The 57,671-nt window shown below is 31.0% G+C and carries 60 protein-coding genes and 1 tRNA gene (2 of these 61 running past the window's edge); 39 read left to right on the top strand and 22 right to left on the bottom strand.

What is annotated here, in order from left to right:
• Together nadE and ACYU7A_RS02115 are read left to right on the top strand one after the other, a co-directional pair.
• Positions 1-115: the end of an NAD(+) synthase gene (gene nadE, locus ACYU7A_RS02120; protein WP_460573918.1), read on the top strand. Its footprint begins 692 nt before the window's first position; 115 of the gene's 807 nt are visible here — the last part of the coding sequence; its start codon lies beyond the left edge, outside the window; the stop codon is at positions 113-115.
• Positions 116-200: 85 nt separating this feature from the next.
• Positions 201-830, top strand: coding sequence for a response regulator transcription factor (locus tag ACYU7A_RS02115; protein ID WP_298304682.1), 630 nt, complete (start codon positions 201-203; stop codon positions 828-830).
• A 70-nt stretch (positions 831-900) separates the two neighbouring features.
• Here ACYU7A_RS02115 and dnaG read toward each other — a convergent pair whose 3' ends face one another.
• The 6 genes from dnaG to rlmN all read right to left on the bottom strand — a co-directional run bounded on the left by dnaG (position 901) and on the right by rlmN (position 7,646).
• Positions 901-2,877, bottom strand: a complete 1,977-nt coding sequence (dnaG, locus tag ACYU7A_RS02110) for a DNA primase (RefSeq protein ID WP_460573916.1) — start codon at positions 2,875-2,877, stop codon at positions 901-903.
• Between the two features lie 129 nt (positions 2,878-3,006).
• A complete protein-coding gene (locus ACYU7A_RS02105; protein WP_460573914.1) occupies positions 3,007-4,068 on the bottom strand; it encodes a hypothetical protein in 1,062 nt (353 codons plus the stop codon).
• Between the two features lie 34 nt (positions 4,069-4,102).
• Complete coding sequence (locus ACYU7A_RS02100; protein ID WP_460573912.1) at positions 4,103-4,849, bottom strand: hypothetical protein; 747 nt, start codon at positions 4,847-4,849, stop codon at positions 4,103-4,105.
• Positions 4,836-5,396, bottom strand: coding sequence for an RNA polymerase sigma factor (locus ACYU7A_RS02095; RefSeq protein ID WP_460573910.1), 561 nt, complete (start codon positions 5,394-5,396; stop codon positions 4,836-4,838). Before ACYU7A_RS02095 ends, ACYU7A_RS02100 begins: the two co-directional genes overlap by 14 nt.
• 171 nt (positions 5,397-5,567) lie before the next feature.
• Complete coding sequence (locus tag ACYU7A_RS02090; RefSeq protein ID WP_460573908.1) at positions 5,568-6,545, bottom strand: polyprenyl synthetase family protein; 978 nt, start codon at positions 6,543-6,545, stop codon at positions 5,568-5,570.
• 63 nt (positions 6,546-6,608) lie between these two features.
• Positions 6,609-7,646: a dual-specificity RNA methyltransferase RlmN gene (rlmN, locus tag ACYU7A_RS02085; RefSeq protein WP_460573906.1), complete on the bottom strand. Its 1,038-nt coding sequence runs from the start codon at positions 7,644-7,646 to the stop codon at positions 6,609-6,611.
• Positions 7,647-7,729: 83 nt separating this feature from the next.
• Between rlmN and ACYU7A_RS02080 the strand changes: the two genes are divergently transcribed.
• Positions 7,730-8,296, top strand: coding sequence for a hypothetical protein (locus ACYU7A_RS02080; protein WP_460573904.1), 567 nt, complete (start codon positions 7,730-7,732; stop codon positions 8,294-8,296).
• A 4-nt stretch (positions 8,297-8,300) separates the two neighbouring features.
• Positions 8,301-8,942 carry an O-methyltransferase gene (locus tag ACYU7A_RS02075; protein WP_460573902.1) on the top strand — a complete coding sequence of 214 codons (642 nt, stop codon included), beginning with the start codon at positions 8,301-8,303 and terminating at the stop codon, positions 8,940-8,942.
• Here the strand turns inward: ACYU7A_RS02075 and ACYU7A_RS02070 are convergent.
• The 6 genes from ACYU7A_RS02070 to ACYU7A_RS02045 form a co-directional block, all read right to left on the bottom strand.
• On the bottom strand, positions 8,939-9,493 hold the full coding sequence (locus tag ACYU7A_RS02070; RefSeq protein WP_344815461.1) for a phosphatase PAP2 family protein: 555 nt from the start codon (positions 9,491-9,493) through the stop codon (positions 8,939-8,941). The two genes, ACYU7A_RS02075 and ACYU7A_RS02070, sit on opposite strands and share 4 nt — an antisense overlap.
• A complete protein-coding gene (locus ACYU7A_RS02065) occupies positions 9,493-9,849 on the bottom strand; it encodes a Sec-independent protein translocase subunit TatA/TatB (protein ID WP_298304652.1) in 357 nt (118 codons plus the stop codon). Before ACYU7A_RS02065 ends, ACYU7A_RS02070 begins: the two co-directional genes overlap by 1 nt.
• 39 nt (positions 9,850-9,888) lie before the next feature.
• Entirely contained in the window at positions 9,889-12,138 is a 2,250-nt protein-coding gene (locus ACYU7A_RS02060) for a M1 family metallopeptidase (protein ID WP_460573900.1), read from the bottom strand.
• Positions 12,139-12,293: 155 nt separating this feature from the next.
• Positions 12,294-12,794, bottom strand: a complete 501-nt coding sequence (locus ACYU7A_RS02055; protein WP_460573898.1) for a DUF6702 family protein — start codon at positions 12,792-12,794, stop codon at positions 12,294-12,296.
• Between the two features lie 18 nt (positions 12,795-12,812).
• The gene (locus tag ACYU7A_RS02050) at positions 12,813-13,604 is read right to left on the bottom strand and encodes a hypothetical protein (protein ID WP_460573896.1); all 792 of its coding nucleotides are present in this window, start codon (positions 13,602-13,604) and stop codon (positions 12,813-12,815) included.
• 10 nt (positions 13,605-13,614) lie between these two features.
• A complete protein-coding gene (locus tag ACYU7A_RS02045) occupies positions 13,615-14,352 on the bottom strand; it encodes a hypothetical protein (RefSeq protein ID WP_460573894.1) in 738 nt (245 codons plus the stop codon).
• 172 nt (positions 14,353-14,524) lie between these two features.
• On the opposite strand from ACYU7A_RS02045, the gene pepE reads away from it, so the two are divergent.
• A complete protein-coding gene (pepE, locus tag ACYU7A_RS02040) occupies positions 14,525-15,235 on the top strand; it encodes a dipeptidase PepE (RefSeq protein ID WP_460573892.1) in 711 nt (236 codons plus the stop codon).
• A 43-nt stretch (positions 15,236-15,278) separates the two neighbouring features.
• On the opposite strand, the gene ACYU7A_RS02035 is transcribed toward pepE, so the two are convergent.
• Positions 15,279-15,351: transfer RNA gene (locus ACYU7A_RS02035), tRNA-Gly, on the bottom strand.
• A 175-nt stretch (positions 15,352-15,526) separates the two neighbouring features.
• Here ACYU7A_RS02035 and ACYU7A_RS02030 point away from each other — a divergent pair.
• Positions 15,527-15,967, top strand: coding sequence for a GNAT family N-acetyltransferase (locus tag ACYU7A_RS02030; RefSeq protein ID WP_460573890.1), 441 nt, complete (start codon positions 15,527-15,529; stop codon positions 15,965-15,967).
• A 5-nt stretch (positions 15,968-15,972) separates the two neighbouring features.
• A complete protein-coding gene (locus tag ACYU7A_RS02025; RefSeq protein WP_460573888.1) occupies positions 15,973-17,676 on the top strand; it encodes a L,D-transpeptidase family protein in 1,704 nt (567 codons plus the stop codon).
• Here ACYU7A_RS02025 and ACYU7A_RS02020 read toward each other — a convergent pair.
• Positions 17,665-18,366 (bottom strand): murein L,D-transpeptidase catalytic domain family protein, encoded by a 702-nt coding sequence (locus tag ACYU7A_RS02020; RefSeq protein WP_460573886.1) that lies wholly within the window; start codon positions 18,364-18,366, stop codon positions 17,665-17,667. The genes ACYU7A_RS02025 and ACYU7A_RS02020 overlap by 12 nt on opposite strands.
• 326 nt (positions 18,367-18,692) lie before the next feature.
• Between ACYU7A_RS02020 and ACYU7A_RS02015 the strand changes: the two genes are divergently transcribed.
• The 8 genes from ACYU7A_RS02015 (at position 18,693) to ACYU7A_RS01980 (ending at position 29,446) form a co-directional block, all read left to right on the top strand.
• The gene (locus ACYU7A_RS02015) at positions 18,693-21,065 is read left to right on the top strand and encodes a DUF5916 domain-containing protein (protein ID WP_460573884.1); all 2,373 of its coding nucleotides are present in this window, start codon (positions 18,693-18,695) and stop codon (positions 21,063-21,065) included.
• 108 nt (positions 21,066-21,173) lie between these two features.
• Positions 21,174-22,691, top strand: coding sequence for a 2,3-bisphosphoglycerate-independent phosphoglycerate mutase (gene gpmI, locus ACYU7A_RS02010; RefSeq protein ID WP_460573882.1), 1,518 nt, complete (start codon positions 21,174-21,176; stop codon positions 22,689-22,691).
• Positions 22,692-22,847: 156 nt separating this feature from the next.
• On the top strand, positions 22,848-23,480 hold the full coding sequence (locus tag ACYU7A_RS02005) for a leucine-rich repeat domain-containing protein (protein ID WP_460573880.1): 633 nt from the start codon (positions 22,848-22,850) through the stop codon (positions 23,478-23,480).
• Positions 23,481-23,491: 11 nt separating this feature from the next.
• Entirely contained in the window at positions 23,492-24,199 is a 708-nt protein-coding gene (locus ACYU7A_RS02000) for a TerC family protein (RefSeq protein WP_460573878.1), read from the top strand.
• 4 nt (positions 24,200-24,203) lie between these two features.
• The gene (locus ACYU7A_RS01995) at positions 24,204-24,875 is read left to right on the top strand and encodes a TetR/AcrR family transcriptional regulator (RefSeq protein WP_460573876.1); all 672 of its coding nucleotides are present in this window, start codon (positions 24,204-24,206) and stop codon (positions 24,873-24,875) included.
• A 2-nt stretch (positions 24,876-24,877) separates the two neighbouring features.
• The gene (locus tag ACYU7A_RS01990; RefSeq protein WP_460573874.1) at positions 24,878-26,542 is read left to right on the top strand and encodes a peptidase domain-containing ABC transporter; all 1,665 of its coding nucleotides are present in this window, start codon (positions 24,878-24,880) and stop codon (positions 26,540-26,542) included.
• Between the two features lie 5 nt (positions 26,543-26,547).
• Positions 26,548-27,894, top strand: a complete 1,347-nt coding sequence (locus ACYU7A_RS01985) for an HlyD family secretion protein (protein ID WP_460573872.1) — start codon at positions 26,548-26,550, stop codon at positions 27,892-27,894.
• 163 nt (positions 27,895-28,057) lie between these two features.
• Positions 28,058-29,446, top strand: a complete 1,389-nt coding sequence (locus ACYU7A_RS01980; RefSeq protein WP_460573870.1) for a TolC family protein — start codon at positions 28,058-28,060, stop codon at positions 29,444-29,446.
• Between the two features lie 41 nt (positions 29,447-29,487).
• Here ACYU7A_RS01980 and ACYU7A_RS01975 read toward each other — a convergent pair whose 3' ends face one another.
• Positions 29,488-30,762: an acetyl-CoA hydrolase/transferase family protein gene (locus ACYU7A_RS01975; RefSeq protein WP_460573868.1), complete on the bottom strand. Its 1,275-nt coding sequence runs from the start codon at positions 30,760-30,762 to the stop codon at positions 29,488-29,490.
• Positions 30,763-30,964: 202 nt separating this feature from the next.
• On the opposite strand from ACYU7A_RS01975, the gene map reads away from it, so the two are divergent.
• The 6 genes from map (at position 30,965) to ACYU7A_RS01945 (ending at position 38,532) form a co-directional block, all read left to right on the top strand.
• Positions 30,965-31,780 (top strand): type I methionyl aminopeptidase, encoded by an 816-nt coding sequence (map, locus tag ACYU7A_RS01970; RefSeq protein WP_460573866.1) that lies wholly within the window; start codon positions 30,965-30,967, stop codon positions 31,778-31,780.
• Positions 31,781-31,808: 28 nt separating this feature from the next.
• The gene (locus ACYU7A_RS01965; protein WP_460573864.1) at positions 31,809-32,579 is read left to right on the top strand and encodes a class I SAM-dependent methyltransferase; all 771 of its coding nucleotides are present in this window, start codon (positions 31,809-31,811) and stop codon (positions 32,577-32,579) included.
• Positions 32,580-32,634: 55 nt separating this feature from the next.
• Entirely contained in the window at positions 32,635-33,891 is a 1,257-nt protein-coding gene (locus tag ACYU7A_RS01960) for a type IX secretion system plug protein (protein WP_460573862.1), read from the top strand.
• A gap of 67 nt (positions 33,892-33,958) precedes the next feature.
• Positions 33,959-34,345 carry a Co2+/Mg2+ efflux protein ApaG gene (apaG, locus tag ACYU7A_RS01955; protein WP_460573860.1) on the top strand — a complete coding sequence of 129 codons (387 nt, stop codon included), beginning with the start codon at positions 33,959-33,961 and terminating at the stop codon, positions 34,343-34,345.
• A 165-nt stretch (positions 34,346-34,510) separates the two neighbouring features.
• Positions 34,511-36,139 (top strand): L-glutamate gamma-semialdehyde dehydrogenase, encoded by a 1,629-nt coding sequence (gene pruA / locus ACYU7A_RS01950; protein WP_460573858.1) that lies wholly within the window; start codon positions 34,511-34,513, stop codon positions 36,137-36,139.
• Positions 36,140-36,249: 110 nt separating this feature from the next.
• The gene (locus ACYU7A_RS01945; RefSeq protein ID WP_460573856.1) at positions 36,250-38,532 is read left to right on the top strand and encodes a T9SS type A sorting domain-containing protein; all 2,283 of its coding nucleotides are present in this window, start codon (positions 36,250-36,252) and stop codon (positions 38,530-38,532) included.
• Between the two features lie 33 nt (positions 38,533-38,565).
• Here the strand turns inward: ACYU7A_RS01945 and rsmG are convergent, their stop codons facing one another.
• Positions 38,566-39,186, bottom strand: a complete 621-nt coding sequence (rsmG, locus tag ACYU7A_RS01940) for a 16S rRNA (guanine(527)-N(7))-methyltransferase RsmG (RefSeq protein ID WP_460573854.1) — start codon at positions 39,184-39,186, stop codon at positions 38,566-38,568.
• A gap of 111 nt (positions 39,187-39,297) precedes the next feature.
• Between rsmG and ACYU7A_RS01935 the strand changes: the two genes are divergently transcribed.
• Both ACYU7A_RS01935 and ACYU7A_RS01930 read left to right on the top strand, forming a co-directional pair.
• Positions 39,298-40,395, top strand: coding sequence for a fatty acid desaturase family protein (locus ACYU7A_RS01935; RefSeq protein WP_460573852.1), 1,098 nt, complete (start codon positions 39,298-39,300; stop codon positions 40,393-40,395).
• A gap of 122 nt (positions 40,396-40,517) precedes the next feature.
• Complete coding sequence (locus tag ACYU7A_RS01930) at positions 40,518-41,708, top strand: pyridoxal phosphate-dependent aminotransferase (protein ID WP_460573850.1); 1,191 nt, start codon at positions 40,518-40,520, stop codon at positions 41,706-41,708.
• A 51-nt stretch (positions 41,709-41,759) separates the two neighbouring features.
• Here ACYU7A_RS01930 and ACYU7A_RS01925 read toward each other — a convergent pair whose 3' ends face one another.
• On the bottom strand, positions 41,760-42,317 hold the full coding sequence (locus ACYU7A_RS01925) for a sugar O-acetyltransferase (RefSeq protein ID WP_460573848.1): 558 nt from the start codon (positions 42,315-42,317) through the stop codon (positions 41,760-41,762).
• A 199-nt stretch (positions 42,318-42,516) separates the two neighbouring features.
• On the opposite strand from ACYU7A_RS01925, the gene ACYU7A_RS01920 reads away from it, so the two are divergent.
• The 6 genes from ACYU7A_RS01920 (at position 42,517) to ACYU7A_RS01895 (ending at position 45,340) form a co-directional block, all read left to right on the top strand.
• The gene (locus ACYU7A_RS01920; protein WP_460573846.1) at positions 42,517-43,092 is read left to right on the top strand and encodes a Crp/Fnr family transcriptional regulator; all 576 of its coding nucleotides are present in this window, start codon (positions 42,517-42,519) and stop codon (positions 43,090-43,092) included.
• A gap of 164 nt (positions 43,093-43,256) precedes the next feature.
• The gene (locus ACYU7A_RS01915) at positions 43,257-43,973 is read left to right on the top strand and encodes a pirin family protein (RefSeq protein ID WP_460573844.1); all 717 of its coding nucleotides are present in this window, start codon (positions 43,257-43,259) and stop codon (positions 43,971-43,973) included.
• 106 nt (positions 43,974-44,079) lie between these two features.
• Positions 44,080-44,361 carry a GNAT family N-acetyltransferase gene (locus tag ACYU7A_RS01910; RefSeq protein WP_460573842.1) on the top strand — a complete coding sequence of 94 codons (282 nt, stop codon included), beginning with the start codon at positions 44,080-44,082 and terminating at the stop codon, positions 44,359-44,361.
• A gap of 15 nt (positions 44,362-44,376) precedes the next feature.
• A complete protein-coding gene (locus ACYU7A_RS01905; protein WP_460573840.1) occupies positions 44,377-44,613 on the top strand; it encodes a (4Fe-4S)-binding protein in 237 nt (78 codons plus the stop codon).
• Positions 44,597-44,809, top strand: a complete 213-nt coding sequence (locus tag ACYU7A_RS01900) for a hypothetical protein (protein WP_298305707.1) — start codon at positions 44,597-44,599, stop codon at positions 44,807-44,809. The genes ACYU7A_RS01905 and ACYU7A_RS01900 overlap by 17 nt, the downstream gene beginning before the upstream one ends.
• Before the next feature lie 3 nt (positions 44,810-44,812).
• Positions 44,813-45,340 carry an NADPH-dependent FMN reductase gene (locus ACYU7A_RS01895; RefSeq protein ID WP_460573838.1) on the top strand — a complete coding sequence of 176 codons (528 nt, stop codon included), beginning with the start codon at positions 44,813-44,815 and terminating at the stop codon, positions 45,338-45,340.
• A 39-nt stretch (positions 45,341-45,379) separates the two neighbouring features.
• Here the strand turns inward: ACYU7A_RS01895 and ACYU7A_RS01890 are convergent, their stop codons facing one another.
• Entirely contained in the window at positions 45,380-47,014 is a 1,635-nt protein-coding gene (locus ACYU7A_RS01890; RefSeq protein ID WP_460573836.1) for a hypothetical protein, read from the bottom strand.
• A 138-nt stretch (positions 47,015-47,152) separates the two neighbouring features.
• Between ACYU7A_RS01890 and fabD the strand changes: the two genes are divergently transcribed.
• The 5 genes from fabD to ACYU7A_RS01865 all read left to right on the top strand — a co-directional run bounded on the left by fabD (position 47,153) and on the right by ACYU7A_RS01865 (position 49,962).
• Positions 47,153-48,025, top strand: coding sequence for an ACP S-malonyltransferase (fabD, locus tag ACYU7A_RS01885; protein WP_460573834.1), 873 nt, complete (start codon positions 47,153-47,155; stop codon positions 48,023-48,025).
• A 10-nt stretch (positions 48,026-48,035) separates the two neighbouring features.
• Positions 48,036-48,713 carry a peptidoglycan DD-metalloendopeptidase family protein gene (locus tag ACYU7A_RS01880; RefSeq protein WP_460573832.1) on the top strand — a complete coding sequence of 226 codons (678 nt, stop codon included), beginning with the start codon at positions 48,036-48,038 and terminating at the stop codon, positions 48,711-48,713.
• A 44-nt stretch (positions 48,714-48,757) separates the two neighbouring features.
• Complete coding sequence (locus tag ACYU7A_RS01875) at positions 48,758-49,357, top strand: hypothetical protein (protein WP_460573830.1); 600 nt, start codon at positions 48,758-48,760, stop codon at positions 49,355-49,357.
• 35 nt (positions 49,358-49,392) lie between these two features.
• Positions 49,393-49,647, top strand: a complete 255-nt coding sequence (locus ACYU7A_RS01870; protein ID WP_396144249.1) for a hypothetical protein — start codon at positions 49,393-49,395, stop codon at positions 49,645-49,647.
• 75 nt (positions 49,648-49,722) lie between these two features.
• Positions 49,723-49,962: a hypothetical protein gene (locus tag ACYU7A_RS01865; protein ID WP_298305721.1), complete on the top strand. Its 240-nt coding sequence runs from the start codon at positions 49,723-49,725 to the stop codon at positions 49,960-49,962.
• 58 nt (positions 49,963-50,020) lie between these two features.
• Here the strand turns inward: ACYU7A_RS01865 and galE are convergent, their stop codons facing one another.
• From galE to ACYU7A_RS01850, 3 genes are read right to left on the bottom strand one after another with little or no spacing between them, the layout of a single operon-like run.
• A complete protein-coding gene (galE, locus tag ACYU7A_RS01860; protein ID WP_460573827.1) occupies positions 50,021-51,034 on the bottom strand; it encodes a UDP-glucose 4-epimerase GalE in 1,014 nt (337 codons plus the stop codon).
• Positions 51,035-51,043: 9 nt separating this feature from the next.
• The gene (locus tag ACYU7A_RS01855) at positions 51,044-51,490 is read right to left on the bottom strand and encodes a hypothetical protein (RefSeq protein WP_460573825.1); all 447 of its coding nucleotides are present in this window, start codon (positions 51,488-51,490) and stop codon (positions 51,044-51,046) included.
• A gap of 3 nt (positions 51,491-51,493) precedes the next feature.
• On the bottom strand, positions 51,494-52,624 hold the full coding sequence (locus ACYU7A_RS01850) for a DegT/DnrJ/EryC1/StrS family aminotransferase (protein WP_460573823.1): 1,131 nt from the start codon (positions 52,622-52,624) through the stop codon (positions 51,494-51,496).
• Positions 52,625-52,922: 298 nt separating this feature from the next.
• Here ACYU7A_RS01850 and ACYU7A_RS01845 point away from each other — a divergent pair, with 298 nt between their 5' ends.
• From ACYU7A_RS01845 to ACYU7A_RS01825, 5 genes are all read left to right on the top strand, one after another.
• Positions 52,923-54,152 (top strand): 3-deoxy-D-manno-octulosonic acid transferase, encoded by a 1,230-nt coding sequence (locus ACYU7A_RS01845; RefSeq protein WP_460573821.1) that lies wholly within the window; start codon positions 52,923-52,925, stop codon positions 54,150-54,152.
• Positions 54,149-54,553, top strand: a complete 405-nt coding sequence (locus ACYU7A_RS01840; protein WP_460573819.1) for a lysozyme inhibitor LprI family protein — start codon at positions 54,149-54,151, stop codon at positions 54,551-54,553. The genes ACYU7A_RS01845 and ACYU7A_RS01840 overlap by 4 nt, the downstream gene beginning before the upstream one ends.
• Positions 54,554-54,997: a GNAT family N-acetyltransferase gene (locus tag ACYU7A_RS01835; RefSeq protein WP_460573817.1), complete on the top strand. Its 444-nt coding sequence runs from the start codon at positions 54,554-54,556 to the stop codon at positions 54,995-54,997. It abuts the gene before it with no gap.
• Positions 54,998-55,031: 34 nt separating this feature from the next.
• Positions 55,032-57,179 (top strand): S46 family peptidase, encoded by a 2,148-nt coding sequence (locus ACYU7A_RS01830; protein ID WP_460573815.1) that lies wholly within the window; start codon positions 55,032-55,034, stop codon positions 57,177-57,179.
• A 156-nt stretch (positions 57,180-57,335) separates the two neighbouring features.
• Positions 57,336-57,554 carry a hypothetical protein gene (locus tag ACYU7A_RS01825; protein WP_344815507.1) on the top strand — a complete coding sequence of 73 codons (219 nt, stop codon included), beginning with the start codon at positions 57,336-57,338 and terminating at the stop codon, positions 57,552-57,554.
• Positions 57,555-57,623: 69 nt separating this feature from the next.
• Here the strand turns inward: ACYU7A_RS01825 and ACYU7A_RS01820 are convergent, their stop codons facing one another.
• Positions 57,624-57,671: the 3' portion of a DUF1508 domain-containing protein gene (locus ACYU7A_RS01820; RefSeq protein WP_460573813.1), read on the bottom strand. The gene runs 324 nt beyond the window's last position; only the last 48 of its 372 coding nucleotides appear in the window; its start codon lies off the right edge, out of view; its stop codon occupies positions 57,624-57,626.

The raw sequence follows: 57,671 nt of genomic DNA, 5'->3' as shown, positions 1-57,671 counted from the left end.
AGACTTTACTGGTCGAGAAAAAGAAGCCTTTGATATATATAAACGATTAAATTTCTTAAACCAGCACAAGATAAACCCAATACCAGTTTGTGAGGTTCCAAATGCCTTGAAATAATATTTTAACATTGATTCACAATTGTTTGCATTTTTTTTGTAACTTTACAATAAGATTTTAAATCTTTTATTAAAAAATTAAAATTATGATAAATGTTTGTCTTGCCGATAATTACCCAGTGGTTCATTATGGCGTAAAATCATATTTTAAAGATCATCCAGAAATTAGTGTGGTCTCAAATGTTGGAAATTTCTTTATGGTTCCGGATGCTTTAAGGAATAAAGAAATCAATGTTTTAGTAATAGATCTAGAACTTGACGGATTGAAAAGTATCTACGAATTAAAAGCAATAATTAAGAATTTTCCTAACACTAAAGTTTTAGTTTTTACGAGCTTAAACGAGCAAATTTATGCTCCCAACGCTATAAAAGCTGGTGTTGCTGGATTTGTGCACAAATCTTCCAAATTAGAAACTCTAGGAACTACAATTATTAGAGTTCACCAAGGAATTGTAATGCTTAGTGATAGTATTAAAAGAAATTTAGCTTTGATTGCTAAACAAAATAAAAGCGAACGTCTTTACAGAAAATTATCTAACAGAGAAATTGAGGTACTGCGTTACTTGTGTGACGGAAAGAAAAATAATGAAATCTCTAAGGTTTTAGGACTAAACGAAAAAACAATTTCAACATACAAACTAAGACTTTTACAAAAGCTAAATGTTACTAATTTAGTAGATTTAGTTAATAAAGCGAAGACTTTGGATATCGTTTAATTTTATATTAGATTTTAGATATTAAATATTAGATACAAAGCTCAAATTTCAATAAGAAATTTGAGCTTTTTTAATTATGTCTAGAAATTACTCTTCCTAATTTTTTAGAAAACATATTGGTTAATCCTAAATAGTCAACTACCATAGATAGTGTTTCTGAATTATCAACTTCGGTTTCTTGCGTTACAGATGATTTTAATTCGTCTATAATTTTATTTACTAAAAACCATCTTAAGGTTAGAATGGTTTCGGAAACGTATTGACTTATAGTTTTGTCTTTTGCTTTTACAAAAATGTTTTTAGCTTCCCAATTGTGCAATGATTCTCGCTCGTCATTCATAAGAATTGACGTTACTTCTTGCGATAATTCTGGCGGTAATTGTGATAAATATTTCTCCAATTCAAAGGTTTCATTCTGATTAAAATAGGTAATCAAATCATCATAAATATTCTTGAATAAAGGATTAGCAAGTTCGGTTTCATCTTCTTGTAAACTTAGAAAAATGCGTTGATACACTTTATATCTGTTCATTTCTTTTACCTCAACCATTTCACCTTTCTCATTTGCTTTAAGCAAAACATCTTCAAATTCATCTTCTACATTGCCATAAATTAAAAGAATTTCGATGATTTTGTGTTCCAATTCAAATTGAATATCAATGTTAGCAGCAACGACAGGATTTTCATTTTTTACGACTTCAAAAGCGGTTTGTTCTTCTTTTAGTTTTTTGCCTAAATCGGAAATGTCTTTTTTTACTAATTGTGCCAAAGTATTAAAAAGCACATCTTCAGAAATATCCATGATTCTAGAAGTTTCTTTGATGTAAACTTCTCTTTTAATTCTATCTGGAATTTTGGAAATACTAGCCACCATATCTCGAATTAAATCAGCTTTCTTGATAGGATCATTCTTGGCATCTTTCATTAAAAGTGACGCTTTGAATTGGATAAAATCCATAGCATTATCTTCAAAATACTGAATCAAATCTTGCAAAGGCGTTTTTTTGGCAAAACTATCTGGATCTTCACCATCTGGAAAAGTACAAACTCTTACGTTCATTCCTTCTTCAAGAATTAAATCGATTCCACGAATAGAAGCGCGCAAACCTGCAGCATCACCATCAAAAAGAACGGTAACATTTTTAGTTAAACGATTAATTAATCTAATTTGATCTGGTGTTAAAGCGGTTCCAGAAGAAGAAACTACATTTTCTATTCCAGCTTGATGCATTTGAATTACGTCGGTGTAACCTTCTACTAAATAGCAATTATCTTGCTTGGCAATAGCTTGTTTGGCGTGAAATATTCCGTACAAAACTTTACTCTTGTGGTACAAATCACTTTCTGGTGAATTGAGGTATTTTGCAGCTTTTTTGTCGTTAGTTAAAATTCGACCACCGAAACCCAAAAATCTTCCACTCATGGACTGAATTGGAAACATCACACGACCTTTGAATCGATCAAATTGCTTGTCTTCTCCAACAATTGTTAATCCGGTTTTCTCTAAAAATTCTAATTTGTAGCCTTTTCCGAGAGCTTCTTTTGTAAGCGCATCCCATTGATTTGGAGAATATCCTAAGCTGAACTTTTTTATAGTATCATTAGTAAATCCACGTTCTTTAAAATAAGAAAGCGCAATTGCTTTTCCTTCTTCGGAATTAAGCAACATATCTTGAAAATATTTAGAAGCAAATTCTGATACTAGAAACAAACTTTCTTTTTCGTTTGCAACGACTTTATCTTCTTCAGAAAGTTCAGTTTCTTCAACTTCAATATTGTATTTTTTTGCTAAAAATCGAATGGCTTCAGGATACGTAAATTGAGAATGCTCCATCAAAAAAGCAATGGAGTTTCCTCCTTTTCCTGACGAAAAATCTTTCCAAATTCCTTTAGCAGGCGAAACCATGAACGAAGGCGAACGCTCATCAGAAAACGGACTCAATCCTTTAAAGTTACTTCCGGCGCGTTTTAATTGTACAAAATCACCGATAACTTCCTCTACTCGAGCAGCTTCGTAAACTTTATCTATGGTTTCTTTGGTTATCAATTTTGGATTTTTAGATTTTTAGATTTTTTGGGAATCATAAAAATTGTATTGTGTAAAAATACATATTTTTTTAAATAAAAGAGACGCGATAAATCGCGCCTCTACAAATATAACTAACCCAACAAATTTTTAATTAAAATCGAAACGTACTCCTAAAGAAACATTATTTTGTTTTACAACATTATCCTGAAATATTGGATTCAAATCGTATTTCAAATATAAACTTGTTTCTCCGTAACCTAAATATGTACTCAATCCGTAGATGAAATTTGAGGCATTAAAGTCGCCTTTTGCCTTTTCATCATAGTCAATATCGTCGATTTTATATTCTGTTTTTTGTTTTGATTTAATTCTAACTCCTGCATAACCTCCAATTCCAAAACGAAGCCTTTCATGAGTTCTAAAATAAGTTTTCCCATCTTTTTCTTTTTTCTTAGTAAAATCAAATTCTAAATGCAATGGCGCTACTAAGTACACATTTCTAAATCGAGAACTTTTTAAATCAATTGTGCTGGTTTGCAATGTTGTTTGATTTCCATTTACAGCAAAAACTCTATTTTCTGTTGGTCTCAAATCGTTATACATTACTGATGCTCCATATTTTAAATGTAATAAGTTGTCATTTTTAAATAATCTTGAATTATAAGAGAAACCCCATTCGTAAAAACGTGAACCAGCAAATTTAAAATCTGAATTCTCTACAGAACCATCAGTAACTACATTGTTTAAACCTAGAGCAAAAACAAATTGTGAAGTTGTTCTTCGTTCTCTATATTCATAATGTTTCTTTCTTTTAACAGAATCGTTTTCATAAGTTAGAACCAATCTTTTACCTATTCTTACAGTTGATGAATCATTGGTCTTTGATTCTGCTATTTTCCCATTTACTTTCTGTTGTACTAAATCTTTTAATTCTTCTTGAGCAACAGCAATGCGGTTTTCAATAATTGTTGCTCTAGCTTGTGCTAAATCTTTCTTTTTTGCATCGGCTTGTTCTTTGGTAATAGAACCATTTTCTAATTGAACATTGACTGCTTCGACCTCTGATTTAAGAGTTGCTTTTTCTTCTTTTGTAATGTTTTCGATTTTGTCAGCAATAGCTTTTGCTTTGCTTTCAAAAGTTTCTTGTGCTACCATTTTGCTTGCAAAAAGGCATAGTGATAGTGCTAAGTAAATTGTAAAATTCCTCATGATTTCTAATTTGTTAAGTGATTAATTGATGATTTTATTCTTGATTTCTATTGGCAAGTGCCACTTTTACTTCTTGGTAATTTTTACCGATTCTATTGATTACTTTTTGTCTGAATGTTTGTTCTAATTCTCCGTCGACTTGAGATAACAAACTGTTGGCGTTTACTTTAACTTTTGCGTTAGCTTCTTTTTTTGAAGTTTTTTCTACTGATGCTAATAAATCATCCACATTGACAGCGACTTTTTTTGGCATTTCAATTTTCTCTTGAGAAATAATTCTTGGCATATCTTTCTGAGCGATGACTTCAGTAGCTTGATATTCGATTTCTTTCTCTTTGTTGATGATTGGATTAACTCCTGTTTTTTGATTATTTTGATTGAAACTCTCTGATGATTTTTTGTTAATTATTTGTGGTTTATTGTTTATTGTTACTGCAACTTGTTCTTCTTGCTGATTTGTTATCTCGTTAGTGAAATTTTGCTTTGTTATAATTGAATCTTTTTGTTCTTTATTTTTTTCAACTTCTTTAGTAACAATTTGGTTGTCAGTTCCAGAAACTTCTTCTTTTTGATTTATAAAAAACAAACCAACAGACAGAAAAACCAAAATGCTTGCAGCAATTCCAATAAACTGGAATGACAGAAATGGGAAACGTTTTGTTTTTTTTTCTTCTGCAACAGAAAGCATGGCGTCAAGTCTATCCCAAGACATTTCGCTGGGTTGAATTTCACGAGAATTTAATTTTTCTCTTATTTGATTTTCTATATTATTCGGTTCCATTAGTGTAATTTTTTAATTTGCTTATGTTGTTTTGCAACATTTTTCTAGCGTGTGATAATTGCGATTTTGATGTTCCTTCATTAATTCCGAGCATTTCTGCAATTTCTTGGTGCTTATATCCTTCAATCGCATAAAGGTTGAACACCATTTTATATCCGTCAGGTAAATTGTCTATCAAAAATTGAATGTCTTCAACTGAGAACTGACTTTCTATATTATTGAAACTTTCTTCAAAATAATTCTCATCTTCAATAAACTTTACTTTTTTCTGAACTCTGATATAAGAAATACATTCATTTATCATTATTCTTCTTATCCAACCTTCAAAACTTCCTTCGTGTTTGAAATTTTTTAAATTGGTGAAGACTTTCATAAAAGCAGTAATCATTATGTCTTCAGCTTGATGTAAATCTTTAATATACTGCCTACATACACTTAACATTTTTGGAGAAAATTTAGAATAAATCTTGTGTTGTGCATGACGATTATTCTCGACAGCCAATTCGATTACTTCTTTTTCTTCTTGATGTAAGTTGATCACTTTCATTTTAGATTATTAGACTTCTTAGAATATTAGATTTTTAGATTACTTAAGTCTTCTATTAGCATAGACGAATGTAGTTGCAAAATGGTTGCATCAAAAGTAAATTTTTTTGAAAAAAAATAATTGTAAAATTGTAAATACTAGTAAAATCAATACTTTACAAATGAAATAAAATTATTTTTTTCTTTCAATAACGTAGTTTACCATTAAGGTCAAACTATCTTTATAAGTAGAATTCGGGAAGTTTTGTATTAAAGCAAGAGCTTCTTGTTGGAATTGTGCCATTTTTTGTTCGGCGTAAGTAAGTCCGTTTTTGTCTTTTACAAATTGAATAACTTCTTTAACTCGCTTTTTGTCTTTATTGTGGTTTTTAATGGAATTGATACACCAACTTTTTTCTTTATCAGAACAATTGTTCAATGCATAAATCAGTGGCAAAGTCATTTTTTGTTCTTTGATGTCAATTCCTGTTGGTTTTCCAATAGCTTCATCAGTATAATCGAATAAGTCGTCTTTTATTTGAAAAGCCATTCCGATAAGTTCACCAAATTTTCGCATGGTTTCGACTTGAGCTTCATCTTCTGAAACCGAACGAGCTCCAAGTGCACAGCAAGCTGCAATAAGTGTAGCTGTTTTTTGGCGGATGATTTCATAATAAATATCTTCAGTAATATCGAGACGTCTTGCTTTTTCAATTTGAAGCAATTCGCCTTCACTCATTTCGCGAACTGCAACAGAAATTATTCGAAGTAAATCAAAATCACCATGGTCAATTGAAAGCAATAAACCTTTTGAAAGTAAATAATCTCCAACAAGGACTGCTATTTTGTTTTTCCAAAGTGCGTTTATAGAAAAGAAACCTCTTCTTCGATTACTATCATCAACAACATCATCGTGAACCAAAGTTGCGGTGTGAATCAATTCAATTACACACGCACCTCTATAAGTTCGCTCTTCAACACTTCCACCAGAAATCATTTTTGCAGTTAAAAAAACAAACATTGGTCGCATTTGTTTTCCTTTTCTGTTTACAATATAATAGGTGATTCTATTTAACAACGCTACTTTAGAAGACATCGATTCGTAGAACTTTTTCTCGAAAAGCTCCATTTCTTGCAGAATAGGTTGTTTTATTTGTGAAGTAATATTCATTGGTTTCAAAGGTAGTTAAATTGAAAATACTTCACAAAAGATGGTGTTAAGCTTATAAAAAATTTATGATTTGTTGGCTAATTGACCACAAGCGGCATCTATATCTTTACCACGACTTCTTCTTACTTTTGCAACAATATCATATTTAGAAAGCTCTTTGATGTAAAGATTTATAGCTTCATCTGATGCTTGTTGGAATTCGCCATCGTCAATAGGATTGTATTCGATAAGATTGACCTTACAAGGAACGTACTTACAGAATTTTACTAAAGCATCAACTGCTTCTTTATTATCGTTTATTCCTTTCCAAACTACATATTCGTAGGTGATTTTGCTTTTGGTTTTTTTGTACCAATATTCTAAAGATTCGCGTAAATCAGCTAATGGAAAATTTTTACTAAAAGGCATGATTCGCGCACGAACCTCATCAATTGCTGAATGTAAAGAAACTGCCAATTTGAATTTCACTTCGTCATCAGCCATTTTCTTAATCATTTTAGGAATTCCTGATGTTGAAACCGTGATTCTCTTTGGTGACATTCCTAAACCTTCATCAGAAGTAATCATGTCTATGGCTTTGATTACATTATTGTAATTCATCAAAGGCTCTCCCATTCCCATAAAAACTATATTTGAAAGAGGTCTGTTATGATAAATTTTACTTTCATTATCAATAGCTAGAACTTGGTCGTAAATCTCACCTGGTTCAAGATTTCGCATTCTTTTTAATCGAGCAGTCGCACAAAAATTACAATCCAAACTACAACCAACTTGCGATGAAACACAAGCCGTAGTTCTGGTATTTGTTGGAATCAAAACCGACTCTACAATTAAACCATCGTGAAGTCGGACGGCATTTTTAACTGTTCCATCTTCACTTCGTTGCATCGTATCCACTTTGATATGATTGATTACAAAATTTGCCTCAAGCATAGCCCGAGTTTCTTTGGAAACATTAGTCATATCTTCAAATGAATGTGCTCCTTTGCTCCAAAGCCATTCATAAACTTGATTTCCACGAAAAGCTTTATCGCCATTAGCAACAAAAAAATCACGAAGTTGTTCTTTAGAAAGTGTTCGAATGTCTTTTTTCTCAATCATGGTGCAAAGGTAAAACAATTTACGGAATAAGAAATTTGCTAGTATAGATTGAATGCTTTACTTTTAAATTTTATTTTGAATATATGAAACAACTTTCATTTTTACTTATAATCATACTGTTAATTAGTTGCAAGTCAACAGAAAAAACAAATGGTTATGGAGAACAAGACACAACTTGCAGAAAGTATGAAAACAATATTACCTTTGTTCACAATCGATTCAATCCTATTTTGAAAGTTGTAGGCAAATGGAGAGAGCTTTCTATGAATTCAGAATTTTATGTAAATTCAAAAAACAAGATTGCTATTTCTAATGAAAAAAATGAAGTTTTACATCTCATTGTAGCTAAACATCATTCTTGTAAACTTTGTAAAGAAGGAAATAAAGATATGCTTCACAAACATGATCCATTTTTATCGAGTCTCAAAAGAAAAATAGCTTTTTGGAAAAACTATGAAAAATATTCAATCGAATTGTTAGAAACAAATGATGAAAATTACGCAATTTATTTACTTTCGAATGAAAACGAAAAAAGAACAGTCCTTTTTGGGTTGAAAAACGAAACGTTTTATGATTTTATATTATTAAACTCTAAACAAGAAAAACAATCACAAGCTAAATTATTAATGGACTCTTACATATTAAATTAAAATCATGCATTTCATATCTGAAGAATTAGAAAATTACGTTGAGCAACATTCACAAAATGAACCTGAATTGTTGGTAAAACTATTTAAAGAAACCCATCAAAAAATATTACAGCCTAGAATGTTGAGTGGGCATTTTCAAGGTAGAGTCTTGAGTATGTTATCAAAAATCATTAATCCAAAAAACATTCTAGAAATTGGAACTTATACCGGTTATGCAGCTTTATGTTTAGCTGAAGGAATGCAAAAAGAAGGCACATTAGACACTATAGATGTAAAAGAAGAATTAGTAACTATACAACAAAAATACTTTGACTTATCACCTTGGAAAGGACAAATCATAGCACACCTTGGTGATGCCTTAGAAATCATTCCTACGTTAAATAAGAAATATGATTTGGTTTTTATTGATGCTGACAAAGAAAACTACATCAATTATTTCAATATGATTGTTCCGATGATGAACAAAGGCGGAATTATTTTATCTGATAATGTGCTTTGGAGTGGAAAAGTCTTAGAAGAACTGAATCAGAAAGATATGAGTACCAAAATACTTTTAGAATATAATCAAATAGTTAATAAAGATGCAAGAGTTGAAACCGTTTTACTTCCTATACGCGATGGATTGACTGTTTCTAGAGTACTTTAATCCTTTAGAATATACTTCTGATATATTTTATAGAAAACAAATCCGAAAGTAGCTCCAAAAGCGTATCCTGTTAGAATGTCTGTTGGAAAATGTAGTCCGAGATAGATTCTACTGAATGCAAATATTAGCGGAAATAAGAATAGTAACAAGGCATATTTGTAATATCTTCTAATTATTAAAAATACAAAAACAGTTGTAGCCATTGAATTCGTAGCATGACCTGAAAAGAAACTATAGGAATCACTTGGTTTAACAATTCTAATAATATTTTTCAAATCTAAGTCATTACAAGGACGTAATCTTTGAAAATGATTTTTAAATAAATTGGATGTTTGATCGCTTACTAAAATCAACAATGTGATGAATACCAATGCGATTAGAAAGTTTTTCCAGCCAATTTTCTTTGCTAAAAAATAAAAAACTAGAAGAAAATAAGGCGTCCAATAAACTTGTTTGGTAATTATTAACCAAAATCCATCAAACGATTCTGAGCCTAATCCGTTTAAGAAAACCAATAAATCTTTGTCTATCGCAATGATTTTTTCGAGCATTACCTTTGTCTTTTTATTGGTCCGGTTAGACTTTCTAAATCTTCTTTAATTTCATTGATACCCGAAGTGGCATCAGTTAAAGTATTAGAAGTAAAATCTGGTGGAGTAACCGAAACGCTTTCTTTTACTTTATCTACTTCTTCAGTGAATGAAGAAGTAACTTGCTTAAAAGAGGAATTTATTTCTTCGACATCGGCGCTCTTTTGAATTTCAGTTTTAATTTCATTCGTGGCGTGCTTTAAATTGGCCATAACTTTTCCAAAGGTTCTTGCTGCTTCTGGTATTTTGTCTGTTCCAAAAAGCATAAGAGCTATAAAAATGATGAAAATTAATTCGCCTCCACCTATTCCAAACATATTCTTTTCTTTTTATTGATTTGCAAAGTTACAAAGTTCTTAGTCAAATTTAGATTTTACCTCAACTTTTGGCCAAGAATTATTTGCTGTATCAACATCTGCAGTTTCTAATTTTGGATCGAGAACAATTTTAGTAATTGCTTTTTGTGTTGCAAAAGTTCTGCTTACTTCTTTATCATTCATTCTCCAAATCTGAGCTGGGAATTTTTGAATTTCAGTTGTACCATCTTCAAAAGTTAATTCAACAATAATTGGCATTACTAATCCTCCTGGCTTATCAAAAGTTACTTGATAGAAATACTTTGGATCTTTTAATTTTGCTTTCTCTTCAGCAGAAAAATTTTTATTTACATACTCATCAAGAGCTTGAAAATCTTTAATTTGAAAAGGTTTGTTCATTTCTGGCTTGTAATCTTCACTACCGTCGGCAACCATATAAACCATTGGTCCAGTATTGGAATTTCTACGACGTCTTTTCTTCATGAACTCTTCTACTTCTTTTGTTGGTTCATTACTAACAAAGAATTTTTTAACTTCTTTTATTCCGATGTCATTATTATCGGTTGTATAGAACCATCCTCTCCAAAACCAGTCTAAATCAAATGCTGAAGCATCTTCCATAGTTCTAAAAAAATCTTCTGGTGTTGGATGCTTAAACTTCCATCTATTAGCGTAAGTTTTAAAAGCATAATCAAATAATTCTCTACCCATAACTGTTTCACGAAGAATGTTTAATCCTGCAGCAGGTTTTCCGTAAGCGTTATTTCCAAATTGGCGAATACTTTCAGAATTTGACATAATTGGTTCAAGACCTTTTTGATCGCCACTCATGTAAGGAACGATATTTTTTGCTGGACCTCTATCTGCTGGAAAGTTTGGATCCCATTCCATTAAAGCCATATATTCCATAAAAGAATTTAAACCTTCATCCATCCAAGTCCATTGACGCTCATCAGAATTTACAATCATTGGAAAGAAATTATGTCCAACTTCATGCACAATTACACTTATCATTCCGTTTTTAACTCTATCAGAATATTTACCATCTGCATCTGGTCTTCCCCAGTTCCAACAAATCATTGGATACTCCATTCCTTGATCTTGTGCGTGAACAGAAACCGCTTTTGGATAAGGATAATCAAACGTATGATTTGAATAACTTTTTAAGGTATGTGCCACTGCTTTAGTAGAATATTCACCCCAAAGTGGATTTCCTTCTTTTGGATAAACCGAAACTGCCATTGCTGTTTTAGAATTTAATTTGACAGCCATTGCATCATAGATGAACTTTCTAGAAGTTGCAATTCCGAAATCACGAACATTTTCTGCTTTGAATTTCCATGTTTTTTTCTTGTCAGAGAAACCTTTTTCTGCTGCTTCAGCTTCTTCTTGAGTAACTACTACAACTGGTTTGTCAAAAGTTTTTTCTGCAATTGCTAATCTTGCAAGTTGAGCTGTAGTAAAAACTTCTTGTCTATTTAATAACGTTCCAGTTGCTTCCATTATGTGGTCTGCCGGAACAGTTATATTAACTTCAAAATTTCCAAAAGGAAGTGTGAATTCTCCTGAACCCCAAAATTGTTGATTTTGCCATCCTTCTACATCATTATACACTGCCATTCTTGGATAAAACTGAGCTAGAATGTACAAGTTGTTTCCATCTTTATCGAAATGCTCGTATCCTGAACGTCCGCCATCTAACAAATAGTTATTGATGTTGTACCACCATTTTATTGAAAAGGTAATTTTTTCTTTATGCTTTAAAACCTTAGGTAATTCAATACGCATCATGGTTTGATTGATTGTGTATTGCATTGGCTTGCCTGTAGCATCCTTTACAAATTCAATATTGAAACCTCCATCAAATTTTTCTTCTAAATATTTTCTTGAAAACCCTTGAACTCCCATTGCAGGATCCGTTTTTTCTCCATTTACAAGAGGTGAAAGCGATTTTCTAGATTGTTGATTTTGATCCAATTGCAACCATAAATAATCTAATGATTCCTTGGCGTTATTTGTATAAGTGATAGTTTCTTCACCATATAATTTGGTATTTTTATCATCCAATTCAACATTGATTTTATAATCGGCTTGTTGCTGATAATATTCTGGACCTGGTGCTCCAGATGCAGTTCTATACATATTGGGAGTTGCCAATAAATCATACATTTGTTTGAATTTATCAGGATTTCTCTCAGAAGATGGAGTTGCTTTTGGAACTTCTTGAGCAAAGCTACCTACTGTGAACAACAATAAACCAACATTTAAAATAGCATAATTAAATCTCATATGTTTATATTTTATTTTTTAGAGGTAACATATGGTATCGCATTTTTATTAATTGGTGTTTGCTTTCGCAAACGTGTTGATAATAGCGATTTCATACCTAAAATAATTTAAGGCATAAAAGTAACTTTTTTTGATTTAAGTATAAGGTATTGGAATTATTTTAACATTCCTTTAAAGTTTTCTGAAGTTAGAAGCAAACTTTGTTTTTCTCCATTGATATTGGCTTGAATAATATTTTGTTGCTCCTCATTCAATTCCATTAAAGCACTATTTTCAATCGCTATTGAAGAAATTTTCGGCAAATCTTTTACACTGAAATAACATATTACAACATTGCCATCAATGTCTTTGCTTAGATAATTTAAAGCTTTAGAAACTCCATTTACTTTAATAATAAACTTTTCTGTAAAGTATTTTTTTAAGAAAACCTCATCTTCAGGAGTTTCGTTTTCTAAAGCAAAATAGGTTCTTTTTTTAAATTTTTTCTCCAAAGCATCGTTTACATCATCAATAAATAATCTGCTTGTAATTTGAATCATTTTCTTTTTTGGAGCATAATTCACTTGGTATATGGATACATAAAATTTATGAATTGCCATTGAAGACAAACCAAAAAATAAAACCAAAAATAAAGTAGTCCTAAATGCTTTTATCATAATTCAAAAGTAGTAATTTTATCGTTCTATTTTTCTGAATGCTTCACTTTTTGCAATCATAAAGTCTAATAATGATAACGAATTGCTAATTTCAAAAAGTTGCTTTTCATTAATTTCCTCTGAGAAGCAAAAATCTATAAATAGTTGTTTATCTGTTTTGGCAATTTTTAAAGTTTTTTCAAAAAAATCATCAGAAAATTTTTTCTTGATTTCGATTTGAAACTCCTCCAAATCAACTTTATGAACTTCAATTTTCTTTTTAGAACTTCCTCCAAATAAATCTGCTATAGCTTTTCCAACCTTAATCAAATCAACAGAAGCGACATTACTTGAAGTTGGTATAAACATATTGTCTACTCTAGGTTTCACTCCTGTAATTTCAACATTAGACCAATCAATTGGTGGCAACTCAACTTTAAAAGCAGGTTTTACCTTTATTCTTTTTGCATCATAAACCAAATCACCTGAAAGCTTGTATGGACCAATTTTTACTTCATCCAATTGATTCATTTTCTCGGAAATATGAATTTTCAATATCATTTCTTCAAAATCGGAAGATTTCACAACAATTTGTTTGGTTTCAAAAGCTACACCAGTAATCATAATAACATCGTCTTCTTTTGCAAAAATGGTAAACTGTCCTAAATCGTCTGTAATTACAACTGTTTCGGCAGTAATATTGGTAACAGTTACTCTTTCTACGGGAATTGAATCAGAAACAACTAATGCTCTCAATATTTTAACCCTTTCCTTTTGCGAAAAAGAAACTAGTGAAAATAAAAAGAATACAATTAGTAATTTATTTTTCATAGACATAAAATTATGGTTTTACAGCTATCAATTCTTTATAGGTAACGGCTAATTCATTCATAATAAAAGTAGCCATTGTTTTATTTTTAGCTTTTAATGCTTCTACAAATTTAGCATCTTCAACTATATAATATTGAAATCCTTTGACAAAATCTTTAGGAATCTTTAGCGTTTCTGTAAAATATTCTGCTTCATACAAATTTTCAATTTTTGATAACATTGTCTCTTTTTTCTCCACATCAACTTCCTTTTTAAGTTGTTTGGTTCTTCCTGTTATAGCATTCAATATTGGATTCAGAGGAACTAATCCTGAACCTGTTGTAGCTTCATGCAATTTTCTTTCTGCTGGAGTATAATGTTTAGTTTTAGAAGAAATTATACCCAATGAAACTGCATTAATATCTTTATACTCATTAATCTTAACTTCATCTAAAATCCTTATAAACGTTTCCATTTTTACAAATAGAAGCTCTTTATTAAAATCCTCTTCTTTCAAAGTAATTTTCAAACTCTTAAACTGTACTGCTGTAAACATTATCGTATCTCCAACACTCGCATTTATAGAAAAATAGCCACCTCGTTCCGTTAAAGTAGATTTTTCTGTCTTCAAATTAACAATGTAAATGCTTTCCAAGTCATTATAATCTGCCGTTACTTTTCCATTGATTTTTTTAAACACAGAAGTAACTTGTCCATTTGACAATTGCATCATTAACAAAAAGAGAAACAGTATTCTTATTTTCGACAAAACTATTATTTAACGTTAAATTCTTGGGTAAAAGTATTTTAAAGTCATCCAAAAAATTAGCCAACACTATTGTAAATTTATGTTAATTATTAATTTGTAAATTTGAGGAAAATTATTCTTTTTTAAAGAACCTATTCCAACAATAAACTTAAGTCAATATAATTAAAATACTATGAAAAACCTAATTATTGCAAGTACTTCAACGCTTCATGGAGGAGAATATCTAGAATATTTGCTCCCAACTTTAGAAAATCATTTTAAAAATTGTGATTCAATCATTTTCATTCCTTTTGCTCGTCCTGGCGGCATGACACATGATGAATATACAGAAAGAGTAGCGATTGCCTTTTCAAAAATAAATAAGAAAATTATAGGATTACATACTTTCAAAAATCCAATAGAAGCTTTAGAAAATGCTGAAGGAATTTTTACTGGTGGCGGAAATACATTTCTTTTGGTTACGCAATTATATGAAAACGATGTTATGCAAACTCTTTCCAATGTTATTGAAAGCGGAACACCTTATTTAGGCTCGAGTGCTGGTAGCAACATAACAGGAATATCGATGCAAACTACCAATGATATGCCTATTATATATCCACCAAGCTTTAAAACTTTGGGAGCAATTCCATTTAATTTAAATCCACATTATTTAGATGCTAATTTACAAAGTAAGCACATGGGTGAAACTCGTGAAACACGTATAAAAGAATTTCATGCTTTCAACACAACTCCAGTATTAGGATTAAGAGAAGGCAGTTGGCTTGATGTAAAAGGTGAAAAGATACTATTGAAAGGGAATTTAACTGCTAGATTATTTAGACAAAACCAAGTTCCTGAAGAAGTAAATCCTGAAACAGATTTGGCTTTTTTAGGAAATTAAAAGAATAAAAAAAAACCTCTAACGTTAATTAGAGGTTTTACAGAGCGGAAGACGAGGCTCGAACTCGCGACAACCAGCTTGGAAGGCTGGAGCTCTACCAACTGAGCTACTTCCGCATTACAAAAACAGAATATGATGTTCTTATTTTGTGAGTGCAAATATATAGCATTTGTTTGTTTTGATGCAAATTTTTTTTGAAAAATTTTTGTGTAGAAAAAATTTTACAAATCTAAGCTAGCCTAAAAGTTTTATTATTAATTTGTTATCATTTAATTTGCATTGAAATTTTTTATGAAAGAGATTAAAAAAATTAGCTCAAGAGATACTTTTTTGGTTCGTCATCCTATTTTAAGAGAAGGAAAACCAATTGAAAGTTGTCAATTTGATGGAGATGATTTAGAAACAACAACTCATTTTGGATTATTTATTGACAAAAATATAATAGGAGTTCTATCTGTTTTTAAAAATAATAATGTTATATTTAATTCTGAAAATCAATTCCAAATAAGAGGAATGGCTATTCTAAAGGATTTTCAAAGGAAAGGGTTTGGAGATGAACTAATAAAACATGCTGAAGAATATATTAAAAGTCAGTTTGGAAAATTAATCTGGTTTAATGCTCGTGAAAGTGCTGTTCCATTTTATGAAAAATTGGGTTACATTAAAATTGGAGAGCCATTTTATATTGCCGATATTGGAATCCATTATAATATGAAAAAAGAAATTGGCTAATGCCTATGAATAAATTTTACATTTTAATTCTACTTATCGTTTTTTCAAGTTGCAAAAGAAACATTTCAAACGAATCTTCTGCAGAGGCCTCTTTTATTGACTTTTCTTTTTTTGGAGATGATAGAATTAAAATTGACTCAACTTTAATTAATACTTCTAAAGACGAAGATTTTAAAGCTTTTTATAAAAAATTCAACTACGAAACTGCTTGGAATACAAAAGAACACAGAGATTTCATTATTAATGAAATTAGCAAAGCCGAAAATGAAGGTTTAGAATCAAAAGACTATAATTATGAAACTTTAAAGTCATTTGAAACTAAATTTGAAGACCTTCCAGATTCAACAATTGTAAAATATGATTTACTTCTAACTTCTAGTACACAACTTTATGTAAATCACATCAGTAAAGGAAAGTTAAATCCGAAAAAACTTTATAAAGATTGGGATTTAGAAGAAAAAAAAGTAAATATAAATGAGATACTTTATGATTGTATTGACAACAACAACTTCAGTAAAGCCATTGAAAATTGTAAACCCAATCACATCGTTTATAAAAAACTTAAAAACTGTTTAAAATTATTACAACAATTTCCAGAGGAAAAAACCTATGAATTGATTGATCTTAGAGAAAGAATTGTACCAAATAAAAAAAACAAATACGTACCTATCGTCAAGAAAAGATTAATGTATTGGGGAGATATAGTTGAAAAAGATACTGTTTTATCTACTGTATATGATAAAAAAACTCAAGAAGCAGTAAAAATATTTCAAGCTAGACATGGGCTAAGACCTGATGCTGTAATTGGAAGAAGCACTATTGATGCTCTAAATTATTCTAGAAATCAAAGAATAGAACAAGTCGTTGTAAATATGGAGCGTTGGAGATGGTTTGCTCACGATTTTGGAAATCATTATCTTTTGATAAATATTCCAGATTATAGTATTGTTGCCGTAAAAGAAAATGACACTACACAAACACAAAGAATTGTAGTTGGAAAAGACACTCGCCCAACACCAATTTTAGAATCTAAAATATCTAATATCAATTTAAACCCTAATTGGACAGTTCCTCCAACAATTCTAAAAGAAGATATTTATCCCGAAGCCGAAAAAGATAGAAGTGTTTTCAGAAAAAAAGGATTGAAAATTTTTGACAGAAAAAATAATGAAGTAAGTCCTTGGTCTTGGAAAAAAGAAGATGCAAACAAATATAAATATGTTCAAGATCCCGGAAGAAACAACTCACTTGGATCAATGAAAATTAATTTCCCAAATAGATATTCTGTTTATCTTCATGATACTAACCATAGAGATTACTTTGCTTTCTCATATCGTTCTTTAAGTTCTGGATGTGTGCGTTTAGAGAAACCATTAGAAATGGCAAGTTACATAATAAATGACACTACAAAATGGTCGTTAAAAAGAATTAAAGACACTACAGATATTAAATATTACTATAAACTACAAAAAGCTAAACAAAAAGAAATTGACAAAATCAATGCAAAAATACTAGCTAAAAACCCAAGTTTTGTTATTGAAAAGAAAAACCTTCCAAAACCAGAATTAAGAACAATTGTTATTAAAATTGATGAAGATATTTTTATTCATCAACTATATTGGACTGCATGGGAAACAGATGGAATTTTAAATTTTAGAGAGGATATTTATTGTCTTGATGCTAATTTGTACTCCAAATTACGATATTAATTTAGAATTGTTTACATAACTTCTAGAGGGATGATAAATAAACAGACACGATTTGTTCTTTATTGTCTGAATAATTTTTTTACTCAATTCAACAGGAACTGCAGGACAACCTTGACTTCTTCCTAGCCTTTTGTGATTTCTAATAAAAGTTTTAGAAACATAGTCTGCGCCATGAATTACTACAGCTCTTTTTCTAGCATTGTCGTTTATTCCTTTTTCTAAACCATCTAATTTTAAGGACAAGCCGTGTTTTCCTCTATAAACTTCTCCAGTTGAAAAAAAACCTAAACTACTTCTGTAAGATTCATTCTTATTTGAAAATTTGCTAGCATAATCATCACCTGAATTCTTACCATGCGCTACCAATGTATTTAGTAAAATTTCATGAGTATTCATATCAATAATCCACAATCTCTTTTCCTTTGAACTCAGGCTAAAGTCAATAATAGTCAAGATATCTTTTTTGATCATTCCTTTACTTTTCAAAAGTTGATATCCTTCAAAAGCCCTAGAAAAACTTTCTAAATTTGGCAACTTAAAATTATTTGTTTCTAAAGAATTATAGACACTGGTAACTTTATTGACTCTAGAAATTTTCGCATATTTTTTGGGTGCAATTTCTTTTTTATGGGGCGATAAAAAAGAAACAACAACAAACAATGCTGTGTAAAAAACAGTAATAAAATTCATTCTTAAGTAGGTTATTTAAAAAGCAAACATACTAAACCTAATTTCTATTATCAAATTAATTTGACAAAAAATATCGATTAAATGCACTTTTTAACGATTAAAAAATATTTTAATAATAATTTGTAGTATTTTTCTTTTATTTATAAATTTTTCAAAATTAATATTTAATTAGATAAGAATTCTATTACAATTAGTATTGCGTAATAATTATAAAGATTTATATTTGCCTAATTAACAAGAATATAATGTTTAAAGAAAAGTTTACTTTTTCCTTTATATGTATACTAGCAACTTTTTTGAGCTTCTCGCAAGTTCAAAAAAAGACTTTGCAAACAAATTTTAGTGAAGAAAAAATAAGCATAGACGGTAAATTTGATGAACCAATTTGGAAAACAACTCCAATTGCAACTGACTTTGTAATGTTGGCTCCTGATAATGGGAAACCTGAGCAAAAAGAAAGAAAAACAGAAGTTAAAGTTGTTTACAATAATGACGCGATCTACATTGCTGCTACTTTATATGACAATGAACCAACTAAGATTAGAAAAGAACTAACTACAAGGGATAATTTTGTTTCCGCTGATCATTTTGGAGTTTTTATTAATGGTTATAATGATGGTCAACAAGAATTTCGATTTTTTGTTAGTGCTGCCGGAGTTCAGCAAGATGTTTTATATACTGATGGACAAGGTGAAGATTCATCATGGGACGCAATTTGGAACAGCCATGTTGAAATTAAAGACTTTGGATGGGTTGTAGAAATGAAAATACCTTATGCCGCGATACGATTTTCATCAGAGAAAAAACAAACTTGGGGTTTAAATTTTTATAGAGAAATCTTCAGAGACAGATTTCAATATTCATGGAATTTAATTGATAATAAAATTTCATCCGAAAGTAATCAAGCCGGAATTCTTGAAGGAATTGAAAATATAAAAACTCCAACAAGACTTTTTCTGATTCCTTATATTTCGCAATATTTAAACACTAATGATTATACTAAAGCTAAAGGTGAATTTAAAGGTGGATTAGATATCAAATATGGTATCAACGATGCTTTCACATTAGACGCCATATTAGTGCCTGACTTTGGTCAAGCAGCATTCGACAAAGTAGTTTTAAATCTTGGACCTTTCGAACAACAATTTAATGAAAACCGACCTTTTTTTACCGAAGGAACCGACTTATTTAACAAAGGAAATATTTTTTATTCAAGAAGAATTGGCGGTAGACCATCTTTAAGAGGAAGCGAATTGAATGCTAAATTAGAAGCCGATGAAGAAGCTGTTGAAATTCCAGGAAAAGTTAATTTATTAAATGCTTTGAAAATTTCAGGTAGAACCAAAGGTGGCTTAGGAATTGGAGTTCTCAACGCAGTTACAGAAAAAACCTATGCTGATATTACAAATACAACCACAGGAAACACGAGAAGAGAAGTCATCGAGCCACTTGCAAATTTTAATATATTAGTTTTGGATCAGCGTTTTAGAAAAAACTCTTCTGTAAGTTTTATCAATACAAATGTTACAAGAAATCAAGAATTTCGTGATGCCAATGTTTCTGCTCTGGTATTTGATTTAAATACCAAGAAAAATACTTACAATTTGAACGGCGGTTTCAAATACAGTTACATCAACGAATACGGAGATAAAAAAGACAAAAAAGGATACAATACCGACCTATATTTTGGAGACACCAGCGGAAAATACCGATATGGTGTTGGAGGACAATATGTTTCTGATAAATATGACCCAAACGATTTAGGTATATTTTTTCAAAATCATTATCAAGCTTATTATGGAAATGCAAGTTATAGAATCTTAAAACCTTCTAAAAAATTCAACTCCTTCAGTACTAACATAAATTACTACACAGAATTTGATAATAGAACAGGCCGAATTCAAGAACATAGTGTCAATTTAAACTACAATTCAGTAAATAAGAAAAATAATTATTTTGGTTTTGGTTTCAACGGAAGACCAACTGATGTGTACGATTTTTACACGCCTCGTTCTCTAGACCAAAGAAAATATGTAACACAACCTAAAAGATTTGGTGGAAATATTTTTATTTCAACCAACTATGCTAAAAAGTTTGCTATCGATTTTAGTCCTTTTATGAATTATCTTAACGAAAAAGGAAGAAAGAACTATGGTTTATTTTTTGCACCACGGTACCGATTCTCTGATAAACTTGCTTTGGTTTATGAATTTAGTTTTGATAGACAAAATAATGATAAAGGATTCTTAACCACAGATGGATCAAATACCATTTTTGCAAGAAGAGATGTTATCTCCTATAGCAATTCAATTTCTGGGAAATATTCTCTAAATAATGTTATGAATTTGAATTTAGTGGTGAGAAAATATTGGTCATATGTAACTAATCATCAATATTATTTATTGCTTTCTAATGGAGAATTACTTGATGGTGTATCAACAACTACCAACACCGACGAAAACTTTGCTACTTGGAATTTAGACCTTTCTTATACTTGGTGGTTTGCGCCAGGAAGTCAACTATCAGTTTTATACCGAAACAATTCATTTTTGAGCGATTATGGTACTGATTTTAGCCGCAGTTTAACCAAAACAGCAAACAACTTAATTAATCACGAAAAATTAGATCATATCTTTTCGATAAGTATTCGTTATTTTATAGACTATAATTCAACCAAAAACTGGTTTTCTAAAAAATAATTTCTTCTGAAAACACTAAATCGTTTTCGTTATTTTTCAAATAAATTTACCCATAACTTTTCATTTCAGCTATTGCAAATGCTTATCTTTGTGTAAAATACTATCGCAATGAACAAAAAAGTAATTCTTATGATTCTTGATGGTTGGGGAAAATCTCCAGACCCAAAAGTATCGGCAATAGATAACGCTAATGTGCCTTTTATAAACAGTTTATATACAAAATATCCAAACGCACAACTTAGAACTGACGGATTAAACGTTGGCTTACCCGAAGGTCAAATGGGAAATTCTGAAGTTGGTCACATGAATCTTGGCGCAGGACGAATTGTATATCAAGATTTAGTAAAAATAAACTTAGCTGTTGAAAATAAAACATTACACAACGAACCAGAATTAGTTGCTGCATTGCAATATGCTAAAGAGAACAACAAAGCTGTTCATTTATTAGGATTACTATCTGATGGTGGAGTGCATTCGCATACTTCACACTTGCGCGGATTAATTGATGCTTCGCAAGAATTTGGTTTAGATAAAGTTTACATTCATGCTTTCACCGATGGTCGTGATGTTGACCCAAAATCGGGTTCTTTGTATCTTGAAGATTTGAATAATTATATTTACAATACCAAAGCAAAATTAGCTTCTGTTGTAGGAAGATATTATGCGATGGACAGAGACAAACGTTGGGAAAGAGTAAAACTTGCCTACGATTTATTAGTTAACGGAACTGGAAAACATTCAACAGATGCTGTTTTGAGCGTTTTAGAAAGTTATAAAAATAATATTACTGATGAGTTTATTGACCCAATTGTAATGGTTGACAGCGATGACAAACCAGTTGCTACCATTCAAAATGATGATGTTGTAATTTTCTTCAACTTCAGAACCGATAGAGGTCGTGAGTTAACCGAAGTACTTTCTCAAGAAGATTTCCATGAACAAAATATGCATAAATTGAATTTGTACTATGTTACAATGACCAATTATGATGATACCTATAAAAATGTACATGTGATTTATGACAAAGATAATTTGACAGAAACACTTGGAGAAGTTTTAGAAAAAGCAGGAAAAACTCAAATACGTATTGCGGAAACTGAAAAATATCCTCACGTAACCTTCTTCTTTTCAGGCGGAAGAGAAATTCCGTTTGTTGGCGAAACTAGAATTTTAAGAAATTCACCAAAAGTAGCTACTTACGATTTACAACCAGAAATGAGTGCTTTCGAATTAAAAGATGCTTTAGTTCCAGAACTTAAAAAAGGTGAAGTTGATTTTGTATGCTTGAATTTTGCTAATGGTGATATGGTTGGACACACAGGCGTAATGGAAGCTGCTATAAAAGCTTGTGAAGCTGTTGATGCTTGTGTAAAAGAAGTGGTTGAAACTGCTTTAGAAAACAACTATACTACTATTATCATTGCAGACCACGGAAATTGTGAAACCATGATTAATCCTGATGGATCTCCAAATACAGCTCATACAACGAATCCAGTGCCAATTATTTTAGTTGATAAAGAATTAAAAACTATTCATAATGGCGTTTTAGGTGACATCGCTCCTACTATTTTAGAATTAATGGAAATTGAAAAACCTGCAGTTATGACACAGCATTCGTTACTATAACAATAAAAAAACATCGTTTTTTAAATAAGAGATTCATTTTTTGAATCTCTTTTTTTTATGCCAAATGTTATAAATAAAAGTTAAAATTTCATAATCAATAGTATTACTATTATATTTGCAATTATATTTGTTGTTTTAAAACTAAAACACAGTATTATGAAAAAGATATATTTTACTTTAGCTTTGTTAATTACACTATCTAGTCTTTCTTTTTCTCAAAATAACGATAAGATAAAAGAATATACATCTTTGTCTGAAGCGCTAAAAGAACCAGAAAAAGTATTAAGATTAAATCTTAGTAATCAAAATATAAATTTATCTAATGAGAATTGGTCAAAATTTATCAACTTAGAATATCTAAGTTTAAAAAATGATCATTTAAAAGAAATTCCATCAGCTATATCAAATATTAAATCATTAAAAACAATTGATTTAAGTAACAATGAGTTTACAAACTTACCGGAAGAATTTTCAAATTTGACCAATTTAGAAGAAATCTATTTGAATGATGAAAAGAACATAAATCTTCCTAAAACACTTACAATATTATCTAAATTACCAAAATTAAAAACACTTCATCTTGAAAACGATAACTTATCTGTTTTACCAAGTGAATTACTACGTTTTAAAAATTTAGAATCATTGTATTTAAACAACAATAAATTTAAAGAAATTCCAAAATTGGAATCGTTAGACCATTTGAAATATCTGGATTTAAAAGACAACAACATCAATCCTGAATTACAGGACATGAAAAACCTAAACTTCGGATTTAAAATAAATTTCTAAAATTCAACTATATGATAGACGCTTTAATACCTTTAATTTCATTAATTGCTCTCGAAGTAATCCTCGGAATAGACAACATTATTTTCATTTCGATTCTTGCTGATAAACTTCCAGAAAGTCAAAGAAACAAACTTCGCTTTTGGGGAATTGGTTTGGCTATGGTAATGCGATTAGGACTTTTAGCATTTATTTCGTGGATTTTAAAACTTGATAAAACATTATTTTCACTTTTTGAAATTGACTTCACAGGAAAAGGTGTTATTTTAATACTTGGTGGTTTATTTTTAATATATAAAAGTACCAAAGAGATATATCACAAAACAGAAATCGCCAATTCACATGAAGCCGAACTTCCAAAAAAAGGAAATTTTAGTAAACTTCTTGGTGAAGTGATTATTCTAGATTTAGTATTCTCGGTAGATTCAATTATCACAGCTGTAGGGATGGTAGATGAACTTTGGGTAATGTATACTGCTGTAATTGTAACCGTTATAATTATGCTATTTGCATCAAAACCAATTAGTGAATTTATTTCTAAACATCCTTCGTTTAAAGTTTTAGCACTTTGCTTTTTAATGATGATTGGAGTTTCACTTATTGCTGAAGGCTTTCACTTTGAAATACCTAAAGGATATATCTATTTTTCAATGGCATTTGCTTTTTTAGTAGATGTAATCCAAATGAAAACAGTACCAAAAAACGCAACAAAACAAAATTAATAAAATGCAAAATATATTATCTAATATCATCATTTCAGTAAACGATAAACTCTACGTGAAAAATCCAGAGACTTCTGAATTGGGCAAAAAAATTATCGAACAAAGTATTCTACTAATTAACGAAATCGGTTTTGAAAATTTTACATTCAAAAAATTAGGCGAAAAGATAAGCTCGAATGAAAGTTCTATTTATCGTTATTTTGAAAGCAAACACAAATTAATGTTATATCTTTCATCATGGTATTGGGGTTGGATAGAATACAAATTAGCATTTGCAACAACCAATGTTTCCAATCCAATGGAACGATTAAAAAAAGGAATTGCAATTGTTACAGAAAAAGTAGAAGATGACACCACTACTTTACACATTAATGAAGCAATATTAAACAAAATAATAATTCAAGAATTTACAAAAACTTTACTTACTAAAGAAGTAGATGAAGAAAATAAAGAAGGCTTTTTTCTTGTTTACAAAAGAGTAATCAACCGAATTATTGAAATGATTAATGAAGTAAATCCAGACTATGCTTTTGCAAAAAGTTTAGCATCGTCTATTGTAGAAGGTGCTTTGCATCAACATTTTCTAAAAGACCATTTAAAAACGATTACTAATTGTAACGAAACAGTTTCTCCTACAGATTTTTACATTAATTTAATTGAAAACACATTAAGATAATTATGAATCAATCACCATTACAACGTTATTTTAATTTACTTAAACTAGACAGAAGAGATATATCACAAATTGTCTTCTATGCTATTTTTGCAGGATTAGTAAGTTTATCATTACCATTAGGAATTCAAGCAATTATTAATTTAATTCAAGCGGGTCAAGTAAGTATATCATGGATAGTTCTTGTGGTAATTGTGGTAATTGGTGTAGCTTTAGTTGGTATATTATCATTAATGCAACTACGAATTACAGAAAACTTACAACAAAAAATATTTGTTCGTTCCTCTTTTGAATTTAGTTATCGTTTACCTAAAATAAAATTTGAAGAACTCTACAACCAATATCCACCAGAATTAGCTAATCGCTTTTTCGATACTATTTCTATTCAAAAAGGAACTTCAAAATTATTAATTGATTTTTCAACAGCTCTATTACAAATTCTATTCGGAATAATTCTCTTGTCATTATATCATCCTTTCTTCATTTTCTTCGGAATTTTGTTGATAGTATTACTTTATTCTATTTTTAAATTCTCATACAATTCAGGACTCTCTTCAAGTATGAAAGAATCAAAATACAAATATAAAGTTGCAAGTTGGCTTCAAGAAATTGCTAGAAATAATTTCAGCTTTAGAAAACAAGACAACTTTGATTTTGCTTTAAATAAAAATAATATTTTAGTAGATGAATATTTAAATTATCGAGAAAAACATTTCAAAGTAATCAAAAGACAATTTTCACAACTAATTGTTTTTAAAGTAATTATTACTGCTTGTTTGTTATTTATCGGTGGATATTTAGTTTTGAATCAAAAGATGAATATTGGACAATTCGTTGCTGCTGAAATTATAATTTTATTAGTATTAAATTCTGTTGAAAAATTAATTGTTGGTTTAGAAAGTCTATATGATGTATTGACATCTGTTGAAAAAATTGGTCAAATCGTAGATTTGAATATCGAAGAACCGCAAACAAAAAATCAAGATTATTGTTTTACTAATATTACCTTAGAAGCAGAAAATCTTAGATTCAAATTTCCAGATTCTATGGATGATGTTTTGGACAAAATAAATTTAAAAATTGATCAATCAGAAAAAATATACCTTGAAGGTAGTAATGGTTCAGGAAAAACAACATTAATACGAGTTTTGTCAGGTGGAATGCAACCAACATCAGGCTCCTTTTTTATAAATGACGATACCTATCGTAAAATAGATTTGGCACAATACCGTTCTCAAATAGGAACTATCACTCAAGGTGAAACACCATTTGAAGGAACTATTTTAGAAAATATAACGTTCAACAATCCATTAGTTTCGCATGATGACATAAAATGGGCAATTGAAAGCGTAAAATTAGGAACGTTTATCAAAACATTACCAAACGGATTAGACACACACATTTTCCCTGATGGACGTCAATTATCATCATCAAATGCACAGAAAATTATATTAGCTAGAAGTATTGTAAATAAACCAAAAATATTGTTTTTCGAGGATCCTTTAGACAAAATGGACGAAGAAGCAACCAAAGAAATCATCGATTTTATTACAGATTCCAAAAACAAATGGACTGTAATTGTCTCTTCAAAAAATGAGTATTGGAAACAAAAATGCAATAGAAAAATAAAAATGAAAGACGGAAAAATAATTGCTGACACAAAACAATAATTGCCATGCTAAATATTTCTAAAAAAAATCCGATAACCGAAAATATTGATCAGTATAGTACTGTAAAAAGTCTTGCCAATAGACCGCATTACAAAATATTGAACAAAATAATCCTATATGTATCCTTACTTGGAGTTGTAATTTTATTTCTTCCATGGACACAAAATATCTCAGGTTCTGGAGCGGTAACAACGTTAAAACCAAATCAACGACCACAAACTATCCAATCTGCAATTGCAGGACGAATAGAAAAATGGTACGTTCAAGAAGGAGATTTTGTAAAAAAAGGCGACACTATTCTTTTCATTTCCGAAATTAAAGAAGATTATTTCGATCCCAATTTAGTTGAAAATACTAAAAGTCAAGTTGATGCTAAAAAAATGGCAGGACAATCTTATGGCGGAAAAGTAACTTCGCTTTCAGCACAAATCAATGCCATTGAAAACGAAAGAATCTTAAAATTACAACAAGCCCAAAATAAAATCCGTCAAGGAGTTTTGAAAGTTCAAAGTGATAGTATGGATTTGGAAGCTGTAAAAACACAAATAAAAATCGCCAACACACAATTCAATCGTTCGGTAACATTGAACAAAGAAGGTCTAAAACCATTAACCGATGTCGAAGAAAAAAGATTGAAATTACAAGAAGTAGAAGCTAAAATCATCACTCAAGAAAACAAACTTCTAGCGAGTAAAAACGAATTAATAAACGCCAAAGTTGAAATAAATAGAATCAGTGCAGAATATGCTGAAAAAAGTTCTAAAGCAAGAAGTGACCAATTCACGGCTTTAAGCAGCCAATATGATACCGAAGCACAAGTAAATAAACTTGAAAATCAAGTGGTAAATTATCAAATTCGTAATGGAATGTATTACATAAAAGCCCCACAAGATGGCTATGTAAACCGTGCCATTCAATCGGGAATTGGGGAAACTATTAAGGAAGGAACTCAAATTGTAAGCATCATGCCTGCAAAATACGATATTGCAGTAGAAACTTATGTTTCACCAACCGATTTACCTTTAATTCACAAAGGCGAAAAAGTTAGAATTTGGTTTGATGGTTGGCCTACAATTGTGTTCTCGGGTTGGCCAAATATGAGTTATGGAACTTTTGGTGGAAAAATTGTTGCCATTGAAAATTTCATTTCTCCAAACGGAAAATTCAGAGTTTTAATTGCACCAGACGAAAAAGAAGAAGCTTGGCCAAAACAAGTCAGCATTGGTTCAGGCGCACAAACATTGGCTTTGTTAGATAATGTACCTATTTGGTTTGAATTATGGCGAACATTAAATGGTTTTCCACCTAATTATTACAAACCAAAAGGCGAAACATCAAAAGAGAAAAAGTAATTTTTTTTAGGAACGAATGGTTTGCGCATTTTTACTTTCCATGTTCCTGCTCTCGCCAGTCGCTTTTTTATAATGTTGACTTCGAGAGCCTCAGTCAACATTATAAAAAGAGCTCCAACAATGACGAGATCAGGGTTAAAACACAATCTAAAGGTTACTAAAAATGAATTTCAAAACACTATTATTTATATTTTTCACTACTTGGGTTACAGCTCAAAATAAAAATCTTCAAGAACTCACTTATAATGAGTATTTGGGTTACGTAAAAAAGTACCATCCAATGGTAAAAAGTGCCAATCTTGAAGTCAATAGTGCTCAAGCCAATTTAATGATGGCACGTGGTGGATTTGACCCAAAAATTGAAGTCGATTTTGACAAAAAACAATTCAAAGACAGCCAATATTATTCACTTTTAAACAGTAGTTTCAAAATCCCAACTTGGTATGGTATCGAAGTAAAAGCAGGTTTTGACAATAGCGAAGGCGTTTATTTAAATCCGCAAAATACACTTCCTAATCAAGGACTGACTTCACTTGGAATTACGGTACCACTTGGTCAAGGATTATTGATAAACCAAAGAATGGCCGATTTGCGAAAAGCTAAAATTCAAATCCAATTAAGTCAAGCGGAACGAAAATTACAAGCTATTGAAGTTTTATACAACGCATCTGTCGCTTATTTCAATTGGAAACGAAATTACAGCGAAGTACAACTTTACACCGAGTATTTAAAAAATGCCGAAATACGTTTTAATGGTGTAGCAAGTTTAATAAAAAATGGTGACAAACCAGCAATAGATAGTGTTGAAGCTGGAATCATTGTAAGAAACAGAAAACTTAGTCTTGAAGATTCACAATTGAAATTGATAAAATCTAAATTAGAATTATCTAACTTTTTATGGCTTGAAAACAATGTTCCTTTGGAATTACAAGACACTATTATTCCAGAGATAAAACTTGAAAACACAATAAAAGAAACTTTAAAAACAAACGAACTTTTAGTAGAAAACATTTCGATAGAAAACCATCCAAAAATTAATTCACTTCAAAGTAAATTGGATATTTTAGAAGTAGAACGCAAACTAAAAGCCAACAGTTTGTTGCCAAAAATTGATTTAGGGTATCATTATTTATCTGAACAAAGCGCTTGGAATAACACCAACTTCAATAACTATAAAGTAGGCGTAAATTTTAGTTTCCCTATTTTTTTAAGAAAAGAACGTGGCGGATTGCAATTGGCAAAATTCAAAATTCAAGACACCCAATATTCACTTGATTTAGAACGTGTTCAACTTAAAAACAAAATCAACGCACAACAAACCGAAATCAATTCGCTAGAAAGACAACGAAAATTAATTTCAGATTTAGTGAAAGATTACAACACGATGTTGAGTTCAGAAGAACGTTTGTTTTCTTTTGGAGAAAGTTCGATTTTCTTAATCAACTCAAGAGAAAACAACTTGGTCAGCTCACAATTATCAGAGTTGAGTTTGGAAAATCGTTATTTAATTTCGAATGCCGAATTATTTAAAATAATGGCCAATCCAGATTAATAATTCAATTGCCTCGAGCTTAAACTCGAGGCAATTGAAAACTACATATTATTTAGCATTTCATAATACTGTCTATCAATACTTTCTTGATGATTTGGATGTGCAATTCGAACCATTTCGCCAACTCTTTGACGAAGCGTTTTACCATATAAATCTGCAATTCCGTTTTCAGTAATTATATAATGAACGTGAGAACGAGTAGTCACAACTCCAGCTCCTTGTTTTAAATAAGGAACAATTCTACTTTCTCCTCTTTTAGTAATTGATGGCAATGCAATAATCGCCTTTCCACCTTGACTTAAAGTGGCACCACGAATAAAATCCATTTGACCTCCAACACCAGAAAACATTTTTGCACCAATAGAATCGGCACAAACTTGACCAGTTACATCAACTTCAATAGCTGAATTTATAGAAACCATTTTTGGATTTTTTCTAATACGAGCCGTATCATTTACCATTGAAGATTCTTTCATTTCAATAAATGGATTGTCGTTTACAAAATCATACAAACGTTTTGAACCCATTAAAAATGTAGCTAAAACTCTTCCGCGTAAAGTTCCTTTGTAGTTACAATTGATAACGTCATTTTCAATTAAATCAATAACTCCATCGGAGAACATTTCTGTGTGTAAACCTAAATCTTTGTGGTTTGTAAGTTTGCTTAAAGCAGCATTTGGAATAGAACCAATTCCCATTTGAAGTGTACTTTTATCTTCGATTAATGAAGCAACCAAAGAACCTATTTTTTCTTCTTCTATTGAAAATGGAACTGGATCATGACCATAAATTGGCACATCAACCTCAACCAAATAATCAATTTCAGACACATGAAGAATTCCGTCACCAAAAGTTCTTGGCATCTGCGGATTCACTTGTGCAATTACAATTTTAGCGTTTTCAATGGCTGCAACTGTGGCTTCTACAGAAACTCCTAGCGAACAATAACCATGTCTGTCTGGTGGCGAAACGTGAATAAACGCAACATCTAATGGTAAAACATTTTTACGAAACAAATGAGGTAGCTCACTTAGAAAAACTGGTGTATAAGAACCATTTCCTGCTTTTAAAGTGTGACGAACATTGGCTCCAATAAAAAACGAATTTACATGAAAACTTTCTGCTAATTCAGGGTTTGCGTAGCGCGCTTCTCCTTCTACATGAAGATGACAAATTTCGACATTTCTTAACTCAGATGCTCTTTCGGTTAGTGCGTTGGCTAATATAGTTGGTGCTGCTGCGGCAGCTTGAAGATAGACTCTATCTCCAGATTTTACGATTTTTACAGCTTCTGCTGCAGTAACATATTTACTCATACCTAATAAATTTTGTACAAAGTTAAAATTGGAATTTTTTAAAAAATATGATAAAACTCATGATTAAATAATTTTTCAAACGTAAAATTCAAAGTTCAAACGATAATGCTAAAATACAATAATTTAAGTTTAAAAATTTCTGCAAACTGAATACTGAACACTGAACACTTTTCACTATTTTTGCGGTCTGAAATTTAGAAAAATGATTATTCCAAAAACAAGAGAAGAAATTGAATTAATGCGCGAAAGTGCGTTATTAGTTTCTAAAACATTGGGCGAAATTGCAAAAGTGATTAAACCAGGTGTAACTACTTTACAATTAGATAAATTAGCTGAAGAATTCATTCGAGATAATGGCGGAGTTCCAGGATTTCTTGGACTTTATGGTTTCCCAAATTCGTTGTGTATGAGTCCTAATGCTCAAGTTGTTCATGGAATTCCGAATGCAAAACCTTTGGAAGAAGGCGATGTAATTTCAGTAGATTGTGGTGTTTTGATGAATGAATTTTATGGCGACCACGCTTATAGTTTTGAAATTGGTGAGGTGGCTCCAGAGGTAAAAAAACTATTAAAAGTTACCAAAGAAAGTCTTTATGTTGGAATAAGAGAATTTCGTACAGGAAATAGAGTTGAAGATGTTGGAAATGCAATTCAAAAATATTGTGAAGGTCACGGATATGGTGTCGTTCGCGAACTTGTAGGTCACGGATTAGGAAGAAAAATGCACGAAGATCCAGAAATGCCAAATTACGGAAAACGTGGTAGAGGAAAAATGTTTGTGGAAGGCATGGTTGTTGCTATTGAACCAATGATAAACATGGGTACAAAAAACATAAAACAACTAAAAGATGGTTGGACAATTTTAACAGCCGACGGAAAACCAAGTGCTCATTTTGAACACGACGTTGCCTTAATCGACGGAAAACCAGAAATTTTATCGACTTTCAAATACATTTATGATGCTTTAGGAATTGTAAGTGATGAAGAAAAGGAGTTTAGAAATCATTACACATTATAAAGTTTATACAAATTTGCATCCAAAATAAATGAAAAAAATATTCAAGTTCATATTAAACACCATTCCTCGTCCGATATTGATTCGTTTGAGTATTGTCGTGCGTCCAATTTTGGCTTTTTTATTAAAAGGAAGTCGTTTCACAGATCCAATTGATGGAAAAAGTTTTCGAATGTTTTTACCTTATGGATATGGAAATCAAAGAAATAACGTGCTTTCTCCGAGCACCTTGTCATTAGAAAGACATCGTTTATTGTGGTTGTATTTACAAAACGAAACTGATTTTTTTACTTCAAAAGAAAAGAAAAAGGTATTACATTTTGCTCCTGAACAAGAGTTTTACAAACGTTTCAAGAAGCAAACTAACATCGATTATACTACAACCGATTTACTTTCGCCGTTGGCAGATGTAAAAGCTGATATTTGCAATTTGCCGTTTGAAGATAATCAATACGATTTAATTCTTTGCAACCACGTTTTAGAACACATTCCAGATGACACTAAAGCCATGCAAGAATTGTTTAGAGTTTTAAAACCCGGCGGAATGGGAATCTTTCAAATCCCACAAGATTTATCCCGTGCAACAACTTTCTCTGATGATTCAATTGTAGATCAAAAAGAAAGAGCCAAAATTTTCGGGCAATACGACCACGTTCGTGTTTATGGAAGAGATTATTTTGATAAATTAAGAAGCATCGGTTTCAAGGTAACTGAAGAAGATTACACTTCAAAACTTTCACCAGAATTAGTTGAAAAATATTGTTTGGCAAAAGGCGAAATTATCCCAGTTTGTTTTAAATAATTTATTGGCATAATTGTAGATAATAATATTTAGTATCTTTACGTTTGATAATAAAATGATTATGTTGAAAAAATATTTATCTATTGTACTTTTTTTATATGCAATTTCAATCTCCTTTTCACAAGAGAAAGAAGTTAATCCTCCATATCATATCAAAACGATATCATTTGTTCAAAACGGACAGAATGCAATTCCGTTGTTTCAATTAGGAGATTCTTTTCAATTGCAGTTTGATGATTTACATGGAACTGAAGACAATTACTACTATAAGATAATGCATTGTGACTACGACTGGAAACAATCCCAATTATCCATCAATGAATATCTAACAGGTTTTGATAATCAACGAATTCAGGATTACACCAATTCCCTAAATGCACTCCAAATATATTCGCATTACAGAATTCCATTTCCTAATAAATTGACTCAATTAAAAGTTAGTGGAAATTATGTAATTAGTATTCTTAATGAAGACCAGGAAGTTGTTTTCTCAAGAAAATTTATTATTTATGAACCATTGGTTTCTGTACCAATGCAAGTTAAAAGAGCTAGAAATGTTAAAGACGTTGAATACAAACACAACATTGATTTTGCAATAAAATCTAATACTATTACGTTTCAAAGTCCGCTTAAGAATGTGAAAGTACTTTTAATGCAAAACGGAAAATTCAACAACGCTATCAGTGATATAAAACCAATGTACACCATTGGTAATGATTTGATTTATAAATATGATTCCGAAACTCAATTTTGGGCAGGCAACGAATATCTATTTTTTGAAAATAAAAACATAAGAGCAGCTAACAATAGTATTGCTAGAATTGATACTGAAGGTGGTTTGTATAATTGCTTTTTGTACACTAGCAATGCAAGAGCTAAAAACCCTTATACCTATTGGCCAGACATCAATGGTAATTTTAGCATTAAAAATATAAGCGCAGAAAATGATGAGATCGAAGCTGATTACGCATGGATATACTTCTCATTATCTGCTCCATCATTTTATCAAAATAAAGATATTTTCATCACTGGAATGTTTAATAATTACGCACTTACAGATGAAAACAAAATGGAATATAATGTTAAAAAAGGGATTTATGAAAAAGCCTTGATGATTAAACAAGGTTTTACCAATTTCAACTATACTATAGCAGATAAAAGTGGTAAGGTAGATGAAGCAAGCGCTATTGATGGTAATTTTTATCAAACTGAGAACAATTATTTTGCTATAATCTATTATCGAGAAAACAATCAAAGATATGATAGAGTTATCGGAAAAGGAGTTGCAACTTCAACAGACATAATCAATTAAAAAATCTTTAACATAAAAATCACATTGGTTATTTTATTAATTTTGTAACTTTACAAAAAGTTTTATTATGGTTTCTCAAATTACAAGAGGCATAAAAATATCGGTCGTAACTAGTTTTGAAGGTACCTACTTCAAGAACTACAAGATTCATTTTGCCTTTTCTTATGAGATAACTATCGAAAATCATAGTAAGGATTCGGTTCAATTGACCTCTCGTCATTGGGAAATTTTTGATTCACTAAATGATGTTGAAGTGGTTGATGGCGAAGGAGTTATAGGAAAAAAACCAGTACTAAAACCTGGTGAGTCACATACTTATAGCTCGGGTTGTTTGCTTTCTTCTCCACATGGAGCAATGCGTGGTTTTTTTAACATGATTAACTTTACTACAACCAAAAATTTTAGAGTAATCGTGCCAACATTTCGTTTGAGTGCACCTTACGCTCTAAATTAATAAGCTTTTATTTCTTAAAAATATATCCGAAATTTCTCTCGAAAAGTTTCGTAACATTTGTTATCAAAAATTTAAATTTTCCTTTGTACTTTTGTTACAAATTAAATAATTCGCATTATTTGAATTATCTATTTATCAAATTGTCTAATTTTCAAAATATAAGATATGCCTAAAGGATTCTTTCACGTACCAAAAGCGGTTAATGAACCTGTAAAATCATACGCTCCAAATTCTCCAGAAAAAGCAGCTGTTTTAGCCGCCTATAAGAAAATGTGGAACGAAACAATCGATGTGCCAATGTATATCGGTTCAGAACAAATTAAAACTGGAAATACTCGAACAATGTCTGCACCACACGATCATAAACATATCGTTGGTACTTATCATTTGGCAGAAAAATCACATGTTGAAAAAGCCATAGCTTCAGCATTAGAAGCAAGAAAAAAATGGTCGCAAATGCCATGGGAACACAGAGCAGCCATCTTTTTAAAAGCAGCTGAATTAATTGCTGGACCTTATCGTGCAAGAATCAATGCCGCAACAATGATTGCTCAATCGAAAACCATTTTTCAAGCAGAAATTGATGCATCGTGTGAATTGATTGACTTTTTACGTTATAACGTAGAATTCATGACGCAAATTTATCAAGACCAACCAACTTCAAATTCAGATGTTTGGAATAAAGTAGAATATAGACCGTTAGAAGGTTTTGTTTATGCAATTACTCCTTTTAACTTTACTGCTATTGCTGCAAATCTTCCTGCTAGTGCCGCTTTAATGGGAAATACAGTTGTTTGGAAACCAAGTGATAGCCAAGTTTTTTCTGCTAAAATTATTATTGATGTTTTCAGAGAAGCAGGTGTTCCAGATGGAGTTATTAACGTAGTTTTTGGTGATCCAGTAATGATTACTGATACTGTTTTAGCTTCACCAGATTTTGCTGGAGTTCACTATACAGGTTCAACCTTCGTTTTCAAAGAAATTTGGAAGAAAATTGGAACACAAATTCATTCATACAAAACGTATCCTAGAATAGTTGGAGAAACTGGAGGAAAAGATTTTGTCGTAGCTCATCCATCAGCAAATGTAAAACAAGTAGTAACCGGAATTACTCGTGGTGCCTTTGAATTTCAAGGTCAAAAATGTTCGGCTGCTTCAAGAGCTTACATTCCTCAAAGTTTATGGCCAGCCATAAAAGAGCAATTAATTATTGATGTAAATTCAATGAAAATGGGAAGCCCAGAAGATTTTTCAAATTTCATTACAGCAGTAATTCACGAAGGTTCATTTGATAAATTAGCAAGTTATATCGACCAAGCAAAAAAAGATGCAGATGCTGAAATTATTCTTGGTGGAAATTATGATAAATCAAAAGGATATTTCATCGAACCTACAGTTATCGTTACCACAAATCCTAAATATACTACAATGGAAACAGAACTTTTTGGTCCTGTAATTACTATTTATGTATATGAAGATGCTAAATGGAACGAAACTTTAAAATTAGTTGACGAGACTTCAGAATATGCATTAACTGGTGCAATTTTTAGTCAAGACCGATATGCAACAATTGAAGCAACAAAAGCTTTAGAAAACGCTGCAGGAAATTTCTATATCAACGACAAGCCAACTGGAGCTGTTGTTGGAATGCAACCTTTTGGTGGCGCAAGAGCTTCTGGAACAAACGATAAAGCAGGTTCGATGCAAAACTTATTGCGTTGGGTTTCTCCAAGAACCATAAAAGAAACATTTGTAACTCCAGAAGATTACAGATATCCGTTTTTAGGAGAATAGTCTTAAGCACGAAGTAAAATTTTAAAAGCTCAATCAGAAATGTTTGAGCTTTTTTTTTATTTGACTGATTACTAATTTTTTGTATCTTCGAAATTCAAAACTAACAAACTATGAAGTCAAAAATTACTTTATTATTTATTTTTCTTTTTTCAATATTTGGCTATAGCCAAGATAAGACTTATGATTTATTGAAAGAAAAAACCGAAACTAAAATCCTACACGATAGAGTTTTTGATTTGTCAAAAGCAGCAACAATTGGCTCTAAACCCATTGATGCAAATACTTTCAATCAGTTTTACCATGAAATTCAAAGAGCTGATTTCTTACAACGCTTACCAAAATATGAAGTTTTAAAAAATGAAGCCAACTTAGGAAAAGCGACTAAACAAATTCCGTTAGCTATTTTAATTACTGAGTATGAAACTCTAAAAAGAACTTCAATTGATAAGGGCGATGTTTTTCTTCAAAACAATCAATATAATTTTAAACCAAATGCTACTGATGTTTTTGAAAAACATACTATTAGTCTTCTATCGCCTTTATTAAGCAAAACAAATAGTAACACATTTCTACTTAAAGAAGATTTTATTCTAAATTCTACCAATAAAAAAATTCTTTCTATTGAACTAAAACTAGAAGATTCTAATTGGGTAAAAATCAATTTTAACAAACCTTTTCAACTAAATTTCAAAGAAACTGGCAAACAAATAGTTAATTATAAAATTGAATTTACTGATGGAAGCAAAGTTCAAAATTCATTTGAATTTGAAATCACATCAATTGAAAATATTCAAGGGAAAAATAATGAAGCCCAAGCGCCAAATGTAGTTTTACCTATTACCTCAACCATTTCTTATCAAGGTTATAACGAAACTGCTCCTTATTTTGGGCAAGGTGAATATGAACTTTTTATGGATACCACAAATGGAGTTTTAGACAAACCAATTTTTTTAGTAGATGGTTTTGACCCAGGTGACTCAAGAAACAGTACAATAATTTATCAATCATTAAATTATGGAACTGGTCAAAATTTGGCTACCGATTTAAGAGCACAAGGATTTGATGTAATTATTTTAAACTTTCCAGTTTATACAAGAACAGGTACAACTACTGTAGTTGATGGTGGCGTTGATTACATTCAACGAAATGCAATGATTTTGGTTGAATTAATAAACCAAATAAATGCACAAAAAGTAGGCAGCGAACAAAATGTAGTTATCGGACCAAGTATGGGCGGATTAATATCGCGTTATGCTCTTCGCTATATGGAAATGAATAATTTATCTCATCAAACAAGATTGTACATTTCTTTTGATTCACCACATCTTGGCGCAAATGTTCCAATTGGTTTTCAACATTTATTTAATTATATGGCTTATGGACCACTCGGAAGCACAGCAGTTCAGCCAGTGGTTGATGGTTTAATTAAAAGTCCAGCCGCTAAACAAATGTTGATTGATCATTTTGAAGGACACCTGCAATCGGGAAGTGTATTTGAATTTAACACAGCTTCAAACTCTCTACTTCCAACTGGAGCACCTAATTTTAGAAATGCATTTCAAACTGAACTCAACACTATGGGATTCCCTGTTAACACAAGAAATGTTTCTATTTCAAATGGCGCAGGAAATGGCACTATGAATTATTCTCCTAACTTTGAAGCGATGAACCATACGTTTAACGTAACTTCAACACAGAGAGCCATAATTAATTTGAGATTTACACCAGCTGCGAATCAAACTAATGAAGTTAGCCGATTTAGAGGTCAACAATATTTTTTATTTTTCTGGATAACTGGTTATGAAAGTGCTGCTAACTCAAAATCGCCAACTTATACAGATGGTTTAGACTCTGCACCAGGAGGAAGATTTGATATGGCTGGTTTTCAAGCTGGAGCTGGAACAGATCCTTTACTTACAGAGTTTTTTGATAATTTATTAGTTGACTACTTTTGTTTCATTCCAGCATGGAGTTCCATGGCAGTTTCAAACTCAACAAATCTTTATGCTCCAATAAATAGTAGTTCAACTACGCCATTTGCTGCCTCTTCAATTCCAACAGTAAATGAAAATCACGTTACTTTAAACGCTCAAAACACAGCATTTGCTTTAGCAGAAATTTTAAATCCAGTTTTGACAAATAATGAAAATTTTGCTTTAAATAGTTTTTGGATTCAAAATCCGATTCAGAATAGTTTACAAATTAACTCAAACTATACTATAGAAAACGCATCAATAGTTGTAAAAGACATACTTGGAAAAACTATTGTTGAAATGAAAAATCAAACTATTAATGGTTTACTTGAAATCCCAATTTCACTATCAAATGGTGTTTACTTAGTAACTTTAAAAAATAGTCAAGGAAGTGTCACTAAGAAAATAATAAAAGGTTAAAAACTAAAAAGTCTCCAAATTTGGAGACTTTTTTTATTTCAATGGTAAATGAACTACTTTTTTGGTTTCAAAAAATTCATCAGAAAAATAATCCGATAAATTGTATTCGGTTGCTTTTGGAAAATCTTTCAACTCTTCAGACAAATCACCACCTTTTAAATATAAAATTCCGTTTTCTAATTCGTGTTTCGATTTGGTTTTCATTTTTCCTTTCACCCAACTAACAAAATCAGGCATATTGGTTACGGCGCGACTTACAATAAAATCGAAGTCGTGTTCAACTATTTCGGCTCTTTTTTGTTCGGCTTTAATATTTTTTAATCCTAAAGCTTTAATTACTTCATTAACTACTTTTATTTTTTTGGCAATAATATCAATGGCATAAAAATTTGCTTCTGGAAATAATATTGCTAAGGGAATTGCAGGAAAACCTCCACCAGTTCCAACATCCATAATTTTAGAACCCGATTTGAATTCTAAAATTTTAGCAATCCCTAACGAATGTAAAACGTGACGTGTATACAATTCGTCAATGTCTTTTCTCGAAATTACGTTGATTTTAGCGTTCCAATCTTCATATAAATTTTGCAACATTTCAAATTGTTGTATCTGATTATCAGTAAGATTTGGAAATTGCTTCAGAATTTCTTCCATAAATTGAATTTTCAACAAAAATAGTCTTTTTGGTTAATAATTATGATTTGTTTTTACTTCTAAAAAAAATATAATATTTACCTTTGAACAAATTATTAGAATTCCAAATTTATGAATACCACAACACCTGTCTTTTCAAAAAACGACAATCTTAAATTTTTTAGAACTTTAAATAAAAGAGTAAACGATTATTTTAAAGAAAACAACATTGATAAAACTGGAAACTGGAAATTACATCTAAAGACAGTTGTAATGTTTACCATTTTCTTGACACCATATTTCTTTTTGCTAGCAATGGAAATGCCTTTTTGGGCTTATCTTTTACTTAACGTAGTAATCGGAGTTGGAATGGCTGGTGTTGGAATGAATGTAATGCACGATGGAAATCACGGTGCCTATTCTAACAAAGGTTGGGTAAATAAATTCATGGGAGGAAGCATTTATATTCTTGCTGGTAACGTTTACAATTGGCAGGTTCAACATAATGTTTTACATCATACTTACACTAATATTCTTGGTCATGATGAAGACTTAGAAGCTGGAAGAATTTTACGTTTTACCAAAGAGGCAAAATGGTATAGTCATCACAAATTCCAACACTATTACTCCTTCATTCTTTACGGATTGTTGACTTTCAATTGGGCAATTACAACCGATTTTCAACAAATGAGACGTTATTTAAAGAGAAATTTATCTTACGGAGAATTTAAAAAACCTGTAATTCGTTGGACAACATTAGTGATTACGAAAGTGATATATTTTTCAATGTGGATTGTAATTCCAATTCTTGTTGGGCACGTTAGTTGGTGGCAAGTATTAATCGGATTTTTTATTATGCACTACACGGCTGGAGTAATCTTGAGTGTTGTATTCCAATTGGCTCACGTAGTTCATGAAACGGATAATCCAATTCCAAACGAAGAAGGCGAAATAGAAAACACTTGGGCAATTCACCAATTATATACTACTGCTAATTTTGCACCTAAAAATTGGTTAGTAAACTATTACACTGGTGGATTAAATCATCAAATTGAGCATCATATTTTTCCAAATATCAGCCATATTCATTACAATAAAATAGCTGAGTTTGTAAGAGAAACTGCAAAAGAATGTAATCTTCCTTATTATGAATTCAAAACAACTAGAGCTGCAATTTATTCGCACTTTACTCATTTGAGAGATTTAGGAAGACAACCTCAATTATCGTAAAAAATTTAAAATGAAGATTTTTTTAAACCATTAAGATGTTAAGTTTCATTAAGCAAAGCCTTAATTATCTTAATTCCTTAATGGTTTAAATTTTTATAATTAGTATAATCAACAACACAACAATGAGCAACCCATTATCAGACAGAATTAACCAACTATCTACATCACAAACTCTTGCTATGGCAGCATTGGCAAGAGAATTAAAAGCACAAGGAAAAGACATTATCAGTTTAAGTTTGGGTGAACCCGATTTTAACACACCTGATTTCATAAAAGAAGCGGCTAAAAAAGCAATCGACGAAAACTACTCAACTTATTCTCCTGTTGATGGTTATATGGAATTGAAAGAAGCTATTTGTAGAAAATTTAAACGTGATAATAATTTAGATTACAAACCTGCAAATATTGTGGTTTCTACTGGAGCAAAACAATCTTTATACAACATTGCTCAATGTATGATTAATGAAGGTGATGAAGTTATTCTTCCTGCACCATATTGGGTTTCTTACTTTGAAATTATAAAAATGGCTGGTGGAATTCCAGTTGAAGTTCCAACTTCGGTTGAAAGTGATTTCAAAATTACACCGGAACAATTAGAAAAAGCTATTACTCCAAAAACTAAAATGATTTGGTATAGTTCACCTTGTAATCCAAGCGGTTCTGTATATAATCGTGAGGAATTGACGGCTTTATCAAAAGTGATATTGAATCAACCAAACGAAATTTATGTAGTTTCAGATGAAATCTATGAACATATCAATTTCTCTGGAACATTTTGTAGTATTGCTACTATTGATGGAATGTTTGACAGAACGATTACTGTAAACGGTGTTGCAAAAGCATTCGCAATGACTGGTTGGAGAATTGGATACATTGGTGCTTCTGAAATAATCGCAAAAGCTTGTACAAAAATGCAAGGACAAGTTACTTCTGGAGCGAATTCTATCGCACAAAGAGCTACAATTACCGCTGTTGATGCTGATCCAAGTGTGTTGAACGAAATGGTTTCTGCTTTCAAAAACCGTAGAGATTTAGTAGTTGGTTTAGTTAAAGAGATTCCTGGATTCAAACTAAATGTTCCTGAAGGTGCTTTTTACGTTTTTCCTGATGTTTCTTATTATTTTGGAAAAACTTTACGTGGAAAATTAATCAATAATGCTGACGATTTTTCTATGTATTTATTATCAGAAGCTAATGTTGCAACTGTAACTGGTGATGCTTTTGGAAATCCAAATTGTATTCGTTTTTCGTATGCAACTAGCGAAGCATTATTAGCTGAAGCTATGAAACGTATTAAAGAAGCAGTTTCTTAAAAAAATAAATTTAATTAAAAAAGACCTCAAAATTCAAACTTTGAGGTTTTTTTATTGGTTTAACTTCCGAATCACTTTTGCAGGATTTCCAACGGCGAGTGAATTGTCAGGAATATCTTTTGTTACAACTGAACCTGCTCCAATCGTGCATCCGTTTCCAATTTTAACACCTGGACAAATTACAGAGTTTCCTCCTATCCAGCAATCGTCACCAATAGAAATAGGTTTTGAAAACTCAACTGTTCGTCTTTGAACAGCGTCAAGTGGATGCGTTGCTGTGTAAATATGAACATTTGGACCAAAGAAAACATTGTTTCCGATTTCTATTTTCATAGTATCTAAAACGACACAATTCACATTAAAATATACATTTTCACCTGAATGAATATTATAACCATAATCACAATGGAATGGTGGCTCGATATATAATCTCTTATGAGCATTGGGTATCAATTCACGCAGAATATTTCTTGAATTTCCATTCATTACGTATTCGGCGACATTTAATCTGTGAAGTAACTTTTTGGCTCGTAATCGCTCTGCCATTAAGACTTTATCATTAGCAAAATAGATTTCTCCATCGAGCATTTTTTCTTTTTCGGTTTTCATATTTGCAGAATTTATTTTTTAGAGGTCAAATATGGTATCGCTTTATTTAAAGGTGTTTGCTTAGCAAACTTTTTGTTGATGCGATTTCATAATTCAATTTTAAACAATCAAATATACTATTTTGCCACAGATTTGCACAGATTAAACGGATTAGAAAAATATTTGTTAGAAAAACTATTTTAATTGTATTTTTGAGCTGATGCAATCTATCCTACAAAATATCGCTAAGCATGTTTCTTTAACTTCTAATGAAGAAGCTTTGTTTTTATCTAAAACCGAAACCAAACACTTAAAAGCTAAAACTATTTTATTGAATTCGGGCGAAATTGCTGATTGTACTTACTTTGTGAATTCGGGTATTTTAAGAAGTTTCAACATTAACGAAAATATTATCGAGCATGTTTTGCATTTTGCTTGCGAAGGTTGGTGGATTGGCGATATGTACAGTTATATTTCAGGAAAACCTGGTAATCTTTTTATTGAAGTTTTAGAAGATGCGGAAGTAGTAGTAATTTCAAAAGAAAATCATCAAGAGCTTTATAAAGAAATTCCAAAACTTGAACGTTTTTTCAGAATTCTAGCTGAAAACTCATTGGTTTCACACCAAGAACGCTTAATGGATAATTTAAGTTTATCTGCAGAAGAACGCTTCGAAAAATTCTGTTCTAAATATCCAACACTAATTCAAAAAATACCTCAAAAGCAAATTGCTTCTTACATTGGTGTTACTCCTGAGTTTTTTAGTAAAATGAAAGCACGATTACTAAAAAAATAATTTCTTAATCTACATTAAGTGCTCCACGAATCTTATCGCTGTAAATTTGTATCATAATAATTAATACATTTATAAATTATGACACCGAAACAAAAATCATTAAATTTAATTACATCTTTTGTTTCGGCTGCATTTGACAATTAAAAAACAAATAAAAAAGACAAATGAAAAATATAGTTTTACACAAAGCAGATTCAAGAGGTCACGCCAATCATGGTTGGTTGAATGCTTACCATAGTTTTAGTTTTGCAAGTTGGTACAATCCCGATAGAGTTCAATTTGGAATGTTACGTGTTTTAAACGACGACACTGTTGCTGCAGGAATGGGTTTTGGAACTCATCCACACGACAATATGGAAATTATAACTATTCCATTAGAAGGAGATTTAGCTCATAAAGATAGCATGGGAAATGCCGCAACTATCAAAACTGGTGATGTTCAAGTTATGAGTGCAGGAACAGGAATTCAGCACAGCGAATTCAATCCGAATGCTGACCAACATACTAAATTATTTCAAATTTGGTTGTTTCCTAAAGTTAGAAACGTTGAGCCACGTTATCAACAAATTACTTTAGATGTAACCGAGCAAAAAAATAATTTTGCACAAATTCTTTCGCCAAATGCAGATGATGCTGGAGTTTGGATTCATCAAGATGCTTGGTTTTATTTGAGTGATTTTGACAAAGGTTTTTCAAAAAAGTTATCGCTTAAAAAAGAAGGAAACGGATTTTACATCATGAACATTGAAGGTGAAATTGAAGTAAATGGCGAAAAATTAGAAAAAAGAGATGCAATTGGAATTTGGGAAACTTCTGAAATTGAAATTAAAGCAAATACAGATTCAAAGTTTTTAGTAATGGAAATTCCGATGGAACAATAAATAGCAGATTTCAACATTCAAAATTCGTTATTGAATATTCCAAGTTAAAAATGTTGAATATTCAATTTTGAGTAACGAATGTTGAAGTTTTTAAAACATAAAAATTATGAACGAAGTACAATTAAAAATCAATGACAAAAACGGTGTTTTTTATATTGATGTTGATGGGAAACATGAAGCCATGATGACTTTTGTTTTTGCAGGCGATGACAAAATTATCATCGACCACACCGAAGTTAATCCCGGAAATGAAGGCAAAGGCTTTGGTAAAAAAATGGTTGTAAAAGCAGTAGAATATGCTCGTGAAAAAGGAATCAAAATTATTCCGCTTTGTCCATTTGCTAAAAGTGTATTTGACAAAACCCCTGAATTTAGAGACGTTTTATAATTTAAAAAATCAATTATGAATTCAAACGACTTAACAAAAGAATATACTAATGGCGAAGTTACCATTGTATGGAAAAATAGTTTATGCAAACACGCGGCTGAATGTGTAAAAAACAATCCAGATGTTTTCAAACCCAAAGAAAAACCTTGGATTATTGCAGAAAATTCGACTACTGAAAAAATTATTGAAACTATAAAAAAATGCCCTTCTGGTGCACTAACCTATTTTATAAACAATGAAACAACCACCTAGATGGAAGTTTGCTGTAATGGTTTGGATAGCAATTTATCCAACAATTACACTAGTTTCTCTTTTAATTGGAGATTACATTAAAAATTTACCGCTACCTTTAAAAACATTAATCATGACTGGAATTTTAGTTCCTTTAATGGTTTTTGTTTTACTTCCTTTTTTAGGAAAAATATTAGGTAACTGGTTAAAAAAATAAACTATGAAAAAAATCATCGCTTTTGGAGCTTCATCTAGCAAGGCTTCAATAAACAAACAATTAGCAACCTATGCTGCTAATCAATTTAAAAATGCTACAGTAGAAGTTCTAGATTTAAACGACTTCGAAATGCCAATTTATTCGGTAGACAAAGAAAAAGATAACGGAATTCCACAATTAGCTCAAGATTTCTATGCTAAATTAGGAACGGCAGACGTAATTGTTATTTCTTTTGCCGAACATAATGGTGCTTATTCAGCAGCTTTTAAAAACATTTTTGATTGGACTTCGAGAATCAATGCCAAAACGTTTCAAGAAAAACCAATGCTTTTACTGGCAACTTCACCAGGACCACGAGGCGGAAGTTCGGTTTTAGAAATAGCAAAAAATCGTTTTCCTTTTCAAGGTGCTGTTGTAAAAGGAAGTTTTTCTTTGCCAAGTTTCAATGATAATTTTGATGCTGAAAAGGGAATCACCAATGAAGATTTAAAGAATCAATTGTTAGAAATTATAAGTTCTGTAGAATTATAACAAAAACGCCTGACTAATATCAGGCGTTTCTTTTTACTTTTATTTTGTTTTTTTCTTCATTGTTGTGTTTTCAAATGTTGCTACATCAATGACTTCTTCGCTGTCAATATCAAAAGAAATTTTTACACTATCACCAACAATTGTTACTGGTAACTGATTGGATATTTGCGAAGAACCTACAAAAATGTTCGGATAGTCTTTTGTTGTAAAGTAATAAAAACTATTACCGTTTTTAACATCATTAGTTATTCTTGTTACAACAGAATTCAGTTGTTTTTTATTAGTCAAACTGGAGGCATTCAATTTATTTCCGGTCATATTATAAGCGCTTTTGAAAGAAGTTAAAGCTTCTCTCATTGAATTCCCAACACCTACAATTGTGTAATCACTAATAGCAACCATAGCATACATTTTTACCAATCCGCCATCATCTTTTAAAGTCATAACATAAGTTGGTATCGAATTGATATTGTAAGGAATTGGCAACGATGATTTGTATCCTTTTTCTTGAACTTTTCCTTCTGCTGAACCTTGAGCTGCGAATTCTGTTGCTCCACTTTGTTTATAAAAAGTAGTTTCTTTTGTTCTTGTGTCAACTAAAACAAAACCTACTGCTGATTCGTCTTTCCCTACAGAAGTTAAACCCGTATACCAATAGGATTTATTGTCTTTTCCATAAACTAAAGTTAAGCCTTCTGTAATCTGTAATTTATTAGCATTTGAAAAATTCCAATAACCATGAACATATTCACCCCAATCGTTTAGTTGTTCTTCAACAAAATCTATAGGTTGAACTCTATCCACCCATTTTGGAGCATCAGCAATTTTAAATTCGGTCATTGTTCCTGTTTGGGCATCAACCACTACAATTCCTCTTGCGTCGTTTCCTGCAAAACCAATTTTTTTATCATAAACAGTTGCCACCCAAAACGGATTTCCTGAATCGTCAATTTCAAAAGTATAATCGGTTAAACCAACGGTTGCAAATCCGTTAAAATATAAATGTCTTTGAATTTGACTTCCAAAAAAAGCTTCCGTTTGGTATTTTATTTTAATGTCTTTTCCTCCAATATTTTGAACTAATTTCACATCACGTTCGTTGGTTGCCGAAACCATTACATAACCTGCAGTTCCTTCTTGATTGTTGAACCATTTAAAAAACCCTGAATGTAATAGTGGAGCCACCCAATACAAATCTTCACCTACTTTTTGAATACAAAAATGTCCTAACTCCACTTGACTTCCTAAAGCAGGTTGTGAACCAAGAATTTTTTCACCAAGTAAATAAGCCAATTCTTCATCAACCACTCGTATTTCATCAATTGAAATTGGAGCAATATGATTGGCAATAGATTTACCATCGGCTACATTACCTATTAAATTTTTAAAAGATTGACTTCTAAACATTGGAAGACTTGTAAATAATGGAACAATGAGCATGTAAAATAGTAGTAATCCAATAATTATAAAAAACAGCTTGTTAGGTTTTTCAATCACTTGTATTTTCTTTTCGTTCACCACTTTGAATCGAGTGAAGATAAAAACTCCAACGATAGTTACTATTAAAAGAATTATTGGCAATGCAATGAATCCATAATTTAGTACCGGCAGATTAAAATAAAACAATAAAAAAGCAACGATAACAAGTAGTAAAATAGCTTTAATTTTTTTCATAAGTTTATGATTATTTAGTACCTAATTAGACGTGATAATAAAATTAAAGTTACACAATTTAAATAAAATAGTATTTTTGCTAAAGTTTTAGGTAATCCTTTTAAACTCTTAAACTTTTTAAACTTTTAAACTACATTTATGAAAGCATACATATTTCCGGGTCAAGGCGCACAATTTACAGGAATGGGCAAAGACTTATATGAAAACTCTCCACTAGCAAAAGAGCTATTCGAAAAAGCAAATGATATCTTAGGTTTTAGAATTACTGATATTATGTTCGAAGGAACTGCAGAAGAATTAAAAGAAACAAAAGTTACCCAACCAGCGGTTTTTTTACATTCGGTAATTTTAGCTAAAACATTGGAAGATTTTTGTCCAGAAATGGTTGCAGGTCATTCGTTAGGTGAATTTTCAGCTTTGGTTGCCAATGGAGCTTTATCTTTTGAAGACGGATTAAAATTGGTTTCACAAAGAGCAATCGCAATGCAAAAAGCTTGTGAAATTACTCCATCAACTATGGCAGCCGTTTTAAATTTAGAAGATAAAATCGTAGAAGATATTTGTGCTTCAATTGATGGTGTAGTAGTTGCTGCAAATTATAACTGTCCTGGACAATTAGTTATTTCTGGAGAATACAAAGCTGTAGAATTGGCTTGCGAAAAAATGAAAGAAGCTGGTGCAAAACGTGCTTTAATTTTGCCTGTTGGCGGAGCATTTCACTCACCTATGATGGAACCAGCAAGAGAAGAATTAGCTGCTGCAATTGAAGCTACTACATTTTCAACTCCAATTTGTCCGGTTTATCAAAATGTGACTGCTAGTGCGGTTTCAGATGCTAACGAGATTAAGAAAAACCTAATCATCCAATTAACTGCTCCTGTAAAATGGACACAATCTGTTCAACAAATGATAAAAGACGGAGCAACAAGTTTTACAGAAGTTGGTCCAGGAAAAGTATTAGTTGGATTGGTAAATAAAATTGATAGAGAAGTTGAGACAATCTCGGCTTAACAACTAGTTTATGCAAAATTTTGTAGACTTTTTATCTCATTTAGAATCAGCTAAAGTCATCGAGCCTAGTATTGATTATTGCGATTATGTTGCTTTAGATTTATCTGTTTCAAACACAGAATTGAATAATCATAAACTTGAAACTGCAGCCGATTATGAAGTTTTTATTCAGAATCACTTAGATAAAAACAATGCAAAAATTGCTTATGGTGGCTATTTAGAAACCAGAAACTTATATAAAAGAAGTACGGTTTTTAATAACGAAAACACCGAAGAACGCAACATTCACATAGGTTTAGATTTATGGATAAATAAATCAGCTACTATTCATGCAGCGTTAGATGGTATAATTCATAGTTTTCAAAACAATACCGCTTTAGGCGATTATGGTCCAACAATAATTTTGGAACATAAAAAAAACGAATTCAAATTTTACACCTTGTATGGTCATCTTAGTGAAGACAGTTTATTAGACAAAAAAGAGGGACAAGAAGTGTTAAAAGGAGAGAAAATTGCAAATCTAGGTTTACCACCAATAAATGGGGATTATGCTCCACATTTACATTTTCAAATTATTCTTGATATAGAAGAAAAAATTGGTGATTATCCCGGAGTTTGTTCTGAAAATAATTTAAGTTTTTATAAAAATAATTGCCCTAACCCAAATGTATTATTAAAAATTAATTAGTTAAGAAAAAATAATCTTATCCTTAGCTTTATTAAAAATTTCAAATGAAACTTTATCAATATTTTTTGCTTTTATTTTCTTTCTTCTCTTTTTCTCAGGGAAGTTATAACCTTGAACTAAAATTTAAAACTGAAATAACAGCATTTGATTTTAATTCTGAATTAGAAAATCAAAAAAACAGATATGGTGATGGTTTAAAAATGAATTATCTTGGTGATGGAAATTTCATTAGAACTTATCTGAATAGTGGGAAAAAAGGGAACAAAACACAATCTTATAATAACTTGACCGGACAATTAATTATTAGTTATAATGATTCTCTTGCTGTTGACACTTTAGATGTAAAACAAAATACTATTCAGTTAATTTATAAAAAAGAAATTGAAGGTGAATCTATTTTAAAATTAAAATGCAAGTGTATTGTATATAGTGGAATTTTTAAACAACAAATTCCTGTAAAAATTACTTATTGTTACAGTGAAGACTCTCCTTTTTTAGACGGAAATCTTTTCAGTAATCATAACGATTTTTTTATGGCTGATTTTTATAAAAGTACCAATAGACCCTATTTAAAATTCTTGATGGAAACATCCGATTTTAATTTGACATTTACCGCCATTGAAATAAAGAAGTTACCATTGTAAAAATATTTAAAAATCATAATATTAATAATTAAATCATGAAAAAAATAATTTTATCCTTAGCATTAGCCACATTACTAATTTCATGTAAGGAAGAAACTAAAGAAAAAGTAAAAGAAGCTTCAAAAGCCGTTGGCGCTGATTTAAAACAAGCCGCTGATTCTGCAAAAGTAAAAGCTAAAAAAGTTTTAGACTCTTCTAAAGTTGGTGAAAAAGCTAAAGCAATAATTGCAAAAGGTGCAGAAAAAGTAGAACAAGGAGCAAAAAAAGTTCAAGAAGCAACAAAAAAATAATTTTAAGCATTATTTAAACTATTTGGCATCTAATTTGTATTACTGAAATTGTTATTAATTTTAATCTTTAAAAAAATGAAAAAAACAATTTTAGCAGTAGCATTTATGGCTGTTGCAATGGTGTCTTGCGGAGACAAAAAAGTAGAAGGTGAGCCAACTGTGGGTACAGAAATTGGTGAAAAAATTGACACTGTTGCACAAAAAACAGAAGAAGTAATTGACACTACTCAAGCTAAGGCAGGTGAAGCTCTTGAAGAAGGTGCAGAAAAACTTGATGAAGCTGGCAAAGAACTTAAAGAAGCCGCTAAGAAGTAAAAAAAGAAATCCTCATAAAATTTATGAGGATTTTTTTATTTGTATAATTATATAATATTTAGTTTCTTATCTTCTGTTCCCATTTCCAAGCACTAGCCAAACTATCTTCTAAAGTTGATTGTGCTTTCCATCCTAAAACATTATTAGCTTTATCAGTGTTTGCATAAGCTGAAGTTATATCTCCTTCTCTTCTACCTACAATTTGGTAATTCAGTTTTTGCCCAGAAACTTTTTCAAAAGCAGTAATTACTTCTAAAACTGAACTTCCTGTTCCTGTTCCAAGATTGAAAGTTTCAACTTTATCTAAATTTTGTTTGTTTAAAAGTCGTTTCAATGCTACAACATGCGCTTTAGCTAAATCTACCACATGAATGTAATCACGAACTGCTGTTCCATCAGGTGTTGGATAATCATCTCCGTAAACAGATAATTTCTCACGCATTCCAATAGCAGTTTGTGTAATAAACGGAACTAAATTTTGAGGAATTCCTAGAGGTAATTCACCAATTTCAGCACTCGGATGCGATCCAATTGGATTAAAATATCTTAATAAAATGGAATTAATATTGGTCACTTTCGCAACATCGGTGATGATTTCTTCACCTATTTGTTTAGTATTTCCATATGGTGAAGCGGCAGGTTGTACAGAAGCATCTTCAGTAATTGGCATTTTTTCGGCTTGACCATAAACAGTACAAGAAGAACTAAAGATAAAATTCGGGTTGGACAATTCTTTCAATTCCTGAAGTACATAAACCAATGCGTTGATATTGTTTTCATAGTACAACAAAGGATTTTCGACACTTTCTCCAACAGCTTTTGATGCAGCAAAGTGAATCACTCCAGCAACATCATTATGTTTTTTAAAGAAATTTTGAACCGACGCTTTATCACGCAAATCCATTTTTTCAAAAATTGGTTTTTTACCTGTAATTCTTTCAATACCATCCAAAACACTTTCCGATGAATTCGATAAATTATCAATGGCTACAACCTCAAAACCTTCGTTTTGCAATTCAACAACGGTGTGAGAACCAATAAAACCTAAACCTCCTGTTACTACTATTTTCATATTTTTATGTTAATCTTTAAGTGGTTTTATAATGAAATCAAATAAGAAATTTTGATTTTTATCTTTGTAATAGTACTGTATTGTAAATTTATTTTTCCTAAAAAGAATCATAGATTTATCTTTATCATAATAATTTTGACTGTTTTTTTGGAAATCATACTTTAAAGCATCCAAATATATTTGAGTAGTATTTTCATCAACGTTTAATATTGTAAAAACATATCTTAGAGACCTATTATTCTCATTTACTATCACTACACTATCAGCTCTTAAAAAATTCTCCTTTAATATAAAAGGCATAGCTCTATTTAGACTATCAATCTTTTGATTAGCAATCATACTTTGCTTTTCTTTATCCTTGTTTATAGTATGATTTACACTAAAATAAATTAGAGAACTAACAATGATAAAAACTATTATCCTTCCATAAGTTTTATCTTTAGATGATTCTACCATTATTTATTTTAAATATTCTAAAACCGTATCTGTTATAAACTTAATTTGCTCATCATCCAATTCGGTATGCATTGGTAAAGCAATTACTTCTTTACATAATTGGTTGGTTACCGGAAAATCTTCTTCTTTGTATCTAGAATCAGCATAAGCTTTCTGACTATGCAATGGAATTGGATAATAAATCGCACATGGAATACCTTTTTCTTGCAAATGAGCTAATAATCCATCGCGCTTTCCATTCATAATTCTGATAACATATTGATGAAAAACATGGCAATCGCAAGTTTCGCAAATAAACGGTGCCCAAATATTTTTATTCACACTCAATGCAACAGAATATTTTCTTGCTGCATCTTGACGTGCTTTGTTATAAGTATCTAAATGTGGCAACTTCGCTTTCAAAACTCCAGCTTGAATACTATCCAAACGCGAGTTCACTCCTACTACATCATGATGGTATCTTTCATACATTCCGTGATTTACAATTCCGCGTAACTTGTGAGCTAACGCATCATCGTTTGTAAAAATAGCTCCACCATCACCATAACAACCTAAATTTTTAGATGGAAAAAAAGATGTCGCTCCAACATGACCAATCGTTCCTACTTTCACTTTAGAACCATCTTTTGAAGTATAATCTGCTCCAATGGCTTGTGCATTATCTTCAATTACATAAAGGTTATGTTCGTTTGCAATTTCCATAATCGCATCCATATTAGCCGCACGACCAAACAAATGAACCGGAACAATCGCCTTAGTTCTTGGAGTAATTGCTTTACGAATTCCATCCAAAGAAATGTTCATATTATTCATATCAACATCAACTAAAACCGGAGTTAATTGCAGTAAAGCAATTACTTCAACAGTTGCGGCAAATGTAAAATCTGCAGTAATAACTTCATCACCAGGTTTTAAATCTAATCCCATCATGGCAATTTGCAACGCATCGGTTCCATTGGCACACGGAATAACGTGTTTTACACCCAAATAATCTTCTAAATCTTTCTGAAATTGATGAACCAAAGGTCCGTTTATGTAAGTATTATTTTCTAAAACATCTTGAATTGAAGCATTCACTTCCTCTTTTATTTTTTCGTATTGACCTTTCAAGTCAACCATTTGTAATTTCTTCATCCTAAAAAATTTGAAATACAAAAGTATAACATTTCTTATAATTTGGAGAGAATGGTACGTGCTTTTTTTGTCCCGAAACTTCGGGACCGTTTTCCTGCTTTACGTTGCAATCTTTTTTCAATTGTTGCCTTCGAGTGCCTCAGGCAACAATTGAAAAAAGGATTTCCTCTCCAATCAGGGCTAGATAGTAATTGTCTTTTGCGAAATCAGTTTATCAAAACAACGCAATAGTAAAATCTGAAAAAATCCGTCCAATCTGTGGCAAAAAATCTTATTTTTACCCAACTAAAATTAAACAATGCTTTTTCTATACAATTTAATTATAATTTTTGCTTCACAAGTTGTAAAACTATTGGCACTTTTCAGTCCGAAAATGAAACTTTTCGTTGACGGAAGAAAAGAAGTTTTTTCAATTCTAAAAAGCAAAATCAAACCAAACGAAAAAACAATTTGGTTTCACGCAGCATCGTTAGGTGAATACGAACAAGGTTTACCAGTTATAGAAAAAATAAAAGTTCAATTTCCCAACCATAAAATAGTTGTTACTTTCTTCTCTCCATCAGGTTATGAAGTAAGAAAAAATAATACTGTTGCTGATGTCACAGTTTATCTTCCATTGGATACAAAATCGAACGCACAGAAATTCATAAAAACCATAAATCCAGAACTCGTTTTCTTCATCAAATACGAATATTGGCCAAATTATTTGAATGAATTAAAAAAACTTCAAATTAAAACCTATTTAATTTCAGGCATTTTCAGAGAAAAACAAGCCTTTTTTAAATGGTACGGCGGATTTTACAGAAACGCATTAAAAACATTCGACTACTTTTTTGTTCAGAATGAAAGTTCCAAAAAACTATTGCAAAGCATTGGCTTTAATAACGTGAAAATTTCTGGAGATACTCGTTTTGACCGCGTTGTTTCCATTTTAGAAAGAGATAATTCTTTGGATTTTATAGAACAATTTAAAGACAACAAAACCACAATCGTCATAGGAAGTTCGTGGCCAAAAGATGAAAATTTATTGGTGAATTACATTAATAATGCGCCAAGCAATTTAAAATTCATAATTGCACCACACAATATCAAATCGGAACAAATTGCAAATCTGAAATCACAAATTACAAAATCAACCATTTTATTTTCGGAAAAAGAAAATCAGGATTTGAAGAGAATTCAGGTTTTCATTATCGATACGATTGGAATTCTGACCAAAATATATTCCTATGCAGACATTGCGTATGTTGGTGGTGGTTTCGGAAATCCTGGCGTTCATAATATTTTGGAACCTGCAACATTTGGTGTTCCGATTGTAATTGGTCCTAATTATTCCCATTTTGCTGAAGCAACTGCATTAGTGCATCAAGAAGGTTGTATATCAATTTCAAATCAAAATGAATTGAATGACGCATTCAACTTATTAATAAACAACGAAGACGAACGTAATGAAAAAGGGCATATTTGTTCGACTTTTGTTCAGATGAATAAAGGTGCGACGGATGTTATTTTGAATCATATAATATGAAGAAGACTTTAGTTTTTTACTTTTTAATTTTTTCATTTTGTTTAAATGCTCAAACATATGATGAAGTAAAAGCTTGCGAACTTAAGTATCAAAATTGTCTGGATTCTGGACTTGACATGAAAATTTGTGCTATCACTTTTTATAATGAAGCAGATGAATTACTTAATTTATCTTATAAAAAACTCAAACTTCAGTTAAATACTTCGCAAAAAAGAAAACTTCTAAACGAACAAAGAAATTGGTTAAAGAAAAGGGACAAACATTTTGAAGAAGCTTTTGAAGAAGCAAAAAATGATAATGGCGGAAGTACACTTTCTGATGATTTTAAAATGATGTATTTTGATAAAAAAGCTGAATTTGTAATTGAAAGAGTTAAAGAATTAATATCAAAAATTAAATAATTGATTCATTATAATATTTTAGAACTTTCACAAATCGAAACCATCACTTCCATGATGCAAGATTTCTATGCAATAGACAATTATCCGATAGATATTGAGGTTTCTAAAAAATTATTCCAAGAATTTATTTCCAATGAACATCTTGGAAAAGCTTGGTTGATTTATTCGGAGGATGAATTGGTTGGCTATGTAATTCTTACTTTTGTTTTTAGTTTTGAATATGGCGGTAAGATTGCATTTCTAGACGAATTATACATTAAAGAAATTGCACGTGGAAAAGGAATCGGTAACACAACAATTCAATTCATAAAAGAACAAGCTAAACAATTAAATGTTAAATTACTTTATCTAGAAGTTGAAAACCATAATGAAAATGCACAAAAATTGTATCTTGCAAACGATTTCGAAGTTCACAATCGGAAACTATTAAAATTCAAATTCTAACTTTCTAAAAATCCAATAATCTAAAAATCTAATTATGAGATTCATTAAATTACTACTCTTATTATTTGTCATTCAAACGCAAGCGCAACAAGGCGGAATGTGGATTCCATCGATGCTAAAAGGAATGAACGAAGGCGAAATGAAAACCTTAGGAATGAAAATTTCTGCCGAACAAATTTATTCTATTAATAAATCGAGTTTGAAAGATGCCGTTCCTCATTTTGATGGCGGTTGTACTGCCGAAGTAATTTCAGACAAAGGATTGATTTTAACCAATCACCACTGTGGTTTTGATAATATCCAAAGTCATTCAACAGTAGAACACGACTATTTAACCAATGGTTTTTGGGCTTACAAAATGGAAGAAGAATTGCCAAACAAAGATTTGGAAGTAACTTTTGTGGTAAAAATTGAAGATGTAACTTCCAAAATAATAGAAGGTATTGCAAGTTTGACTTCAGAAGCTGAAAAACAAAAGAAAATTCAACAAAACATTTCGGAATTAGTTAAAAATTCTCCTAAAGAAGCTTGGCAAGAAAATCGTGTAAAAACATTTTATGACGGAAATCAATACCTATTATTTGTTGTAGAGAGCTATAAAGATGTACGTTTGGTTGGTGCACCACCAAGTTCTATTGGTAAATTTGGTTCTGATACAGACAATTGGGTTTGGCCAAGACACACTGGAGATTTTTCTTTGTTCAGAATTTATGCCGATAAAAACAATCGTCCAGCAGCATATTCAGCTGATAATATTCCATACAAACCAAAACATTTCTTTCCAATTTCTATTACAGGTTTAAAAGAAAACGATTTTACAATGGTTATGGGTTATCCAGGAAGAACTACAGAATATTTACCATCGGTTGCTGTTAATCAAATTGTTGAAACCTTAAATCCTGCAAAAGTTGAAATTCGTGATGCGGCTTTGAAAGTACAAGATCGTTTTATGAGAAAAGATCAAGCCATCAAAATTCAATATGCTGCCAAATATGCTTCTGTTGCCAATTATTGGAAAAAATGGATGGGAGAAACTAAAGGATTGAAAAAAGCCAATGCAGTTGCTGCCAAACAAAAATTTGAAAAAGACTTTCAACAAAAAGTAGCAAAAGCAGGCAAACAAGCTGAATACGGAAATTTATTATCAGAATTTGAAAAAAATTATACAGAAATTAAAGACTATGCTTTAGCACGAGATTATTTTTCTGAAGTTGCTTTAAGAAACACTGAATTACTTTCTGTTGGATATAAATTATACCAATTGGAACAAATTTTAAACACTAAAGGAGAACAATCTTTTACAGATAGAAAAAACACATTATCGAATGGAATTGGAGATTTTTATAAAGATTATAATGCTGAAGTTGATAAAAATGTATTTGAGCAACTAATCAATTTGTATGCTACTAAATCTCCAAAACAGTTTTTACCTGAAAGTTTGAACAACATTAATGCATCTCAATTGACAACTGATGTTTTTGCAAATTCAAAATTAACATCATTAGAAAAATTTAGATCATTACTTGAAGGGGATTCTAAAACAGTTATTGAAAAGATTAACGCTGATAAAGGATATCAAGTAATAAAATCAATGGCGGATGCCTTTACTAAAAATGTAGCTCCAAAATATGACGAGTTGAATTTGAAAAACATTGCATTGCAAAGAACTTACATGAAAGCCATTTTAGAGTTAAGTCCTAAATCGGCTCGTATTTTCCCTGATGCTAATAGTACTTTACGTGTAACTTACGGAAAAATTAAAGGATACAAACCGAATGATGCTGTATATTATGAGCCATTTACAACATTAGATGGAGTTATGGAAAAATATGTTCCTGGTGATTATGAGTTTGATGTTCCTCAGAAATTAATTGATTTGTACAATGCCAAAGATTATGGTATTTATGGAGTAAAAGGAAAAATGCCTGTTTGTTTCATTGCTACTAATCATACAACTGGAGGGAATTCTGGAAGTCCAGCATTAGATAAAAATGGAAACTTAATTGGCTTGAATTTTGATAGAGTTTGGGAAGGAACAATGAGTGATGTTTATTACTCTCCAGACATTTGTAGAAACATAATGGTTGATTCACGATACATTCTATTTATTATAGATAAGTATGCTGGAGCGAAAAACATCATTAACGAATTGAAAATCATACAACCAGCAAAGAAAAAATAATTTTAGCTAAATTTATAGTTTGGCATGAAATTTGTAAAGTAATAAACCGGAATTCAAAGTTAGAATTTTTAAAAAAAGTTAAATAAAAGTTTTTTCGATTAAAAAAATTTATATCTTTGCTCCGAATTAATAATTAACCTTTTATATTAAATTAAGATGAAAAAAGTATTTTTAAGTTTAGCTGTTATCGCTGCATTAACTGTAGTATCTTGTAAACAATCAGAAAACGCTGCTGAGCCTGCTGCTGATACAACTGCTGTTGAAGCTCCTGCTGATACAACTGCTGCTCCAGCTGATACAACTGCTGCTCCAGCTGATACAACTGCTGCTCCAGCTACTGAAGCTCCAGCTACTGAAGCTCCAGCTAAAAAATAATTAGAACCCAGTTTCTAATTAAGCAAAAAATAAGCTCTGCAATGCAGAGCTTTTTTTTGCTTAATATTTTTATATTGACCCGAATATTTCTTCAGCAGGAGGAAAAACATCATTTTG

The sequence above is a fragment of the Flavobacterium koreense genome, assembly GCF_054776075.1.
This window is presented reverse-complemented; position numbering and strand designations above follow the sequence as displayed.

Excerpts from the sequence above, each read along its gene's own strand:
- ACYU7A_RS02115 (WP_298304682.1), top strand. The coding sequence starts at position 201 with ATGATAAATGTTTGTCTTGCCGATAATTACCCAGTGGTTCATTATGGC.
- ACYU7A_RS02105 (WP_460573914.1), bottom strand. The coding sequence starts at position 4,068 with ATGAGGAATTTTACAATTTACTTAGCACTATCACTATGCCTTTTTGCA.
- ACYU7A_RS02100 (WP_460573912.1), bottom strand. The coding sequence starts at position 4,849 with ATGGAACCGAATAATATAGAAAATCAAATAAGAGAAAAATTAAATTCT.
- ACYU7A_RS02095 (WP_460573910.1), bottom strand. The coding sequence starts at position 5,396 with ATGAAAGTGATCAACTTACATCAAGAAGAAAAAGAAGTAATCGAATTG.
- ACYU7A_RS02090 (WP_460573908.1), bottom strand. The coding sequence starts at position 6,545 with ATGAATATTACTTCACAAATAAAACAACCTATTCTGCAAGAAATGGAG.
- rlmN (WP_460573906.1), bottom strand. The coding sequence starts at position 7,646 with ATGATTGAGAAAAAAGACATTCGAACACTTTCTAAAGAACAACTTCGT.
- ACYU7A_RS02080 (WP_460573904.1), top strand. The coding sequence starts at position 7,730 with ATGAAACAACTTTCATTTTTACTTATAATCATACTGTTAATTAGTTGC.
- ACYU7A_RS02075 (WP_460573902.1), top strand. The coding sequence starts at position 8,301 with ATGCATTTCATATCTGAAGAATTAGAAAATTACGTTGAGCAACATTCA.
- ACYU7A_RS02070 (WP_344815461.1), bottom strand. The coding sequence starts at position 9,493 with ATGCTCGAAAAAATCATTGCGATAGACAAAGATTTATTGGTTTTCTTA.
- ACYU7A_RS02065 (WP_298304652.1), bottom strand. The coding sequence starts at position 9,849 with ATGTTTGGAATAGGTGGAGGCGAATTAATTTTCATCATTTTTATAGCT.
- ACYU7A_RS02060 (WP_460573900.1), bottom strand. The coding sequence starts at position 12,138 with ATGAGATTTAATTATGCTATTTTAAATGTTGGTTTATTGTTGTTCACA.
- ACYU7A_RS02055 (WP_460573898.1), bottom strand. The coding sequence starts at position 12,794 with ATGATAAAAGCATTTAGGACTACTTTATTTTTGGTTTTATTTTTTGGT.
- ACYU7A_RS02050 (WP_460573896.1), bottom strand. The coding sequence starts at position 13,604 with ATGAAAAATAAATTACTAATTGTATTCTTTTTATTTTCACTAGTTTCT.
- pepE (WP_460573892.1), top strand. The coding sequence starts at position 14,525 with ATGAAAAACCTAATTATTGCAAGTACTTCAACGCTTCATGGAGGAGAA.
- ACYU7A_RS02030 (WP_460573890.1), top strand. The coding sequence starts at position 15,527 with ATGAAAGAGATTAAAAAAATTAGCTCAAGAGATACTTTTTTGGTTCGT.
- ACYU7A_RS02025 (WP_460573888.1), top strand. The coding sequence starts at position 15,973 with ATGAATAAATTTTACATTTTAATTCTACTTATCGTTTTTTCAAGTTGC.
- ACYU7A_RS02020 (WP_460573886.1), bottom strand. The coding sequence starts at position 18,366 with ATGAATTTTATTACTGTTTTTTACACAGCATTGTTTGTTGTTGTTTCT.
- gpmI (WP_460573882.1), top strand. The coding sequence starts at position 21,174 with ATGAACAAAAAAGTAATTCTTATGATTCTTGATGGTTGGGGAAAATCT.
- ACYU7A_RS02005 (WP_460573880.1), top strand. The coding sequence starts at position 22,848 with ATGAAAAAGATATATTTTACTTTAGCTTTGTTAATTACACTATCTAGT.
- ACYU7A_RS02000 (WP_460573878.1), top strand. The coding sequence starts at position 23,492 with ATGATAGACGCTTTAATACCTTTAATTTCATTAATTGCTCTCGAAGTA.
- ACYU7A_RS01995 (WP_460573876.1), top strand. The coding sequence starts at position 24,204 with ATGCAAAATATATTATCTAATATCATCATTTCAGTAAACGATAAACTC.
- ACYU7A_RS01990 (WP_460573874.1), top strand. The coding sequence starts at position 24,878 with ATGAATCAATCACCATTACAACGTTATTTTAATTTACTTAAACTAGAC.
- ACYU7A_RS01985 (WP_460573872.1), top strand. The coding sequence starts at position 26,548 with ATGCTAAATATTTCTAAAAAAAATCCGATAACCGAAAATATTGATCAG.
- ACYU7A_RS01980 (WP_460573870.1), top strand. The coding sequence starts at position 28,058 with ATGAATTTCAAAACACTATTATTTATATTTTTCACTACTTGGGTTACA.
- ACYU7A_RS01975 (WP_460573868.1), bottom strand. The coding sequence starts at position 30,762 with ATGAGTAAATATGTTACTGCAGCAGAAGCTGTAAAAATCGTAAAATCT.
- map (WP_460573866.1), top strand. The coding sequence starts at position 30,965 with ATGATTATTCCAAAAACAAGAGAAGAAATTGAATTAATGCGCGAAAGT.
- ACYU7A_RS01965 (WP_460573864.1), top strand. The coding sequence starts at position 31,809 with ATGAAAAAAATATTCAAGTTCATATTAAACACCATTCCTCGTCCGATA.
- ACYU7A_RS01960 (WP_460573862.1), top strand. The coding sequence starts at position 32,635 with ATGATTATGTTGAAAAAATATTTATCTATTGTACTTTTTTTATATGCA.
- apaG (WP_460573860.1), top strand. The coding sequence starts at position 33,959 with ATGGTTTCTCAAATTACAAGAGGCATAAAAATATCGGTCGTAACTAGT.
- pruA (WP_460573858.1), top strand. The coding sequence starts at position 34,511 with ATGCCTAAAGGATTCTTTCACGTACCAAAAGCGGTTAATGAACCTGTA.
- ACYU7A_RS01945 (WP_460573856.1), top strand. The coding sequence starts at position 36,250 with ATGAAGTCAAAAATTACTTTATTATTTATTTTTCTTTTTTCAATATTT.
- rsmG (WP_460573854.1), bottom strand. The coding sequence starts at position 39,186 with ATGGAAGAAATTCTGAAGCAATTTCCAAATCTTACTGATAATCAGATA.
- ACYU7A_RS01935 (WP_460573852.1), top strand. The coding sequence starts at position 39,298 with ATGAATACCACAACACCTGTCTTTTCAAAAAACGACAATCTTAAATTT.
- ACYU7A_RS01930 (WP_460573850.1), top strand. The coding sequence starts at position 40,518 with ATGAGCAACCCATTATCAGACAGAATTAACCAACTATCTACATCACAA.
- ACYU7A_RS01925 (WP_460573848.1), bottom strand. The coding sequence starts at position 42,317 with ATGAAAACCGAAAAAGAAAAAATGCTCGATGGAGAAATCTATTTTGCT.
- ACYU7A_RS01920 (WP_460573846.1), top strand. The coding sequence starts at position 42,517 with ATGCAATCTATCCTACAAAATATCGCTAAGCATGTTTCTTTAACTTCT.
- ACYU7A_RS01915 (WP_460573844.1), top strand. The coding sequence starts at position 43,257 with ATGAAAAATATAGTTTTACACAAAGCAGATTCAAGAGGTCACGCCAAT.
- ACYU7A_RS01910 (WP_460573842.1), top strand. The coding sequence starts at position 44,080 with ATGAACGAAGTACAATTAAAAATCAATGACAAAAACGGTGTTTTTTAT.
- ACYU7A_RS01905 (WP_460573840.1), top strand. The coding sequence starts at position 44,377 with ATGAATTCAAACGACTTAACAAAAGAATATACTAATGGCGAAGTTACC.
- ACYU7A_RS01900 (WP_298305707.1), top strand. The coding sequence starts at position 44,597 with ATGAAACAACCACCTAGATGGAAGTTTGCTGTAATGGTTTGGATAGCA.
- ACYU7A_RS01895 (WP_460573838.1), top strand. The coding sequence starts at position 44,813 with ATGAAAAAAATCATCGCTTTTGGAGCTTCATCTAGCAAGGCTTCAATA.
- ACYU7A_RS01890 (WP_460573836.1), bottom strand. The coding sequence starts at position 47,014 with ATGAAAAAAATTAAAGCTATTTTACTACTTGTTATCGTTGCTTTTTTA.
- fabD (WP_460573834.1), top strand. The coding sequence starts at position 47,153 with ATGAAAGCATACATATTTCCGGGTCAAGGCGCACAATTTACAGGAATG.
- ACYU7A_RS01880 (WP_460573832.1), top strand. The coding sequence starts at position 48,036 with ATGCAAAATTTTGTAGACTTTTTATCTCATTTAGAATCAGCTAAAGTC.
- ACYU7A_RS01875 (WP_460573830.1), top strand. The coding sequence starts at position 48,758 with ATGAAACTTTATCAATATTTTTTGCTTTTATTTTCTTTCTTCTCTTTT.
- ACYU7A_RS01870 (WP_396144249.1), top strand. The coding sequence starts at position 49,393 with ATGAAAAAAATAATTTTATCCTTAGCATTAGCCACATTACTAATTTCA.
- ACYU7A_RS01865 (WP_298305721.1), top strand. The coding sequence starts at position 49,723 with ATGAAAAAAACAATTTTAGCAGTAGCATTTATGGCTGTTGCAATGGTG.
- galE (WP_460573827.1), bottom strand. The coding sequence starts at position 51,034 with ATGAAAATAGTAGTAACAGGAGGTTTAGGTTTTATTGGTTCTCACACC.
- ACYU7A_RS01855 (WP_460573825.1), bottom strand. The coding sequence starts at position 51,490 with ATGGTAGAATCATCTAAAGATAAAACTTATGGAAGGATAATAGTTTTT.
- ACYU7A_RS01850 (WP_460573823.1), bottom strand. The coding sequence starts at position 52,624 with ATGAAGAAATTACAAATGGTTGACTTGAAAGGTCAATACGAAAAAATA.
- ACYU7A_RS01845 (WP_460573821.1), top strand. The coding sequence starts at position 52,923 with ATGCTTTTTCTATACAATTTAATTATAATTTTTGCTTCACAAGTTGTA.
- ACYU7A_RS01840 (WP_460573819.1), top strand. The coding sequence starts at position 54,149 with ATGAAGAAGACTTTAGTTTTTTACTTTTTAATTTTTTCATTTTGTTTA.
- ACYU7A_RS01830 (WP_460573815.1), top strand. The coding sequence starts at position 55,032 with ATGAGATTCATTAAATTACTACTCTTATTATTTGTCATTCAAACGCAA.
- ACYU7A_RS01825 (WP_344815507.1), top strand. The coding sequence starts at position 57,336 with ATGAAAAAAGTATTTTTAAGTTTAGCTGTTATCGCTGCATTAACTGTA.